A 53,566-nucleotide genomic window follows, 5' to 3' on the forward strand; every position below is an offset into this window, starting at 1 on the left:
AATTAATTCATAAAGAAGGCTGTCGAGACTTTCTCGACAGCCTGAGTCCACTTTTGTGGACTCTTTCTTGCGTTCTGGGGATGAGAACCCCAAATGGGGTTCGTCGGAGCATCAACTGCGTTAGCATAATCATCGCAGTCTCGACCAAAGGGAGAGTACCCCGACTGGCACGTAATATAAAGAGAGTCCACTTTTGTGGACTCTTTTTTACGTTCTGGGGGATGAGAACCCCCACTTTATTTTACTCCTATCTTGTCCTTGCATCGTTCCACCCATATGCTGTCCATCTTTTGAAGTCTGTTCTTAGTCAGATTCTCCTTCAACACCCAGCGAATGTCCTTATTTTCATAGTTAAGCCATGGCTGAAAGGCATTTTTACCTTGGTCAGGATACGCCGCAATGGCTACCGACCAACAGTAGGCGAGCGCTTTTTTCAAAACGAGAAATCCATCTTCTTTTCTATTATCTTCTATTAATAACGATGAAGTTGTCTGGTTTAAAATAATGAACAACTTTTCACCATACCTTGCATCTTTCAACAACTTTGGCTCACATATAGCGGCTACGGCTGCTCTTTGCTCTAGTAACCTCTCAACGCTCCATATTGCCATTTCCGAAAGAAGTCGCTCCATATTGTACTCACCATATATTTGCAATGCCATTGCGACGCTTTCCCTAATCCTCCAACGAGAATCTGAAGCATATCTTTTCAATTGAACCCAATACTCTTCTTTACCTTGGGCGAGCAATTTCCCTAATCCCACAACTCCGCACATCACAATAAACTCATCCGGTGAATCACCATGATGATCATCTTCTACTTGAAAATCCAAGAAACTTCGGAAGATCTCCTCATTCCCCAACTCCGCGGCTACATAGAGCAAGGTTAAATTTGCTCGTGGGCCTGGTAAGCCTGAACTCTGTAACAAATACGATTCCCACTTAGGTAAGACGAGTAGATCATTTTTATAAATTTCCTTTTGATTCATTTTTACCACCTCTACTTAAAATTGTAAGCGGCAAGCCATTAGAACCCTAGGGAATTAATCACATGCATTCTTCACTCTTTTAATTCAAATTTGAGGATTATCTATCACTTGGAGTACAATGAATGAAAAGGCAAGAGGCTTATTTGAAATTGTGTAGCTTGCTTTGCACGACGATCATTCAATGGTGTGTGGCTCACAAAACTAAGCACATGCTTACGTAGTAAGTTTTGCACGACGATCATTCAATGGTGTGTGGCTCACAAAACTTTGAGGAGGTATTATATGAGTTTTTCTTTATCAAATGGGGAGATATATGATTTCGAGGTTCAAAAGATTAATGGGGAGACGACAACTCTTGAAGATTATAAAGGTAAGGTTCTGCTCATCGTTAATACAGCCAGCGGTTGTGGCTTGACTCCGCATTACAAGGGGCTACAGCAGCTTTATAGTACTTATAAGGACAAAGGTCTTGTTGTCCTCGGATTTCCTTGTAATCAGTTTGCTGGACAAGAACCCGGTACGGAAGAAGAAATCCAACATTTCTGCGAAATAAATTATCAGGTAAGCTTCCCGCTCTTCGGCAAAATTGATGTCAAAGGCGAGAATGCTCACCCGCTATACAAATATCTGGTAGAGAACACTCCAGCTCCTTATCACACTGGAGAGATTGAATGGAATTTCGTGAAATTCCTGATCGATCGGAGTGGTAATATAGTTAAACAAATCCCGGCACGTACGGAGCCCGAAGCTCTAGAAGCTGATATTCAGCACCTCTTGGAGAATTAGATATTCCCCATTTGCCGACTAAATTCCGCGCAAAGCATGATCTACTGGGATATAAGTATAGCCCAAGCTATTTGCCACTGCCTCATTTGTCACGGATCCGTTCATCACATTAATACCTCGAGCGAGCGCAGGATTTTCGGCTGCGCTTTTTTTCAATCCTTGATTAGCCATTTGCAGCGCATATGGAATCGTAACATTGGTCAAAGCTAGTGTGGAGGTCCGAGCAACCGCTCCCGGCATATTGGCTACCGCATAATGAATAACCCCATGCTTCACATACGTCGGATTACTATGAGTTGTCACCCGATCAATCGTCTCAATAGATCCTCCCTGATCGATAGCTACGTCCACAATTACTGAACCTTCCGTCATTTGTTGAACCATATATTCCTTAACTATCTTTGGTGCGCGCGCTCCTGGAATTAGTACGGCCCCAATTAATAGATCAGCTTTTTTAATTTCCTGCTCCAAATGGTACGAGTCCGACATAATCGTCCTTACACGCCCTCCAAAAACCTCATCAATATAACGCAACCGATTAGCATTTAGATCTAGCAGAGTAACACACGCACCCATACCCAGTGCAATTTTCGCTGCGTTCATACCAACCACGCCACCACCAACAATAACTACTTCTGCAGGTGAAACTCCGGGAACTCCACCAAGTAGAACACCTTTTCCACCATGGGGTTTCTCTAGAAACTGCGCCCCGACCTGAACCGCCATTCTACCTGCTATTTCACTCATTGGTGTCAGTAGTGGTAGTGAACCATCTTCCTGCTGTACCGTCTCATATGCCACTGCACTTACCTTACTCTTAACTAAGGCTTCGGTTAATTGCGCCTCTGGAGCCAAATGAAGATACGTAAAGAGAATCAAGCCTTCATGCAGAAATCCGTATTCCTCCGGCTGCGGTTCTTTCACTTTCATAATCATCTCAGCAGAGGTCCACACTTCTTCAGCAGTGGCAAACAACTCTGCTCCTTTAGCTTTGTATTCGTCATCCGTAAATCCGCTACCCACCCCTGCACCTTGCTCAATCAACACCTGATTTCCGCTCTTGATTAAGGTTTCGACTCCGGCTGGTGTAATTGCAACACGGTTCTCATTATTTTTTATTTCCTTGGGTATTCCTACTCGCATGTTTAAACTTCCCTTCGTATTAGAGAAATATGGACTACATCAAATGAGACTTATTTTATTTGAAAATTATATTATCACACGGTTTTTCATATGTCATTTCTATCTGAATTACATACCTATTCTATTACATAGCAAACAACCTCCACTCTATCGTCTTCAAAGACGAACAAGGGAGGTCACCACTATTGCTATAACAACTTATCGCTTAACTTTTCGGTTATTAAACCAGAGCGGAACACGAAACACCAGATTGATCAGAAGTACGATGAATACGAGTACCGCCGCTGACATATCTGCAATTTGTCGAGCATCTTCTACGATCGCCTCTGACTGAACGTACCACAAGTGAACTGCAAGCGTCTCCCCTGGTGAGAATAAGTTGAAGTCCCACATTGCCCCTGAAGTACTAAGCCCTGCTGTCAAAAGGATTACAGCTGATTCACCAAAAGCACGTCCTGCTACCAAACAAACACCAGTTATGATTGCATTCATAGCTACAGGAATAACAACTGTACGGATGCTTTGATATTTAGTTGTGCCCAGTGCAAATGCTGCATTACGCAAATCGTTTGGAACTGCCCGTATAGCTTCCTCCGTAACACGTGCCAGCATGGGTAAGTTCAGGAACGCAAGACTCACCGCTCCCCCGAGTATTGTCAGTCCAATACCAAAATACTCAGCAAAAATCGCAAGTCCTAATAAACCAAATACTATGGATGGGACAGAAGCCAATGATTCCACACAAATGCGTAGTACCTCAGTAAATTTATTCTTTGGTGCATATTCTGCCATATAAATACCTGCACCCACCCCGATTGGAAGCGAGATTAAGAGCGATAAGAACAGAACATAGAATGAGTTAAATAACATCGGTCCAATTCCGCCACCAGCATCAATCTCTTCGGGTAACTTCACTAGAAACTGCGGTGTAATCCACGGGAGACCTCTACTCAGAATCGTGAATAATAGCCAAAAGATAAACAACATAATGACGGCTCCCAAACCATAGAAGCAAACCGTTGCAAACCGATCCCAGAATAAGGATCTTCTATTTTTACGCGATGGTGTGAAGGCACTCATGATTCAGCTCCCCCTTTTCTACCCAGAAAGCGAATAAACAGGATGAGGATAAATGAAATGACTAACAGGAGGAATGCCATCATATGTAGCGCATAATTCCAAGTAGAGTCGAACTCAACATTCGAAATTTGCATGACGATATTACTAGTCAATACTGATGTCGAAGCAAATAATGACTTGGCTAACTGCGGTGTATTACCGATCACCATCACGACAGCCATCGTCTCCCCAATCGCGCGGGTCATGCCCAGAATAATAGCCGCAATGATGCCACGCCCAGCAGAAGGAAGAATAACTTTAAAAATACTCTGCAATCGAGTAGAACCCAGCGCATAGGCAGCTTCACGATACTTCTTAGGTACAGCTCCTATTGCATCATCACTGATTCGACAGATCGTAGGTAAGATCATAATTGTAAGTACTAACGCTGCTGCAAGCAAGCCATCTCCTAAGCTTTCTCCACTTAGCTCGCGGAGTAGCGGCAGGAGGATAGTTAACCCTAAATATCCGTAAACGATTGAAGGAATTCCTACCAGCAAATCGAGAATAGGCCGAATTATCGTCTTCATCCATTTTGGAGCAATTTCTGCGATCAGAATGGCCATGCCAACTGATAACGGTACAGCAATGACTAAAGTCAAAGCAGTCAACGACAAGGTATTAAGAATAAATAATGCGGCACCAAACTTTCCCTCTTCAGGGGTCCAATCAAAAGAGAAGAAATATTGTGCTAGTGAAATATCTTTAAAGGTAAGGAATGCCGTTTTACCAATAAAAAAGATAACTAATGCCAAAACGAAACAAAGTGTCAAAATGCTGAAAAGAAAATAATTTTTAAACAGCTTATTCACGAAACTCGCCTTTATTTGCTGTTTGGATAGATGGGTATAAGACTTTTTATTATATACCGTCTCACTTTGAGCACCAGTATCTTGGACAGGTGTATTCACCCTAGTTCCTCCTATACAGCAACCAGCCCCGTCATTTGGGGCTGGTTGCTTGAATACTATGAGATTCATATTCTGTTAGAAATTATTTCATAGCTGAGATCGGAATGAATTTCAATTTTTTCAGGGAACTATCTTGGAACTTCTTGCTTTGTACATATTCGATAAATTCCTTAGTAGCTCCAGTTGGTTGACCTTTTGTCATGTAGTAACCATAAGACCAAATCTTGTATTTACCATTAATAACATTATCAGTAGTAGCTTCCACACCATTATGCTTCAAGGCTTTGACGTCACTACCTGTGATGTAAGTCAAGTCAATGTAACCAATCGAGTTAGGAGTTGTAGCAACCGCAGTCTTCATATCACCACTGGATCCAACTTCTTTGTAGTTCTTTTCTTTCTTAACAATGTCTCCACCGTCAAGTGCTTTGGATTGATAGTTAACGCGTGTACCTGAACCGAATGAACGAGTAATGACTACGATATCTTCATCTGCGCCACCAACGTCTTTCCAGTTCGTGATTTTACCGGAGAAGATGCCCTTCAACTGCTCTGTTGTCAGACTATCAACTTTTACACTCTTATTAACAAATGTAGCGAACGGAATAACTGCTACTTTATTCGCTACTTGACCTGTGAAGGCTTTGAACCCTGGTACATCAATACTTGCATCCCAGTCACATGCTCCAATGTCAGCAATTCCTTTTTTAACTGCTTGTGGCCCTGTTACTGAACCTTTACCAGAAGCTGCGATCTTAACTTTAGGGTGCAGCTTTTGGAATTCCTTTGCTGCTTGCAGCGTCATCGGAAGAAGAGCAGTAGAACCATTTACTGTAATTTTACCTTTAAGATCATCCTTGGCCCATGCTGCACCTGCAAGTGCTGATGTCAGAAGGACAGCCGAAGCTACCGTAACTAGAGAAAGCTTTTTGAAAAATTTCATTTTTATTATTACCCCTTTCGAGTCCTAAATTATTTTGTTAGTTCAGTAGTCTTACTACCTTGAACCAATACGACTTTGCCATCTTCAATCAGAACTAAAACTCCAGTTGGAGAAGCACTTACCTCTGAAATATCATTCGTAGTGCTGTACAATTCTGTTTTTGCACCGGCAGCATCAAGTTGGAAAACTTTATTACTTCCATCTGCTGCTGAAGCAAGAACGATCCATTTACCTGCAACCCATTCACTAGAAATGATATCAACATCTGCGACTAGGTTCGTTACGCTAGCTCCGTCTGCAGAGATAACTTTTAGCACATTATTAGCTACTACACCATCTGGATCCGCACTGACATATACAGTTCTACCGTCTGCAAGCAAGGAGAGGAACATTTTATTATCAAGTTCTTTCGTCAATTGAACTGGTTTGGCTCCCTTTGTTGAAGTGTCCAGTGAATACACTTGAGTACCTGCTTTGGAGTAATCTATTTCTAGTGATTCTTCGGTACCTGCTTTATCAGTAGAAGCTACCCCAGTAACGTTAACGAAATACACAATCTTTTTGCCATCGTCAGATACTTGAATTTCAGCCTTGTTCTCAACTTTATCAGCAAGTAACTCTGTAACTTTACCTGTATCAACTGTTATGTATGCAAGTTTCTCTTGTTTGTCACCTTGAACGAAGTAAATCTTCTTGCTATCCGCCGACCATTTTAAATCTGTTTTAACCGAGCTATCTGTTCCCACTTTTTTCACTAAACCCGTACTCAGGTTTACTAGATTCAGAACACCATTCTCATTTGTAAATGCGCCGTAACTATGATCTGGAGAGATGGCTGCTCCAATCGTATTCTCGTTAGATGAGAACACCTCATACTGCCCTTGTGCATTCAACTGGAATAGTTGTAATCCTGCATCACTTTCTCTTGTGGCGATCACATTCTCATTCACGTTAAAGACTGGTGCAGAAAATTCTCCATCTAGACGTGCAATACTCCGTAATTCTTCTGCATTAACCTCGCCACCTAATGACTCTACGATAGAATTAAGTTCAACATAATGTGTACCTGAAACATTTTGTGGGGCAACAGTAAATTGTGATGTATTACCATCCACCTGATAGTTCTTATCACCTGTTGTAATGAGAACATTGTGCTCAGTCACATTATTTGTAATAACCAGGTTTGATCCACTACGCTTAATACTTGCTCCGATGTTATCGGACAAATCTCGTAACGAATATAATGTAACTTTATTAACTTGAACTGATCTCAAGGTCACCAAGTTACCATCAATCAATACACTTTTGTTCGACACCTTTAATTGAGCTGAACTTGCCTTTGCAGGAGTTACATTAACGTTTGCTGCTGCGCCTGCAGTTCCAACCGCTACAGCTGAAGATACCAACGCGGAAGCGAGAAGCATTCCAACTACTTTACTTTTCTTCATCATATTCACCCTTTTCATATCGCATAAATAGCTATACCTTGATTCTCGTATACAATTGTTAAATCAATTCTTGTGATTTGTAATAGTTTGTAAAATCGCAAGAATATATTGTAAAAACAATATTTCGTGAACAAAATTAACCTATTTACTTTATATTTCTAGTGATCTATACTCGATAGTGAGTACTCACTCACTTTTCTAAAAAGGAGAGATCACATGACTCATCCCACTTCTGTTATAAACGTGTCACATGCAGGCAAAAAGTTCGGAGCAAAAAGTGTTCTGGAGGACATTACCCTGGAGGTACAGCCCGGTGAGACATTTGGTCTTCTAGGTCCCTCTGGTTCAGGAAAGACAACGCTAGTCAAACTGTTGAGTGGGATCGATGAAGCCTCCTCAGGTGAAATCCACGTATTCGGAACGTTAATGCCGAAACTATCTATGTTAAATCGAATCGGCTACATGGCCCAATCAGATGCTTTGTACACTGAACTTAGTGCGTTAGAAAATCTGCAGTTCTTTGCCGCTATTTATGGGCTTAATGGATCAAGAAGACGGCAACGCATCGCTGAAGTGATGGAACTCGTTGCTCTCAGCGATCACCTTCATAAACGTGTTGATCAATACTCGGGTGGAATGAAGCGTCGCCTATCTTTGGCCATTACATTACTCCATGAACCCTCCTTACTCATTCTCGACGAACCAACAGTTGGTATAGATCCGCTACTACGGAAGTCCATATGGGACGAATTAAAAATTCTCAATACTAAAGGAACTACGATCGTCATGACGACTCATGTAATGGATGAAGCAGAGAAATGCCATCGCTTGGGTATGATCCGTGATGGCCAACTACTAGCGGTGGATACTCCCGAGGCCTTAATTCAAAACGCAGGGAAAAATTCCATCGAGGAAGCTTTCATTTATTACGGAGGTGGGCAATCGTGAGAATTTGGGCTATTATACTACGGATTTTACAACAATTCAGACGCGACAAACGAACCTTAGCACTCATGTTTATCGCTCCTATATTTGTGCTTACCTTGATGAATATCGTATTCAACGGTTCACAATATGAACCAAAGCTGGGCTCCATCAACACTCCTGATGTTATGAATGAAAGGTTTGAGAAGCTCGGAGCCACCGTCTTGAAATACGAAACCCGTGAAGAAGCTGAGGCCGCCCTCGACGATCGTAAGATTGATGCCCTCGTGCAATCAAGTGAAGGCCTGCTTCAGGTGAAGATTGAGGGAAGCGAACCGTCTGTTAATAAGGCAGTTCTACTGCTTATGCAGAAAGTCGGAGAGGGGCTACAGTCCGATGTAGCTTCACCAAACTTGAGCATAACTTATCTTCACGGTTCCGAAGATATGACCAGCATCGATCAATTGGGCCCGATACTTATAGGCTTCTTTATCTTTTTCTTCGTATTTCTGATAGCGGGCGTATCCTTCCTTCGCGAACGAACAACAGGAACACTTGAGCGATTATTATCTACTCCACTGAAGCGGTGGGAAATCGTATTAGGTTACACAGGAGGCTTTGGACTTTTTACTATACTTCAAGCACTGCTCATTTCCTGGTACAGCATCAAAGTTCTTGGTATCCTCATGACAGGATCTTTCCTCTTCGTGTTGTTGCTGACACTGTTGATGTCCATGACCGCATTAACCCTTGGGACCTTGGTTTCAGCTTTTGCTAATAATGAGTTGCAAATGATTCAGTTCATTCCACTGATCATTGTCCCTCAATTCTTCTTGTCAGGTATGTTCCCTCTAGAAACACTTCCAGATTGGCTTCGGGGTTTTGGAGTCATCATGCCGCTTACCTACGGGGCGCACGCACTTACAAACGTCATGATCCGCGGTAAAGGCTGGGAGGCCATTGCAAGTGATGTTTATGTACTCATTGGTTTTTCATTGTTATTCATCCTCTTGAACATTTTAGCTTTACGTAAACACCGTAAAATTTAAATCCCGCTGGCTATTATGTTAATATAAAGAAGATAAGAGGGAGGAGCTACGCATGTCACAGCAAGAATCGATGGAACAATGGATTCATGAACTAAACAATATAGATGATGGAAAAATGACTCAAAAACAGTTCAAAATTATTGAAGCAGCCATCGAGGTATTTGCCGAGAAGGGATATGCTGGGTCGTCAACAAGCGAAATTGCGCAGAAGGCAGGTGTAGCGGAAGGTACGATTTTCCGGCACTACAAAACGAAAAAGGACTTGCTCCTATCCATCGTGTCGCCTATGATGAGTAAATTGATTGCCCCCTTTATAATAAAAAACTTTAAAGAGGTACTAGAGTCCGATTACCCAACATATGAAGATTTCTTATATGCCTTAATGATTAACCGACTCGAATTTGTGCGAAAGCATCACAAGATTATCAAAATCATGCTGCAGGAAATTCCATTCCAACCTCATCTTCAGACAGAATTCAAACAACACATTGGAACACATATTTTCCAGCGGTTAAGTGAAATAGCAGAATACTTCAAGAGTAAGGGAGAAATCATTGAACTCCCCACTCAGGAATTACTTCGTTATACAGCTTCCGTTATGATTGGAATGATCGCTACCCGTTTCTTGCTGATGCCCGATCAACCATGGGATGAAGAAAAGGAAGTCAGGGATACGATTCGACTGATCATGAATGGAATATCTGCAAAATAATTATAGCGAAACCACGATATTCAGAAGGTACGATACGAGTCTTTCCTCCTTGTGTCGTGCTTTCACTTTTAAATTCACCCTTGAACAAAAAGAACAATATGCTATAATATATAAGGTTACATCATGCGGGTGTAGTTCAGTGGCAGAACGCCAGCTTCCCAAGCTTGAGGCGAGGGTTCGATTCCCTTCACCCGCTTAATTTTCATAGTTGTTATAAACCTTTTAGCGATAAAGGTTTTTTTTATTTCATTTTATAAGAAGAACTGTCCGAGGAAACCCGCGGACAGTTTTTCTTTTACTGCGATGCTTACGCTATCGAAGTTGATGCTCCGACGAACCCCACTTGGGGTTCTCATCCCAGGAACATAAGAAAAGAGCCCACAAAAAGTGGACTCTTTCTAGTTACGTCCCAGGAGGGATTCGAACCCCCGACCGACGGCTTAGAAGGCCGTTGCTCTATCCAGCTGAGCTACTGAGACATGGTATGAAAAAAGTGATGCGTTATTTATTATAACGCATCTTGCCCTTTTTTCAAAGACTAATTTACATAGTTAATTTATTACGTTAAATATTGCTCCAATTTAGCCACAATATCGTTGTTAGAAAGCAAGTTTTCTTTGAACTGTTTTCTCTGTTGTGCTGGTTCGGGCCATCCGTGGTCTCCAAAGTTCTCTTCACTTACCACCGCGTAAGCGTCATGTAGATTATTATTAAACCAATCTATCTCTAAATCGGCATAACTTCGCACCATCCGTACAATGTCATACCCTGTACCACTACTATCCCTTGCAACGTAAACGAACAAGTCGGGATCGTCTACTGCACCCGGACTAACTTGTATTTCTGCGCAGGGAACCCCATTAAACTCTGCCATTCGTCTGAACTTAGCATCCTTAATATAATACATCAACGTATCCCCCTTATTTCGGGCTCATTTCCACTTCTACAAAAACGCCAAGTATCGCCCAATCCCATCACGCGTTTCCTTGGTGCCTAGTCGATAAATTTCACGGTATAGCTCATTCAAATGAGACTGATACCCAGCATTAACCTCCTCTTCCGGAGTATCAGGCCAAGGGTAGGTGAACGCGAGAAATGAACTCTCCTCTTTCTCAGCAATTCGCTCTAGCATCCCCCTTAGGTTATCTGCTTCCTCTGGGGTCGCTTCCACCGTCCATTCAAATGACGTGGCTCCCTGATCTTCAAGTATAGATCGACCTTGAACGGACAAGTGAAATAACTTTTTCTCCACCGCTAAACCTCCTTTTCATGCCTTATAGTCATAGTTTTCCTTATTGGACAGACATTTTATGCTCTTGTTCGGCATAATCTGTTATTACTTTTCGCCCAGAGCTGAACGGAGCGGTAGTCACAATAGAGAGAGGAGAAACCAACATGTGCGGAATAACAGGCTTTATTGAGTGGAATCGGGATCTGACAAGTGACTTGGACTTGGTATTGTCCATGACCTCTTGTCTAGAAAATAGAGGCCCTGACGCTCAAGGAACATGGATTTCAGGGCCAATTGCATTTGGTCATCGGCGGCTCAGTGTCATGGACCCCGAGAATGGAGCGCAACCTATGGTCATTTACGAGGAGGATGCTGTCTTCTCCATTGTATATAACGGGGAAATCTACAACGCTCCTGAATTAAGGGACGAATTGCAACGGAGAGGGGTCAGCTTTCGTACTCACTGTGATACTGAGGTATTGTTACAAGCATATATTCAATGGGGACCAGACTGTATCTCCCGGCTAAACGGTATCTTTGCCTTTGCCGTTTGGGATAGTGTAAGGAACCATGTGTTTTTTGCACGCGACCGGCTTGGAGTCAAACCGCTATTCTACAGTCAAATATCCGGTACATTTATTTTTGGTTCGGAACCAAAATCCATTCTTAAACATCCCAAATTTGAACCTGTCATTGGTCCTGAAGGGTTAGCTGAAATTTTTGTAATCGGACCGGCTCGTACACCAGGTCATGGGGTTTATCAAAATATGAATGAGCTCAAACCAGGTCATGCTATGATCTGGAGCCGTTCAGGCCTGCGCAGTTATGCCTACTGGAAACTCGAAGCCGAGCCGCACGGTGACAATGTGGAGGAAACGGCCTCAAATATTCGCAAGCTACTTCAAGATACGATGGACCGCCAACTGATCTCCGATGTTCCAGTATGTACTCTATTATCTGGGGGACTTGACTCAAGCGCCTTAACTGCACTCGCAGTCGATTATTACAAACGGACCGGCCAAGGTCAGATGCATACTTACTCTGTCGATTACGTCGATAACGACAAGCACTTTAAAGCTCATAGTTACCAACCTGGGGCCGACGCTCCGTGGATCAAACGAATGGTGGAGGAGCTAGGAACCGAGCATCATTGGATTACAATTGACACACCTGAACTCGTAGATTCCCTCCCAGATTCAACAATAGCCCGCGATCTGCCCGGTATGGTTGATGTCGATTCATCACTTCTACTCTTCTGCAGAGAAATCAAAAAAGGAGCCACGGTGGCCATCTCTGGTGAAGCCGCTGATGAAGTGTTTGGTGGCTATCCTTGGTTTCACCGAGAAGAGCTTCTGGGAGCTGGAACCTTCCCATGGTCCATTGCCACGGATCTCCGTGCCAGCCTATTATCTCCAGAAGTTCGTGATTGGATTTCACCCGAGAAATATGTTGCGAAAAGGTACAGCGAAGCCGTAAACGAAGCACCCAAGTTGGAAGGGGAGAGTGAGGCAGCGGCACGGATGCGCGTCATGTCCTACTTGAACATTACTCGCTTCATGCCGACCCTATTAGATCGTAAAGATCGAATGAGTATGGGTGCGGGACTTGAGGTTCGCGTTCCATTTTGTGATCACAGATTGGTCCAGTATGTATGGAACGTACCATGGGAGATTAAATCAACAGGGGACCGGGAGAAGGGGATCCTCCGTAAGGCATTAGAAGGAATTCTTCCTGAGGACGTACTTTATCGCAAAAAAAGTCCGTATCCTAAAACACATAATCCCGGATATTTACACGCAGTTAAAGAACAAATGCTGCAGATTTTGGATAATCCAGCTTCCCCCATTTTACCGTTGATTGATTCAGCTAAAATACGAGCTATAGCTGCTTCTCCAGAATCATCCTCACACCTTCCTTGGTTTGGCCAGTTAATGTCAGGTCCACAGCTATTTGCATATTTGACACAGGTAAACCACTGGCTAATTAAGTATCAGGTCGCCATTCGCTAGAAGAGCAAATTTATTATAAAAAAACGGCCCTGGAAGTAGCTAACTACTTCCAGGGCCGTTCTATAATTTAGATTAACTAACGCTGTTTCAATTTTTCAGTTAGTTCCCGTAGTGCTGCGCCACGATGACTGATAGCCTGTTTTTCTGTGAGGCTAAGCTCTGCCATCGTCTTCTCATATGCTGGCAAATAGAACAACGGATCGTATCCGAACCCGCCACCTCCGGCTGGCTGTGAAGTAATCCACCCTTCTACCGTTCCGGAAGCCTCAACAAACTGTCCATTCGCTGGATCATACAACGCTAAATGACATACAAATCTTGCGGGACTCAGTAACGGCTGTTCCGTATCTTCTCCCTGATGTAATTGTTCCAGTTCACGAAGTAGCTTCATATTGTTTGTTTCGTCTGTAGCCCCTTCACCAGCATATCGAGCTGAATACACTCCTGGTGCTCCATCAAGCTGGTCTACACAGAGACCTGAATCATCGGCAAGAACGGGTAAGCCAAGCAGGTCACCAACGGTTTTCGCCTTCTTACGGACATTATCCATAAAGGTCTCACCGTCTTCCACGACCTCAGGCACGTCAGGATAATCATACATACTCAGTACGGGTTTACCCAAAAATGCAAGAGCATGCGCAAATTCCTTGACTTTACCTTTATTCCTCGTAGCTACAATAATGACGTCTGCCGCTTGCTGAATCATACGTTACTTCCTGTTTGTCCACTACCAATCTTAAGAGCGATCGGCCCTAATACTTCTTGTTGCTGTTTAATCATCTCATAAATACCTTGTTCGGCAAGCTTCAGCATTGAATCCAGTTCGTTTCTGGAGAACGGTTTCTCTTCACCAGTTCCCTGTACCTCAACGAATTGGCCTTGTCCCGTCATGACAACGTTCATATCCACTTTAGCTTTAGAATCCTCTTCATAGTTCAAATCAAGCAACAACTCTTCGCCTACGATCCCTACACTGAGGGATGCTAGATAATCCGTAATTGGAAATACAGGTAGATTATGTTTCTGAACAATCTTATTTATTGCGATTGCCATCGCGATGAACGCTCCTGTAATTGAAGTCGTACGCGTGCCACCATCTGCTTGCAGTACATCACAGTCAACGGTAATCGATCGTTCACCTAGTGCTTGCAGATCAACAACTGAACGAAGTGAACGACCAATCAATCGCTGAATTTCCATTGTACGGCCACTCAACTTACCTCTCGCTGCTTCTCGCTGATTCCGTGAATGAGTTGCCCGAGGGAGCATTGAGTACTCTGCAGTTACCCAGCCTTTTCCTTGACCCTTCATGAACATTGGAACCTTCTCATCCACTGTCGCCGTACAAATCACTTTGGTATCTCCGACTTCAATGTACACTGAACCTTCAGCGTATTTATTCACATTAACCGTTAAATTCATCGTCCGCCGCTGAGTTGCCTCACGTCCGTTTATTCTCATCGTTAACTGCCTCCTACATTACATGCTGTCTATATGCTTTCCCCATTCTATCAAAGTGTAAGCATAAAAGCACCATTTGAAACCTCTTTACTGTGGTAAACTCGCTTGGGACATGACGCCTTGTGCGAAGAAAAGGGAATAAAAAAGGAGACGTTTTTCGTCCCCCTTCCCATTTCTTATTCTATAAAGGAATTTGATTAATCAATTCCGGTCGCGAGACTGGCTCACTATACTTCTGATTATCCAAACCAACTACATCTTTTTGTCCATTCAGCCAAATCCGTACTTTATCCCCCTTAGCATTCTCCGCTACTGTTAATACCAGCGATTGCATCATCTGAGCCGGCGGCTTCTCACCGACCTCAAACATCTCATCTTGGATCGATACCGTCACAATACCATCATTAGATACGGTTACTCCGTCCACCGCAGTATTATCAGTGAGAACTCGCTCCAAGCCTGCGCCCTTTATAGGTCCTTTTATCAATTCACTAAGTGCAGATTGTACGAGATCACCCTGAGCTGGTACAAATCGAGTGACCGGCACGAAATATTGAACCCCGTCCTGCGTCTCTGCCGAGAAAAATACGGTAACTGCACTTGTTCCTGATAGGCTTGAACCACCATCAAATTCTAAATTGATCCCCAAAGAGCGGTTTAATGGGCGTTCCAGCGATGTTCCGTCGACTGGCATTTCACTTAACTTCTCGCCGTCTACCCACAATTGAACATTCTGTATCTCTGGATTTCCTGTTAATGTCCAAGTGACCGCCTCAAGAATCTTCCGTTCATCTGCGGCTTCATATTGATTAAACGACTTGCTGAATTCCACAACCGCCAGTTTCTCATCCTTCTTAACTGTAACAGCTTTCACTTCTGTACCTTTCGGAAGTACACCCCTAAACCCAGACGGGATCAATGAAGTATATGGTCCGTCTTGGACAAGCATATCGAGTGTTCTGTTCAGTTTCTCTGCATCTGAACCTGTCGGCAAATGGAGTGCCACCGGAGCTAGAAGCCCCTTTTCATTCTCCAGATAAACCGTGAAGAGCTTGTCCCCAGCCGTCAGGCTTGTCTGTTCTGTAGGCGTAAGCCCCATCTCCAACATTTGAGCCTCAACCTCTGGTGGTGGTGGATCGATTTGAGCTGAAGAGCTCGCTCCAAAGTAACTGCAGCCTGATAGCATTAGTGGGAGTGTTAATACGCCAACAGCGATTGTACGACGAAGATTAGTATTCCATTTCATGAACGGGTTCCTCCCTAACATTTTTCTATGGTTTGTATTACTATATATACGAGCCTCTTTTCGAAAAATACTATATTTTTTTCAAGAAGTGGGCACACTCCATCATGTTCAGTCCGATATAAAAATAGTGAGGGGTAGAGGTGATTGGAATGGAACAACCAAAAGCAAAAGTACCATACAGCTTAAATAGCAAAAAAGTAGCTGACGCAACGAAAGAATGGCTTCACAAACGCGGTGTTACCACACTGGAAATAGCCGAGCTTGTCATGCTATTACAACAGAAATACTATCCGAGTCTAACCATGGAGGAATGCATACATAACGTAGAGCAGGTACTCAGCAAGCGAGAAGTACAAAACGCGGTATTGACCGGTATTCAACTTGATATTCTTGCCGAACAGCAATTGTTGATCCCTGAGCTTCAAGATATGATCTCCCATGATGAAGGACTCTATGGAGTAGATGAAATACTTGCATTCTCCATTGTCAACGTTTATGGCAGTATTGGATTTACGAATTACGGATATGTAGATAAGTTAAAACCAGGTGTATTGGATCGACTAAATGACAAGAGTCTTGGACCTTGTAATACCTTTCTGGATGATATCGTAGGAGCTGTCGCAGCATCTGCCAGCAGCCGAATTGCACATCGTAAGCAAGCGGAACGTGAGATAGAAATTGAGGAAGAAGTAACTGACAAAGATAATCAGTAGAAGATAATGAGTAATAGTATAGAGTTAATAAACAAAGAAGCCGCGAATAGTCGCGGCTTCTTTGTTTATTTTATAGAAGAAAAAAGTATCATTCCAGCATCAGTAGGCGATATCTTCTCTACCACACGCCCTTGATCAACAAGATGAACAAGGTGCGCTAATGCTTCTGACATAGCAAAGCGCATTTGATGAATACCTAGATCATTTCCGAATAACGCGGTACATATCTCAAAACCACTTTGCGAAGATTGTTGCAATAATGCCTCAATTCGTAACAACCTTTCTTCATGGTGTTTAATGAGTCCATTCGTACGCTCTGCAAAATGAGAGAATGGATTGCGATGCCCAGGAAAGGCTAACTTAACATCTAACTCACCTAACTTGACCAGTGAGTCTATAAAGGAACGTAGCGGCTGGGAATCGCTTCCCGGTAATAAGCTCACGTTAGGAGAGATTTGCGGTAGAACAGAATCACCGCATAAGATTATTCCTCGCTCTATGTCATAGAAGGATAAATGTCCTGGAGCATGGCCAGCAGTCTCAATCGCAAGCCAGTTGCGCCCACCCATGCAGACATAACTCCCTTCCGTTATATAAGTGATATTTGGAGATGGTGTAACTTGGGGAATAAACCCATCCAAGTGCTCCGCGATTTGTTCACTCCATATGGCGGGCATGCCATGACGACGAAACAACCGTGGGAGTTCTTCACACATCATGCTATCCTTCCCCCACATTCTCAGCGATTCCTCGTGAGCACGGCGAGACATCGTCACTGAAGCACCTGTCAACGACTGCATATACCCCGCCAGACCGTAATGATCGGGATGATGATGTGTTAGGACGATCGAGGTAATCTCCTGTGGAAGGATTCCGAGCTCGTGCCAAGCTTCCTCCCACTCCGCTTCCGAGGTCTCTGTGCGCGGTCCCGGGTCTATAATAGTAATTCCCTCCGGTCCACGCAAAAGATAGCTATTAACCCAGCGCAGCGGAGGCGCCATTGAAATACGTACCCTGGTGATTTCCTCTTCATTCCAATCCTTAATATCTGGAATTGTCGTCATGCTAATGTTCCTACCAATATCATTCTTGGGGACGACTTCATATCATAATTTTCCTCTTCGTACCCTCCATGTACTTTGTCCAACTGCAGACCTGCCTCGGTCAACATAGCAAGAAATCTATCGTAAGAATACAGCTTGATTCGTTCCAGATAGTGTCTCGGCTTAACTAATTCTTTGTCTCCTTCAGGTCCCTCTTGGCAAATTGTTATATGCTTCTCCACATAACCGTCTGCAATCCTACGATTCTCAATAATAAGTTGTCCTGAATCCATCCTTTCCGAATAAGGGATCAAATGTGTTTCTATGTAGGATGGATTGAGGAAATCGATGATAAAACGTCCCTTTGGTTTTAACATTCTAGCGATCTCTTTGAGTACTTTTGTATGCTCTTCGTCTTTCTCGAAATAACCAAATGAAGTGAACAAGTTAACGACGGCATCATATCCACCATGAAGCGGTAATTCTCGCATGTCCGCTCTCAGCCATTCAACTAGGTTATCAGGATCGTTTCGCTTTGCTTCACGCAGCAATACATCCGACAAGTCAACGCCGGTCACTTCATATCCAGCTTCCACAAGTGCCATTGAATGACGGCCCATTCCACAGCAAAGGTCGAGTAACCTCGCTCCTTGTGACAGCCCCAACCAGGAAATCATTTTATGTACTTCACGTCTTGCTCCTTGCACATCACGGTGTTTATATACGAGTAAGTAATCCTCTCCAAAGCTTTTCTCATACCATTCAGCCATCACATTCATCCCTCCCTTTGTTGTTTACGTGTAAGACTCGGTATCGTCATTCTCATTCTTTTAATTGTACCTCTACTGTTATGAAACTCAAGCTCTGATTTTGGTAAGAAATAATAAAAACAGCGAAAGCTATGATGGGCTTCCGCTGTTCAGTCTTAAATATCTAAACTCTACTCCTTACTCTGAAGGAGTCTCTGTTGTAACTTCTTCGTCTGCTTTGTCGGTCAAAGTATTAGTGATGGTAGCTTTGCTCCGAACATCTTCAAACCATGCCGCGGAAAGCTCAGATACTTGCTGGGACACAAGCCCCTTCCGGATCTCTTCTTTCTTCTCTTCCAGCGTAGCTTCATGTGCTTCTTTGCGATCGGTCAGCTTAATTACTATATATCCTTCAGTCGTTTTGATCGCACCGCTAATCTCATCCTTAGCCAATTTAAAGGCAGCTTCCTCTACCGCAGTTTCTTTCTCACCGCGACCATAGAAATTAGTGTCTCCACCCATGTCTTTTGTTAGCGTATCGAGCGACTTACTCTTAGCTAACTCGGCAAAATCCGCGCCACCCTCAAGTTCCTTAATAATATCGTTCGCTTCTGCTTCAGTTGCTACAAGAATAACCGAAGTGCGCACTTGTTCCGGTGTATCAAAGGATGCTTTGTAAGTGTCAAATATCTCCTTGATTTGTTCGTCGGTCACTGTAATTTGTGGTTCTAGTAACTTGGTTAATGTTAGGTTTTCACCAATAGTTTTTCTCAACACTTCCTCCGTCATTCCGGATTGAGTAAGAGCCAACTTATAGTTTTCTTCTGAACCATAATAGTCTATATACCCTTGGATCTCTTTTTGGATATCAGCTTCCGGGATGGTGATCTTAGCCTTCTCCGCTTCCTGCTTGACTAGTTCCTTTTTAATCAATGCGTCAAGGACTGTTTCTGCACCTGCACCTGGAGCTGTTAACTCATCATAAAAAACATCTTTGCTAATTTTTACTCCGTTTACAGTAGCAACTGCCTCAGACTTGCCTTTGCCAAGTGGTTGTACAATCAATACGACAATGAGTAGAGCAGCAAGTACGAGGGAAACGATTGGCCAAACTTTACCCGACACTGTTGGTCTCGGATTTTCAGGACTAGTAGGAATGGCTAAATTTGCAGGATCAAAATATCCTGGATTCACAACAGCATCCTTATCGTCATCAGCGAGGACATCCGCGTTTGGTTGTGGTTCTTCTGCAACTTCAACCTGACCCTCTTCATTTGCACCAAGTAAAGCTTGTCTCTCTTGATCTGCAGTTTCCTCAAAAACTTTCTCTGAAGTTTCTTGATCTGTTGTTTCTTCCCCCTGTGGTACCTCTAATTCTTTTTTATCTTTATCTTCCATTCGACTTGTGACTCCCTTCATTTTTTAAAGCTATTAACCACGTTCTCTTTAATGACTTTAACAGAATACTCCTAACTTAACATTAAAGAATAATTAAAATAAGTGACGTGTTTTTTAATTTTATTTTAAGAAACATCCTAACCTAGGCATCCCGATTTCTTTTATCTGCCGAAAAGTAGTAAAATAATGAGGTAAAACAAGTTTGGGAGGATATGACAACCATGAATTATGAAACCTATTTCCAAAATCACAGAGAACAACACTTAGAAGAGCTTAAAGAGTTGCTCAGAATTCCAAGCATTTCAGCACTATCAGAGCACAAATCAGATATTACTCAAGCGGCGAACTGGATAGCTGATAAACTTCGCCAAGCGGGAATGGACAAAGTTGAGGTTCATCCTACGACAGGAAACCCTGTAATATACGCGGAACATCTACAAGCTCCTGGTTGCCCCACAGTATTAGTCTACGGACATTACGACGTACAACCTGTCGACCCACTGCACTTGTGGGAAACACCGCCATTCGAACCTACGATCCGAGACGGGAAATTATACGCACGTGGTGCAACAGATGATAAAGGCCAACTGTTCCTTCATATCAAGGCGGTTGAAGCGATCCTCAAAGAAGAGCAAAAACTTCCTGTTAACATTAAGTTCTGCATCGAGGGTGAAGAAGAAATATCTAGCCCGAGTCTACCTGCTTTTTTGGAATCCCATGCGGAGATGCTTGCTGCCGACGCTATCTTGATCTCAGACACCTCATTACTTGAACCCGGTAAACCTGCCATTTGCACTGGACTTCGTGGCTTATGCGAGCTAGAGATTTCCGTACATACTGCGAATACAGATCTTCATTCCGGTACGTTCGGGGGAGGAGTTCCCAATGCACTTCATGCGCTCGTTTCCCTGTTAACTTCACTTCACGATGAACAGGGTCGTGTCGCTGTAGAGGGATTTTACGAAGGAGTACATGATCTGACCCCAGAGATGCGTGAGGAATTTGCCAAACAGAAATTTAATGAAGATAAATTAAAAACTAGCCTCGGATTAGATTCATTATACGGAGAAGAAGGGTTTTCTTTCGTGGAAAGAACAGGGGCCCGTCCAACCTTAGAATTGAACGGGGTATATGGCGGCTTCCAAGGTGAAGGTTCTAAGACGGTAATACCTAAAGAAGCTCATGCTAAGATTACTTGCCGTTTGGTGGGGCAACAAGATCCTCAAGCTACACTCGACAAAGTCGAACGCCACTTGCATGCAAATATTCAATCCGGCGCTAAGATCACGGTGGTGAAAGGTGAAAGTGCCCGTGCATTTACCATAGATCCTTCAGACCCTATGTTGCAAAAAGCAGCAGATGCCTACGAGCGTATCTATGGTACTCGTGCCCTATTCACGCAAGATGGTGGGTCCATTCCAATCGTTGAAACATTATCCCGGGTATTATCAGCTCCTGCTGTCATGATGGGATTCGGCCTTCCGGATGAAAATCTGCATGCACCAAATGAACATTTTAACTTGGAGAATTTCGATAAAGGGATGCTGACCATCGTCGAATACTTGAAATCACTCTAAGTAAATAAGACCGAAAAAAGCAGCCTCATATGTAGGCTGCTTTTTTTCGGTCTTATTTTTCTGCAACAGGCATATACAAATCTATCCCACCTGTATGCTGATTATCATCAAACCCCAGATGTTCCTCTAACCATTGATGCTTGCCATATATATATTTACTGTCTTTCATCCAGTTACTAAAACGGACCCATGCTTTTTCTATTTCAGGCCCCATGTTACCGTTATCTCCCTGACTTACACTTGTGACCGCATATAGCCCACCGCTTAACATTTTCACTTGAACATGTTCATCACAGGCAACCACAGAATCGTCAATTGTAACACAAACCTCATAGCCGTATTCCTCTTGATCCGGAGAAGATGGGCTTGGATTATTATATCCGAATATACGCAATTTCTGCTCATTAATGTCTAAGCCAAGGTTATTTAACCAGCTTGTCATGACCGCAAAGGCTCTCGTCTCAGGTTCCTTCCCATAATAACAATAATAAGCGACTCTGATAGGTTCCAGTTCTTTGAGAACTTTAATATCAGGGTATTTCTCAAGCAGCTCCTTATCTTGAATATCAAAATATTTGTCCATTATATTCACCCTTTCAAAATGATACGATTTATCCTGTTTCCTGAAATCACTAGGCATAGACCCCGTAATTCGTTTGAATGCTCTAGAAAAAGAATCTCCACTCTCAAAGTCATACAACACAGCTATATCAATTAGGGGGAGACTACTCTTCACTACTTCCGGTACAGCCAGACTAATTCTACGGCATCTAATATATTCCTTTACGGTGTATCCTACGAGCGCAAAGAACATCCGATAGTAATTGGACAGGGACATGTATGCTTCCTGTGCGACAATTTGAAGATCGATTTTGTTCTCCAGATTATTCTCAATGTAGTCTATAGATCTTTGTATTCGTTCGTAGTAGTTCAATCGGAGGCACTCCTTATATTCATCTCGAGATAACTTCATAATAATATAGAATAGCTCCAATCATCCGACTTTTTTTCCAGAAATTTTGATTATGGTTCTTATCATTCACATCAAAAAAAGCCCTCTATCCCCTCTCATATATCATGAGAAGTTCAAGAGAGCTTGTCTTTATTTTCGCCACTTCATAAATCTATGCTCGAGATAATCCACACTCAGAAATAAAATGAAGCCGACCAAGCTAAACAACATAATGCCGGCATACATCTCCGAATAGTTCATCCTTAACCAAGCGTCCATAATAAAATATCCCATACCATATTCCGTTCCATAAATCTCAGTAAAAAACAGCACCGATATCGCCGTTCCAAGTGAAATACGGATGGTACTCAGAATCACGGATAATGCACCCGGTAAGGTAACATGCCAGAACTTCTCTACCCGATCCGCCCCAATGCTGCTGAGTACATCATACGTATTGTCTGGAATCGCTTTGACTCCATCACGAACAGATATAATGATCTGGAAGAGCAGGATCAACATGATCATCAGAATTTTCGAAGTCTCGCCCAGCCCAAAAAATAACATTACAACGGGCAATAAAGCTATTTTTGGAATAGGATAGGTTAAGTAAACTACAGGGTCTAAAATTTTATTCCACCGCGGGGAGCGTCCCATCAATATACCTATAGATAGCCCTAGGATTAACGCCAATACCACCCCTGCAAATACCCGAAACAAACTATACCCTACATGAATTGCGATCTCTTGGCCATCCAAATGTAGCATAGATGCGTAAACGTCTAATGGATTAGGAAGAATCGACTTATTAATGACGATATAAAGAAGATACCAAATCACATTCATACCTAGAAAAACAAACAACAGTCTTATCAGATGAGGGATTTGCTTTTTTTTCACCATTTCTCCTGCATTACCTTTCTGATTCTCTTAGTCTGTGCGAAGAATTCATCACTATCTCGCTTGTCTTCATGACTGATTTGAAATACCGGATTATCGATGATAACCGGAGGTTCCTCCTTGTTGGAAGGCATGACTACAATCTTCTCACCAAGTAAAATCGCTTCTTCCACATCATGAGTCACAAATAACGTAGTTGTCGGATGAGAAATCCAATTTTCCAGGAAAATGGTTTGAATCTCTTCACGTGTAATGGCATCCAGTGCGGAGAAAGGCTCATCCAGCAGCATAATTTCAGGTAAAATAGCAAACGCTCTAGCAATCGCTACCCGTTGCTGTTGTCCCCCACTAAGAGATAGAGGATAGCGCTGAGCCAAATCAGCAATACCCATAGCAGTGAGCCAACTTGTGATTTGCTGCTCTTGCTGCCCTTTGGTATGACGACCAGAATCACTAATTCTCATCGCCATTCTAATGTTTGAATGGACCGTCTTCCAAGGAAGAAGACCATAATTCTGTGGTACAAGTCCAATGAGAGCTGTGCCTTGTTTACGTAGAGATTGATCATTGAACTTAATCTCTCCTGTATATGACTGTACCAGTCCCGCAATAGCACGCAATAATGTTGATTTGCCGCAACCAGAAGGACCAATCATCGTATAGATACTATGCTCGGGCAGACATAAATCCATCTGCTCCAGCGCTAAATGACCCTCTTGATATTCCACAGTTAAGCTATTAATTTCAAGTCCTTTATTTCTTGAATACGACATCCGAGATCACTTCTTCTAGTGAAATGTCTTTGGTTAATAATCCTTTCTCTTTTGCCCATGCAAATGCTGCCTCTACCTCTTTCACATCCACTTGATACGCGGGTACGTATTCAGGTACTGTGATTTCATCTTTTAAAGTTTCAGGATAACCTATTTCTTTAATAATCAGGTCAATATACTCTGCTTGATCATGAGATTTCAAATATTCTACCGCATCATCATAAGCCGCATACATCGCAGCAATTTCTTTGGACTTTGCACTGATTACTTCTTGTGGAAATGCTAGAATGAACGGGTTCACTCCTGCTAGCTTAGTTGAACTTAATACTTGGAGTCCTGAAGCTTTTCCCATCGTTACAAAAGGCTCTGGCAATATAGCCGCATCCGATTTTTTATTCTTAAGCAATTCTAAGCGAGTTGGGATTTGTGGTACTTCTGTTACATTAATATCAGCTTCGCTCAGACCCGCTTGCTTCAACATCATAGCAACAGTATATTCTGTAGATGTATTCTTAGACAAAATAACAGATTTCCCTTTTAAGTCCTTCACATCTTTTATTTCATCATTACCGGTTAACAAATCGAATTCACCAAAGGTTGTACTTGTTGCTTTCACATCTAATCCAGCTTCATTATAAATGGCTAAGGCCACTAAATCTGCACTAATTCCATCCAGTTTATCTGCTTGGAAAGCGACATCACGATCTTTGGCGCTTTTAAATGTTTCAATATTCAAGGTAACTCCATGTTCCTTATCAAAACCTTGTTCATGGGCGATGATAAATGGAATGGCATCGATCGAAGGTAACAATCCGAGAGACAATACAGGGATTTCCTTGTCCTCTGCTGAATTAGCTTCTTTATTCGTGCTGCAACCGACAGCAAGTGCGCTAATAACAACCACCAACATTAACACCATGATTACTTGTTTCGTCTTACTATTTCTCATAACTCTCTCCAGCCTCCATCTCTTCTCTAAAAAATCTTCTATGTTGAATCATCCCTTGCGTATTTATTCACAAAGGGACATGTCAAAGCAGCCCAATGCCTTCTTAGCAGGAATTGAGTAATGTCATTTTACACCATACATCATATTTTGTATATTTAAAATTAAAACATTACAGACAAAAAACCTTCTTTTCCTCCCTATTGAATAGAGATGAAAAAGAAGGCTTACGGTTTTCTTCGCTCTAAAAAAACCGTCAGATTATTATCTCCCCAAGCTTAATCAGTTCGACTACCGCCTGAGCCCGACCTTTGACGTTCAGTTTCTGCATTACATTCGTAACGTGTAATCAAGCACGCAATAAAAATTAACCGAGAACTGTATGCATTTCAATTCGTCCGTTCTTATCTACATCGATTTTTTCGATTAACTTTATCAAGGTATTACGTATAGACTCAGCGTTGTCGTAATTCGATTGGTTTTCCAAGAATACAAGTGCTTCTTCTAAAGTATTTTTTAAAACGGTCCAATCTCGATGATCATCAACCTTTTTATTTAACGATTTGAGTTTGCTTTCTGATTCCGTGATTTCTTTATCATACATTCCCTTTTCAAATTCGTACTGATCATCACTCAGTTCATTGAGCATATGTTGCCGACGCAATTCGAATAATAGCTTTCGATTCTCAATTATTTTATTCTCGATTTTTTTTATGTCTTTTCCATAGCTGTTTTCTTTAAAGCTATAAAGGGATTCTACATCCCTCTGTGCGCTAGTCATATTTATTTTCTCGCGCATCAGTTTTATTGCAGTTTCAATAATTTGATCGCGCAAAGGTATATAAGGCATCCATTTCGCATTTATACATCCCTTTTCTCCTTGGCGCCTTCTCTTACTACACATCAAGTATCGATACTCTTTACCTCCATCACGACTCTTACCTTTCATTGTCACCATAGCGGATCCACAATCCTTACAAAACATTATTTTAGCGAAAGCATTCTTGAATGCGCGACTACCGCCACGTTTGCCACCACCGCGAACCAATCTTAACTCCTGCGCTAACTTGAAGTCTTCCACAGAAATTATTTCTGGATGAGTTTGAAAGCTTGTCCGGTTGTATGATTCGGGATCACGAGCAACTAGTCTCTTCTGCCTATTTTGTAAGTCATCTATATCATCGTAAAACTGCTTCATTTCGTATTTACCAGAAACTAAGTACCCTGTGTAATTTTCATTTTGGAGTATGCGTTGTATCGTTGATACCCCCCACAACCCTCCCTTAGGACTAGGAATCAAATGAACAGGGTCGTTGAGATAGTTAACTATGGCCTTTTCTCCCATACCTTTTCTGATGTACATATTAAATATACTCTTAATGATCTCTGCTTGGTCAGAAATAATTTCTAATGTTTTTCGACCTTCAACCTCTACTTTGTTATAGCCGAAAGGTGGGATGCTACCTGTGAAATTACCCTTCAGGGCTGATTGGCGAATTCCTCTCTTCGAGGATGTGCTTATGTTTTCTGATTGCTTCTGATTGACAGAGGAAATAATGCCAAATATCATTTCGTTATCTTCTTTGGCAGAATCGTACATGTCTTCAATCGATACGAGTCGGATACCAAGCGCATTTACAAGGATTCTTTTTAAAGAGATCGAATCCAATGTATCCCGACTAAACCGTGATAGGGAAGCGAACCATATTTCGTTGAATTCACCATTCTTTGCATCCTGGATCATTTCTTTAACATCGTCACGGTCCATTATGGTTGTTGCCGTTCCCCGATCCAAATACACATAATCAACTTCTTTTCCCTCTTTAGCTACCGTCTCTCTTATCAATCCTTCTTGGTGCTCTGGACTATCCTTTTGTGAATCTTTAAGCGTTGAAACGCGGACATAAGCCCGCGTCCTTTTCTTATTCTTGATTTTCATACCACGTCACACCTTTGCATGGTTTCGTAAATAATCATATAAAGGTATTTTAAGGTATGCTCCGTGTTTTGCCAACACAGAACGGATATTCGGTTCTAGAGCATTGCTTATCGCCTCTATCGGATCACCTTCAACTGGAATAACCACAATTTCGAATTTCGGTGGTTCTTTTTTCTTATTCTTTTTCCCCATTTTGCATCACCCTTATTAGGCTATGAGAAGGGGCTTGGTTATGTTGCCCCTTCGTCAAACTCTTCTTCCTCTTCCTCTTCCTCCGAACTCTCCACCACCAAATTCAGATCGAGTGCCAATCTATAAAACGCCTTCCAGCGGATCTTACTGTACTTCCCTTCACTGATAGGAGGTTGAAATACATGATTGTAGACGTGTTGATCAGTGATGTAATCATGTTCCCTGGTCATATACCTCTCTTCAATCAGGAAACGCTCCATCCTAGGCATCCATTTAACAACGCGCTCAATACGTTCACAGTAAGCCTTACGCTTTGCCTGCTTATCTACATTGTGTACAGCTATCTCAGCTGTTTGATCGCTAACTTTACCACCACGCGGCATGTTGCTATATCCTGCGATAATACTTGCTTCCCGATCATCACTAGAGGCGATAAGGAACTTTTTCATCCGATAGTCATCGAGTGCATCTTTAACCGCTGCTTCCGTAGCCTTCCGGTCGATCTCAGGTAGAAAGCTTAATTGCCCCACGCTATCACCTCAATTTTGTAAAGATTCCCCCGACCGAAGTCGGGTCCATTCATCAAAACGGAAGATCGTCATCACCCGTATCAACACCAGACATCGGATCTCCGCTACCTTCCCCATCCTTCACATCATCGAACGTGAGCTGGTTCTCATCTTCAAAGTTCACCGTTCCGTCATGCTCGATATTCCCTTTCAAGCCCTCTCTGTACTTCTTCTGATGTTCTTCAAACTCCTCGATGCTTTCCTCAGACTCAGTGATCGTGAGCACCACATCATGACCAGCTTTCTTGTAAAACTCGAATGATTTCTCTGCTGAAGCATCGCCCTTAACTTCGAAGTCCAGCACCGTCTTCTTGGCATCCTTGGATGATTTCTTGAACTCAGCTGATAGCTTATTCTCCACACCTTCGATACTCAGAATCACAACTGATCTGGTCATCTCGTTTAGCTCCTGCTTGTGCTCGTCCTCGCCCTTTACATAAAATTGCACAGATTCTTTTTTGCTGTCTTTCGTTTGCTTGTTAAACTCCGCTTTAATAGTAATAGACATTTATAATTGCCCCTCTCGGATAATGGTTTAAACTTCTAATTGCCTGTTATTACGTCAAACACCGATCTCCCGACTAATCCATGCCTTAATCTCTTGGATGTCCCTAACAAGCTCAGAGAGCGTTGAGGCGGTACTTTCTTTAATCTTCATCTTGACCAAGTGATTCAATGCCCCTTCGATACTGGAGAAGTATCCTTTTGGTTGAAATTGTTCTTTCCCATCCCTATCTACTTTACCGCTATATTTTTTAATGACGAATTGCTTCTCGTCAGACTCCAAGTACAGGTTATCTTCTATTAAAACTTTCATATAGCATCCTCCTTCGGCTCTACCATCATCTTCAACTTCTCAGCATTCTCAGTGACCTCATTAAGCAGCTTGATCATCTGCGGATTAACGCCTGTCGTCATCCGCTGCCTTATCTGGCTCTGCCAATCGTTGTATTTGTATATCCGTATACCGTATTCAGCTAATACAGTTCTAACAGTTCCCATTAATTCGGACTCGCTTTTCAGGTTGTTGTACTCCCACTGATTTTCATCCAGCTGCTTACGAGCTTCATAAAGTTCATTTGCGAGTTTTGAACCGACTTCCTTACCCAATGATTTGCGATTTACTCGGTCCTCCACATACGCTTCCAACATCTCACGTCTGGACCCGAAGAAAGGGTGTCTGTCTGGATCGATTCTGGACATGAGCATGTATTGATATATGTCAGAAGGAATCTCTACAAGTCGGTGTTTTGCTGGTCGTATTGTTCGCAACGCCCCTGTATCCGGGTAGTACCATATCAACCCTACCTCTTCGGGGAGTTCTTCCTTTTGAATTAACCCCTTCGGACATACAAAGCTGAATTTATTGCAGTACGCCATGTAACCAGGCCACTTCTGATCTTGCATAAAATCAGATCGGCTCACCTTTACCTCGTAGCCAGTCAAGCAAGGATTCGCCCAACTAGGTTTCATAGCCAGTGCATCAAACTTTAGGAGCTCGTTATTATCGTATGTCCTTCCCGTCTTTACCTCGGTCAGAAACATGTCATCCGTATGCCGACCAGCAAGTGCTTGCTTCACCTGATCAGATCTGATTTTAGTCACCAACTGGCACCACCCTTCTTGATATACCTGCCGTTAAAGCCCACTTGCGATCCAGTGATCTGAGCATCAACATATCCCTTCTTAGGTGGCGGACCATCTGCACCGATTTTCTTGCAGTGCTCAGCTATCTGCTCAGGTGTCCATTGTTCTGTTTTAAGTCTCTTGTCGTACATCAGATTCATCTTCCTCTTCACTAGCATCAGGGCCTTCGTTGAACATCGCTGCACACGCTTTGGAATCAGGACGCATAAACACGCAGTCATCGCCCGTAACTTGGCAGCTATCGATTAAGTCCGCCGCAATAAAGTAAGCACCATATTTGCCTTCTTCAAGTGCCTTCTGAGCCGCTTGTAATGCTTTTTTCAATCTTATATTTTCATTGAGATACTCAGAGGACCTGGCACATTGTTCTTGATGTATCGCATACAATCGGCGACGTTCTTGTTTCAGTTCTTTTATCTCAGCATCTTTTGCAGCCAGTTCCTTGTTCTGCTTTTGAAACAGATTAGAGTCGGCCTGATATTTGCATATCCAGCTTGCAGCACACTCATTTGCCTGTTTTAACTGGATCTGAAGGGACTTAATTTTTTCGTCTTTGCTTAACGGGAATCGTCTTGTCATGACCTGACCACCTCAATATCCATTCGCTTGCCGCTCGTGATTCACTTCGTTTTTGGCGGCGTATGCTGCTGCAATGTCCTCAAAATCAAAACCAAGGCGCTGCTCACCGAGAGCGTAAAAGATGTATATCGCCCCTCTGAAGTGCTGTTTCTGCCATGCTTTGAAGTCTTTCTCAGATTCTCTTATCTGTAATTTATCGCCTAAAAGATAACCAACATTGATGAGCAGCTCCGTGAATAACAACCCCGTTTCCCCTTCGACATAATCCTCAAAGACACATAGATCATCTGCCGAGTATTCAAGTTGTCGAGCGATGGAGAGAAAGAAATGTAGGCAGTCTACATACTCCTCTAGCAACGGGTTTTGAAGATACGTGCCATCTTCAAGGGCAATGTCGATCCCCGAAGTTTTAACTAATGAAGGTATCGCTGTTCGTGGTTCCCGATCATTACTCCAATGCTTAAATCCTCGCCATTCATTTGCTAGTTCTGCGATCTCTACTTGCAGCGCAAGAATCGTATTCGGTAACAAGTTTTGTCCTTCTAGCCCCTTCTCCTTGATTATCTTGGCGTCCAGCGCCTTCTGCATTTCGTACATTTGTTCAAGTTTGAGTGTCATTTCTATCATCCCTTCAAAATAGTGTTAACTGCTCAATCTCTTGTGTCGTGAGCCTCTGTACCGCAAACCTATCCCAATTTGCTCCCGGCCATGCACCTGCATAGTCATCGCCCCGAAAGTAAACTATCTCTTGGCCTTCCGGGGATAGGGCTCTATTGATAATTCTAGCGGGACCATTGCGGATAACATTGAGATCGTGTGTCCAGTCACCGAGAGGTAATGATCTTATCTCTTTACACAGGTCTGCTCCTTGCTGCCATGTGATGGTTTTCATGCTAAATCTTCAAAATCAAATAGTGTAGGCATATCAACCATCATTTCTGCAGCCTGCAGGTACCCAACTCCATCGCGGAAGTAATCACCGTTAAGCTCGATCCCGTATCCCTTGCGGCCCATTTTGACCGCCTGTACTGGCACTGTCATAAGACCGCCGAAATAATCAAGGACTACGTCACCGGGATTGGAATACCTGTTGATGATTCGCTCTACAATGTCGATCTGGAGAGGGCATACATGCATCTGTTGACGTCTCTGACTTTGAGTAGTATTCAAGGTCCTCATACGGTTGATGTCGTCCCATACTTCGAATGTCCAGGATCCGGGAGCAACAACCATGAACGAGGCTGGAAGTTTACTGTCTTGGTCCAGCTTCTTCGCAATCTCGACATGATCTTCATAGCTGTATACATTGTCTCGAGAAAATTTCCGATATGCCGCCTGTAGCTTATTGACTGGTATTGCAGCTATTTCTTCTTTGCTCAATAGTCGATCTCCTGAGCTGCGCCAATAACCGTGAGCATCGATCTGCCACTGCGCCCGAGTATAGTCTTCTTTACTCTTGCTAACGGGCTCATCCGCATACGCTGTGCTTGTATCACTCGGCAACTTCCGGAAGAGGAGGATATATTCAGGGCATCCAACACCCATCTTCGTACCGTCCTTGCATTGCTCCGACCAACCAAGTCGATATGTCTGATTGTTTTCGCGGACCACATCAGTAACTACCGTGATCATCCCAAAGTATTGAAAGCCGTGTTTGATGTAGTGCTGAATACATAAAGCGTGAAATGGCTCCATAGTCGGCATCCCTGTGCCAGTTGCATTGCCGAACAACACCCGATCTTTGACATGTATCGCTGCTACTCTTCCAGGCTTCAGGATCCTGAGCGTTTGAGGCGTTAGGAAATCCATCTGCTCGAAGAACTGTGCTGTATCTTCGGTATGACCAAAATCGTTATAGCTTGGCGTGTACTCGTAGTGATTGCCGAATGGGATAGATGTATGAATCAAGTCCACGCTGTCATCTGGCATTTCAGTTGTCTCGAGCACACAATCGTTATTCACAGCCGTGTAAAGCCCTGTTTCAATCTTCACTCTCTCCACTCCAATCGATCTGGCCAGCTTATCAATCACCGATGTTCCGGACAGCCCGTATTTCTTAATGACCTCGATCATCTTGCTAACTAGATAATCATGTTGCTTCCACTTCTCCATGAGAGTCTTCAATATTTCCGATTCAGACCCCATGTAGATAAAATGGATCTCGCATTGATGTTGCTGCTGGAACCGATGAATCCGGTGAACGGCCTGTATGGTGTCGTTGAATGAGTAGTCGATACCAGCAAAGATGGCAATATGACTTTGCTGCAGGTTAGCACCGGATCCTAATATCTCAGGCTTGCTCAGCAACACCGTGTACTTTCGATCTTTCCAGTCCAGTACCCGTTGTTCTTTTTCCTCATGTGACAAGCTGCCATATACCGATGCAACCGATATTCCAACCTCTTTCAAAGCCCGTTCAATAGCGTCTTGCTCATCGTTGAGATGGCACCATACAACAATCTGTTCAGGCTGATTCGCCTTAATGATCTCAATAACCCTCTCAACACGCTCTCCAATGCTTTCACGCTTTTCACGTGCCGCATCTTTCAGTCCGATCGCTGCATCACGCAAGAGGATCATCTGTCCATCACGTTCGAATCCTGCTGCAGAATGGTCAACTTCTAGTTCGTGGTACCTGATATCCAGCGGTGGCAAATCATATCCGGTGTCGTCATACCCTAAATCGCTTGGCTTCGTGATAAACAGCGCCCATGTGGATACCCATAACCAAAATTCATCTTCTTTGTGCGGATAGATCGTAAGGTTGTTTGCCTTGGTGCTATCCCGTTGGAAAAATCTCGTCAACGCCTGACCAGTGTCCATTACCTCGAGGAATCCAGCGTAATGGATTAACTCTTTATACTTATTGGGGCTTGGTGTAGCTGTGCAGACCAGCTTATACGGAACGCCCTTGAACTTATCCATGAATGTCTGGAAGGTCTTACTGCCATATCCTCGCAACACGCTCGCTTCATCCAATACAGTAGCTGTGAAGTAAGTAGGATCGATATCCCCATCCCGTACTCGCTCGTAATTGGTTAGTAGAATGGATCCGGTAGCTACTTCGATCTCAGCCATGTTTCGTACATATTGCGGCTTATCCAGACCTAGCAAGTTAACCGCATCATTCTCGAATTCTAGCTTCACGCCGAGGGGAAGAACGACTAACGCTTTCCCGCCTTGCCGCTCTGTCACGAGCCTACAAAACTCTAATTCTTGTATGGTCTTACCAAGCCCGAAAGCTTCAAACAACGCCCTTCTTCCGCCTTTGATCGCCCAGACAACAGAGTCCCTTTGATGTGGCTTGAGAGTAGGGTGTATATCATTCGGGGAGACTTCAAATCCAGTCTCTTTGGCTATTTCGATTTTTGTTTTCAGGAAGTCGATGTAGTTCACTTAACTTCCTCCTTCCTAGTGGACCATCGCGGGCATTTGATCTATATCTTCCGGAGCCACCCACACCGTGTCCCAGCTCATGGAGAATGTTTCGTTTGCCTCCGCTTGTGCAGCAGCTAAGAGAATCACGTTACCGTTTTCTCTCGCAGCGTCTCTCGGTACCGCATTGCCGATATATTCCCGAGCCTTGGCATCCGAACATCCTTCAAGTTGGAACGGTCGGCCGTCTGGTAAATACCGCGGGAAGCTTTGAAGCATTGCGAGCTCATAGGTCGTCATTGGTCTATGCCATGTACCGTCTTCAGCGATCAATATCCATGATCCGCGATCTGTATCCGCTGGGATTCTCGGGTCTGCCAATGCAGCCGAACCAGAATGTACATCTCCTGATCCCGTCACAGTCTTTCCGGGTTCGTTCCAATCTTGAACTCCATATGATCCTGCTCTTGGCTTACACCCAAGGCGAGCATCTGCCACCAACGGTGCTCCTGACTGTACGTCTGTTACGCTCGTGATTGTCGCCGATGGTTCCTCCATATCTTGCATCCGATATTTGTCGGTATATCTATTCTTTAAGTCCGATAGGCGAGGGTCGCTTATACTGGCTGGGCTGTTCATAATCCGATTAGCGCCTCTGACAGCCTTCGCTGATTCTTCCCATTCCTGAACACCGTAACTATCAGGCATCAACTTGGTTTTAACTCGTGGATCGGCGACTGCCAAAGCACCACTTCCGAATCTTGTTCCTGTGATACATGGCGAGGTCTCGTCCATCCGAACGATCTGATAGACTCCTGGATGTCGTCCTGCTCTATCGGTAAGTCTAGGATCAGAGATGGACATTGCCCCATTGTTTGGCCCGTTTGCGCCAGTTACTGTAGGTCCTACCTGATCATCCCGACATACACGATAGATGGTCCCGTGAGTGCCTTCTTTAAGGTTCACACGTGGATCGGATATTGCAGCAGCTCCGTTACTTCTACCCACTCCAGCCCCACCAGTTACCGTTCGGCTTGGTTCCTCATAATTTTCAACCGCCCAAGCTCCACCACGAGGTTGATGAACAATACGGTATTGCTCAAATGGGACATCCTGTAGATCTCTCCAATCCCCACCCGCTTTGATAAGCCCTAAGCGTACCCAAGTTTTCCATTGCAGATTTGGGAGCCTATGAAGCGGACCTCCTGCTTCGATATCACCAGGCATTGGAAGCGGCCCGATTACATCACCAATTGTTTTGAGCGGCTTCTTTTCAGGATAAAAAATGAAGTTTGGTATCTGTGCCTCATGCCGTGCCATGATTAGAAAGCGAACTCTGTTTTGTCCAAGTCCTCCGACTTCGCCGAGGTTATGATCAGCTCGCATACTTACGGCATAACCGTACTTTTTGAGCGTCTTCTCGATCTGCTTCAATAGGCTCTTCCCTCGTGACCGGATGCGTGGCACGTTCTCCAGTTGAAGGATCGCGGGAACGCCACCGCCATACAAAAGGCAAGCTTCAAGTGAAAGATCAATACCTCTAACAGTTAGCTGATTAAGAGATAGATATTTGATCGTCTTCGCCGACTTTTCGGGTAGCAGTCCAGACAATCCCTTGCACGGTGGAGAGGTAAAGAGGAAGAATGGGATCTGATAGCCGAATGCAACCCACATATCCCAGGCGGTTACTTCTCGCCATTCTGGTGGCGGCTCATGTCCGTGCCATGCGATGTATTGCTCCCGCGTGAATAGGTCCATGACTCGTGATGTTTTTGTCCCAGTGATGTTGTCGTGATTGAGGCAAGCAACAGGATCGTTGTCGACGCTACATAGCAGTTTAATCCGGTACACCTTACCTCCGTACTCCATTTGAGATTCCAACAATCCGGCCGATTCACCGCCGATTCCGCCAAACAATACCGCTGCCGTTTTGTACTCAATGTTCTCTAATACTTGCAATGGTTTCCCTCCCTTCACCTGTTTCCTCTATCGATCCCTAATGCTATCGCCATCCTGATTACATCCATCTTGCTGCGCTTAAGATGGCGAGCTATTTCGGTTCGAGTGCCAAACGTACTGTAATTTTTCAGCATCCACGTTCGATCTTCATCCGAGATGACCACTGGAGGATCAGGAGGGAAGATAATCTTCAAACTGATATCTTTAATTTGTGTCTCGTCTTCGGTGAGCTGGTAGCACCCTTTTTTAGGTTTAACGAGCACCCCGCGTCGTGTAAGCTCGGATAATATTCCGTTGAATGTACCTATTTTGATACCTACCTCACGAGCCGCTTCGGGACGCTTTTTTAATTTGTAATATGCCTTTAACATCTCAGCTTGAGCGGGTGCAATATGACCTCGTTCAAGAAACTCATTAACCCTTTCCTCAATCTTCGGGTCCAGTTTAGGCATTGATTTTCGCTCCTTTCCCTCAAAATAAGCACGCCTGTTCTGTATTTTGGGTGTGACTCTCCCTCGCCACAGGCTTCCCAGGGCGTTTGTTGGTTTTTTCAGTTTTCTTTTTTTTCTTCTTAGGTGGTGGTGGGTTGATGATAGAATCAATAACTTCCTGCTGATATTTTGGATAATCAGATAATTGCTTACCTCGTCGGACCCGATAGACGGCCTCGCATATTTTGGCGATTATATAGGCATCTACCACGTTATTATTCGGATGGGAATATTCGAAGTGCTTGAGAGCGCCAGCAGCCATTGCTGCCTTCTTCTCCTTTTCTCCTTCCAATCGAACCTTTTTACCATCAATAATCTTGTATCCCGTAACCCCAACGTATTTTTTCACTGCTAAAGGCTGAACCTTATCAAAGGTAAGATTTTTTCTTGCAATCATACCTTCAAGCCCACCGTGAATCTGTGCTGTAGTAATAAGCATCTGGCTGCCGTTAGCAATACCTTCTTTCAAGACCTCGTCATCTGGCATCAGTAGACGAAACAGCTGATTTTCAAGTGAAATGCGCTGTTCAAGCGTAATACCTCCCGGCTTTTTTTCTCCCTTCCCTATGATACTTGTTTCGAGCTCTGGATCTCCGTCCTCGTCCAAGGCAACAACGCCCGTCTCAGTTGCTGGATCAATACCCACGAACCGCATCAATTAGATGTCCTGTATGGCAAGATCAGATATAAGCTCTGGCTATCATCCACAGGCTTGATAATGATCGGGCTCATTGTTCCAGTGAATCCGATGTGAATCTTGTCGCTCTCGATCACCTTCAGCACATCGAGCATGTATTTGGAGTTGAACGATATTCGGATAGGTTCGCCTGTAATATCTACAGCTTCTAACTGCTCGATCACCTTACCGACTCCAGATGAAGTTGATTCAATCCTGACCTCACCATCACCGGAAGCTTCCAGCCGAACGATGTTCGTCTTTTCTTCTCGGGCCAACAGAAACGCTCGGTCAATAGATTCAGTCAGCTTCTTGGTATCCAGAACCAACTCTGTTTTGAATTCGGTCGGGATTATCTTTGAAGTATCTGGGAACGTACCATCCAGTATGCGAGAGTAAAAGAGCACATTGCCGACTTTGAACAACACCTGACTGTCAGCGACTACTATCTCAATTGCCTCATCGTTATCTGGAATGATCTTATTGAGCTCACCCAATGTCTTGCCCGAGATCGTAACGTCGTGAATAGTGATATCCTCTTCAAGCGCCGACTGTGTGCTTGCCAGCCGATGACGATCTGTGGCTAAGAGTTTAAGCTGACCGTCTATCAGACTCCAAAGTACTCCAGTTAAAATGGGTGACGTTTCATTTGCAGATACGGAGAAACCAGTTGATCGGATCATCTGCTTGATTAGACTTCCTGGCACCGAGATCGCTTGATCATCATCAACTGCCGGTAGTGCTGGGTACTCTTCCGGGTCCAGACCTACCATATTGACCTTTGACTTTCCAGACTGGATTATAGTCGAGAATCCCTCCAACACTTCTATATCAACTGTGTCCTTAGGCAACTTCTTGATTATCTCGACAAAGAACTTTGCAGGTAGCACCACGCTACCGATTTCCTCCACCTTAACAACTTCTTTGCCGTTGTCAGTTGCTGGTATTGTCGCTTGGATCACTGTTTCGATGTCACTTGCGGTCAGTGTCACACCATAATGCGTGACATCCAACTTAATTCCTGTCAGGATCGGGATTGTCGTCTTGCTGCTAATCGCCTTGGATACGTGCTGTATGGCTTCGTTCAGTTGATTTTTTAGGATACTTATCTTCATGACTGCACCTCCAACAACTCAGGATTATCGTGCACATTTCCGATGACCACACAGCGATATCCAGCGATACTTTTATACTGTTTTGTTACTTCCACTCTGTCGTTGTCCTCTGAGTAATGGATTGGATTCTTAATGCATACACCCTTACTTGCTGTGATTACTACTTCGCCAATGTGATACCCATCTAATGTGAAATCTGTACCGTCAAACACATTTCCTGTTTGGGTATGATAAGTCTGTTTTGCGATGTCACCTTCCCAAATCTTCAATCCTTTAAAATCTGTTTTTCTTGTAAACTGTCCCACAGTTTCAGGATCTACTTGATATGTTCCGTTCGCTGTATACAGCCAGTATTCTTTCCCTCCGTCAGACAGCTCTACTACATGTACACCAAATCCATATAACCATTGGTCATCACCTACTAATGGTTCAATACTTTTGGCACGAAACTCGTATTCTCTCATCCTTGCACCTCACTTTCTCAATTAAAACCACGCCGATAGATCAGGCTTTGGTTTATTGCTCTTAGGCTCCTGCGGTGGCTCTAGACGCTTCTCTGGCTCGGTTGGTGTATTTGGTTCTGGTTCAGCAGGTGGATCTGTAATCGGCTCAGATTCAACCGTATCGAACTCTTGAAACTCCCATCCGAGTAAGTTGTATTTCTCGCGAAGTCCAGGAAACTCCTGAACCATGCGACCATGGTCATACTTCTTCATGAGGGCTACTGTACGATCGTAGATTGCCAGTTTCCTTGCCCGTTCTTCTGGTGTTAATGAACTCAGTGGTTTGTCCAGCTCAGCTGCGAGTTTGAATTTAGCGGATTCGGCCCGAGCATATTCTTCATCGTCTTTTATGACTCTGCTCATGCTCCCTCACCTTCTCAACTAGTTTTTCTTTGTCGTCTTTGGTTAGATTCAGGAATCGCCCCGTCTTTCGGTTAAACATCATTTCGAGGATTCCCGTCCCAATTTTTCGACCTTTCGCTACTATCAATTCAATAATTCCTTTTTTTGCGGCATCCGGATAATAGTAGTCGTCACGGTAAAGGAAGATGATAATGTCGGCATCAAACTCAATGTTTCCAGACTCCCGTAGATCAGACATAAGGGGACGCTTATCTTGCCGATCTTCACATTTTCTGCCGACCGAGCTTATAGCAACTACCGGAATATTAAATGTCCGAGCCATCTTTTTGAATTGCTTGGATATATAGTTGACTCTATCTGCCGTGTTGTTAAATTTCTTCTCACTCTCGATCAGTTGCAGATAATCAATATAGATTATCAAATTTGCATGTTTCTTGGACATGGACTTGACCTGTCGCCAAATGTACTCAACGGTCATTCCTGGAGAATCGTCAATATAGATCGGTAGTCCATCCAATATCGCCATGGACTTGCTATAACTATCCCAATCATTTTCAGTTAGAAGCCCCGTCCTTACCTTCTTGCTGTCGATGTTGCCAATCCCACAAATGAATCTCTCAGCCACATCCTTTGCAGGCATCTCACCTGAGAAGAATCCTACTGTATTACCAGCTTTAGCCGCAGCTATGGAATCATTGACGATAAGAGCGGTTTTTCCTATGCTGGGTCTAGCTGCGACGATGATAAAATCGCTTTTCTGATGGCCGCCTGACATTTCGTCAAAGTCTTCACTCGCTGTCTTAACCCCTGTGACTCCGCTTCGCGATCCTCTTGCCATAATCTCTTTGTGGTGACCTTCTAAAACGTCGGCAATCTGCACCATTCCATCATTGATACCTTGATTTTGAAGGTCCTGCAGTTTTTCTAGTTGGTCTTTTACATCTCCTACATCAACCGATCCATCCGACACAGCTTTACGAAAGGTTAAAAGTGCTTGTCGTTGGATATTCGCTTGTCTAATAATCTTTTGATAGTAGTCGAAGTTAGCTGTCGTCGGAACGGAGTCTCGTAAATCAACGATGTAACTTAGCCCACCGATCACACTTAGTTCCTTGCCCCATTCTTCGCCTAATACCTTGATGTCGAAAGGATCTGTTATCCCGGGCTTTCCTGAGAGATGTTCGTTTGCCCAACTCAGCATCTCCATCACGATTGTGTGAGGACCTTCAGGGTCAAAATCGTTAGGTGTTAAATAGCAGGTATCCATCAACTCAGAGTTTTTTAAAAGAGAGCCAAGGACCGCTTGTTCTGCTTCAAGACTCATGAGCGCTCACCTTCCGTTTCGCCACTAATCTCTCCAGACGCTCTCTGATGTGGTCTGGCATTGGGATGGCCTGCTCGTTGTATGCTTCAAGTTCGAGCTGATCTTCTTGTTCCTCCGCGCGCTGCAACTCGTAGAATGATGGCTTGTCTTTATCTACTCCTACGATGTCAGAAATGGTAGGTGCATATTTGCATGAGCGGATATGCTGACCTAACCTCTCCTTCGCAATGTTGTAATCCACTTCTTGAAGCATCTGCTGCCACAGCTTAGTGACAGGGACAGTTATTTCAAAGAAGGGATAAGCGGTCTTTATCACTGCCAGAAAGTTTGCCGTTTCCGTTTGCTTCATGGGCCGCTCCCTCCTCGTAAAATTGATTCAAAATATTCATCTCATCCTTATTGCGCTCATGCTTGTTTTTAACTGGGTTCTTTGCCTTATCCTTTCGGATCCATACACGAATGGTTTTGTTATGATCGACTTTAGTTTTCTTGGGATTGTTGGTTTGCCACTCATCGACCATTTCGATATAGAGATCAACCGTGTCTTTGCCGAAATCCGTTACTAAACGATCGTATTCTGTTTGGGTTAAAAATACGGTGTCCATAAACTTGATTTTCACCTTATCTTCCATAGGCTCAATTACCTCCGTTTCGGGTATATCTTTTAAATCTTTTATCTTTAAAGATTTAATATCTTTCTTGGTACGCGACGTAGCGGTCAGTTTAGCGGAAATCTGACCGCTAATTAGTTGTTTCGAATCTTTTTTGTTAGGTTCAAAACTGACCGCTACGTCGTTGTCAGATTTCATTTTCCATTCGTCGTAATTTTTATTAAATGAGAGTACCCTACTTCTCCGGTCGCCTCCTGAAATGACAAGGAGGACGTTTCGCTCAATTAAGATTTGCAGTTCCCGCTGAATTTGATTTTTATGAGTTTCCAATGCCCCTGCTAGAAATGTGAGCGAGAACCTGTGCATCTTTCTTTGAAAACCGTAGGTATACCGCCAAACGATTAGTAGGATACGGAACTGAGTTCCATTGAGATTTATTCGCGCAGCCTGCTCCAAAATTTCATGAGCTATCCGAGTGAATCCATCCTCGATTTGCGGTCTTGCCATTCCTCCTCACCAACGTTCAGGTTGTAGTTTCTTTAGCTTGTTCTTCAGCCAACACTTCTCGGACAGCAAGCGTTAATATTTTCGCCAATCTATCAATTGGTACCGGGCTAGTTACTCGCATATCTTCCAAAGCTGCTGATAAGCTGTTGCGGATCTTATCCTCAGTGGTTGGCTCCTCTTCGATGGTGTAGTCGTTGACTAAGGCTTCAAGAAGTCTATCTCCATTCTCAGGGTCAAGGACGTACTTCTTAATTGCTAAAGAGTGATTGTTATCACCTGATTCCACTGGGTTGAATAACTTTATCGCAAAATCACGATTCGTAAACCTACCTGGATTTTCTCGAAAGTAATCAATCGCCTCTGCCACATCCATTGGAAGTGCCACCTTCTTACCTTCACGCTCAGATACCAATTCATTATGAAGATCAACCAATGTCTGCGCGTGAGTAGCAAGGTCATCAATTGCTCTGCCTAGAGCTTGGCGAGTCTGTTCAAGTTCCCGATACACTACCTTGTTAGTTTCTCTGAGGCGGCCGTATTCTTCCTCAGTGTATGTGCGTTCTTCAAGTGGATTAGCATCGAAAAATTTGATTATCCGCCCTAAATACTTTCCCTCAGTGACTTGATAATTCGGATTGGCATCAAATAACATGCCATCTCTCGGGATTTTCCTTGCTTCTACTACCTCTCCTGCTGATAAATGTTGTTGGGGGTACAAAACCCGAATCTTCATTACACGCCACCTCCGATCACTAGCAATTGACGCTGAGCTTCTTCTGTGCCATCCTCGGACAATTTTCCGAAGCGTAGAGAGTGGACCAAACGTTTAACCCGATGTTTCCCATGCTTGTTAACTTCGTTTTGCAGCTTACGTAAATGGTATTTAGACATTTATAAGACCTCCAGATAATAGTGTTTATTGTTGATCAAGTTTTTCTCGAATAGCGCCAGCCTGACAGCCTGTGAAGCAGCATCCTTCGTGTTGTTCTCGCCGCTCAAGTGTGTGAGATAGATTCGCTCGCCATTACCTTTGACAAGCTTTTGTAAGGCTGCTGCAGTCTGCTCATTGGACAAATGACCGATGTCTGACAGGATCCGGTTAATGATGCTCTGCGGTCTGTTGCATTGTTCAACCCGCTCGACAACGTGATTGGCTTCGATGATGTAGACATCCGAGTCTTTCATGGCACGCAGCATGTCAGCATCTACATGACCTGTGTCCAGGCATACCGAGACTTTGCATTTATCGTTCCAAACCGTGTATCCAACCGGATTATAAGCATCATGATGAGATTTAAAAGCGCCGATTCTTAATTCGTCAGTCACCGTTATTTCACCGGTTGAAATGAAGTCTTTGACCTCATGTTTTAAATCGTCATCTACACATTTGATGCCTTTCCATTCACCTTCAGTGGCGAATACTGGAATCCGGTATTTGTTAGCCAACGGAAGCCCTTTGATATGATCTCCATGAGCATGAGTGATAAAGATAGCTTCGATCTGATCTGCTCTGATACCAACTTCTAGCAAGCGCTTTTCAATCTTTGTTTTGGGAATCCCCGCATCGATCAGGATCGTCTTGCCACTGTCCGAGGTGAGCGCTATACAGTTCCCTGAACTTCCGGATGCAAGGATATTAACTTCCATCGGGGATCTTCCCCCAGGTCTCGTTTTCTTCCCGCATGTCGTTATCTGCAAGCATCATTGCAAAATTGGCAATATTGGCACAGCGTCTGCGGAATTCTTCATGACTGGTGCATTTATAAAGTTTTGCGATGTTCTTATCGAGCTGCCGCGACAGAAATTGATTTGTGCAGTTACTCCAACCGCCTTTATTTTCGTTGGCCCGCAATTGCTCTTCCATTGTTTTTGCGAATCCGTATACTTCTGGGCGTAGAATAATATCACTCATATCGAACGCTCCTTTTTAATCCGATTCTGCCACTCTTTCAGGTGAGTGCACCCCTTCGCTGGTTCCTCATAAAACCTGCGTCCCAGAACAAACGAGACAAACTTATCCGTGCTGCGCTCGTAGTACATCCCGTTTAGGACTGGCTCCCCTTTCGGGGATGGAGGGAGAGGATTATCTTCGACTTCGATAATTGCGAACAGGTCTAGCTGCTCCACGTCGGACATTGCCGCCTACCTCCAGTTCCTCTTTGCATCGATGGCATACACGCTTTCCGCGGATATACTCCTCTTTGTCGGGGTTTATTTCATTGCCGCATATCTGGCAATCTGGTTGTAGAGTATAGACTTCAACTCTATTCTGGGAGCTCATCGTCTTGGGCTTGTTTCTCAGCAATGTGCAAGTCCATGATCTTCAGGTACGCCTTAATCTCTGCAAGAGTGGGTCCATCACCTTTAATCTTGCAGTGTTTTTCCATATGTTCTGCCTTGGCTTCTTTGGTGGTGATCCCAAGTTGTTTATATTTATCTTTCATTTCTTCCTTGAGTCTATCTACTTCACTTGTTTCGTCTGTTGGTTGTTCGACCTCTTGAGGTGGAGAAACTTTTTCCGCTTCGGCTGCTGCGTTTGCCTCGGCTGTAATATCTCGACGAGTAGGTTCGATCGCTTGGTCACCTTCGGAGGTAGAGTTAAGTGCGATCATGTTATCTCCGACGGTTTGAGCGATGTCATACTGCTCTTTAACAGCTCGCGTTGCAGCATGTTTCTTACACATATCCGGATCAAACGAACCATCTTCAAGCTTCCAGAATGAAGGGTTTTTCTTCGCATACTTCTCAAATTCTGCTTTATCGCAAAGAACAATGATATCTTGCTTACCTTCACGCTTTGCGATAGCATACGATCCAACGACCTTCCCTCTAGGGAACCTAATCTTGTGGCTGATTTTTGTAATGACACCTTCTTCATTCGTGGTAGCTTCGAAATCTTCAGTTTCATTTTCACAAACCACTTGTCTGTGAACGTTGTTGTAACCATTCGACTTTTGAGCAAGTGAATGTAACCCTTCATACTCAACCCGAATATTTACATCTTGACCATACAGGATGGGTACCCCATGACCGAGGCTAGGATCAAGCCCCATGCGGTTCATTTGATACATGAAGAGGTTAAACTGTGGGACGGTTAGTTTCTTAGCAATGGATTCTTTCATTGCCATCAATTCAGCTACCCCGAACTCTCCGATGGCTTGAATTTGGTTAATATCAACAGCTTGAACTTGTGTATTTGATTTAGCGGTAGTCATATGAATGATTGCCTCCTATAAATAAATGATTTTAGTAATGCCGAGATTGCGATGTACTAGATGTAACTTGTCTGATTCAGCTTTACTTACTAGCCAATCTCCCGGAGTTGCAACGTTAGCTGAGATGATAATGAGTTGGCGACGAGTGGGGCGTTTGCCGTGTTTCATAGACTGAAGTTATTGGCTAGGAACTCGCCGTCCTTTTTGAGATGGTGGAACGATCCTGATAGATCCCGAACGATGATGTGAGTGTCATATTCCGTATCCACTGGATATGTCGTGCCTTCAATAAACTGACCCGGAACGGTTTGTTTGCATTTGATTTCTTTGATCATCCGAATTACCTCCGATAGATTAATAGATTTGGTTTATGGGTTAAGTGGCATCAACAGTGAGTTCCTTACCTCCGACCGCTCTTGCTGTAATCAGTTGCCCGTAGACAAGTGGTTTATCTGTGAATTCACCGTAGGAGTCGATGAAAGTAGGAGTGACTAAGCCTGATTGATTGTGAAGGAATTCTGTAAGCTCAAGACCTGCAGTAATCCGCTCACCCGTGGATAGACTCGTATAGTCCTTACCGTTCATTTGGATCATGAAGAATGCTTTAGGTTCGTCCGATGTTTTGTTGTACTCTTCTAATCTGACTGATAGTGTTTTGAACAATGCTTCTACCTTGCTTACCTGCAGTTGTGCTTCTTGTGCCTTGAATGCCTTGATCGCATCGAGAACAAAGATGGCGTCATTCTTAGCCTTTAATTCATCAACTTCGTTTTGCTTAGCTGTTGCCAAATCTGCGGTAGCTTTGGCGTGTGAATCTACTAACCTCAATGTGTTAGTAATCTCGTTAACTCTAGCGGTTAAATCACTAACCGAATGTTCTGTATCTGGTAACAGCGGCAGTTCTTCCAACTCCGCAATGAGTTTTTTCTTATCTGCGATCAATCCGTTAACGCTAACGGCAATGGTTTTTAGTTGGTCTTTGTGAGTCTGCTCCGCCTGCTCCTTAGCATCATCCTGAAGATCCTGACCACACGTTGAACATGTGCTCTTAACCTCTTTAGAAGACAACTCTGCATGTTCGGACTTCCCATCTGCGATTCGGTCAGAGAGTGTGGAAATACGATACTGAAGCTTTTCGCGTTCTCTGGATCGATCTGTTACTTTGCGAACATCTTGATCAAAGGTATCGATCTTATCCTGTAGACCGCCCAACTCAGCTTCCAAAGCAGCACGGTCAATTTCAGGAGGGGTACCGTTTTCTTTCAATTGTTTGGCGCGGTCTTTCGCTACTCCTTGGGCTTGCTGGTGAGCTTTATCGTGCTTACCTTTAGCCTCTTTGTAATCTGACTCCATACCTGCAACAGACTTCTTCTTGAACTCTTCGGAGAGCCTGGCAGCCTGCGGATTAAACGAGATATCCTTCGCCTTCTGCTCTGGAGTAACGCGACTCATTTCTTCGAACACTTCTTTATTCGAAGGGGCTATCACATCTTTCATGACAAAATCCCTTTGCTTGGTCCAATGCAGGTTGAAAAAGTAAGCTGGATTATAAAGTGATAAGAAGGTGTCTTTATCGAATAGTCCACTGACAAATGAGTTGAATTCAGTCGCAGTCTTAGAAGACTCATCGATATGAAATTTGTTAGTTCCATTTACAACACTGCGTTTAAGAACATACTCTGTACCATCAACTTCAAGTGTGAGTGCAGAAGATATGTCATCGTACTCGTATGTTGTTGGCGCTGGATCGAACTTGCCCCCCAGTAAATCCGTGCCATACAATGTCCATACGGGAGCTGTGCAGAGTGTTGATTTACCCTCGCCGTTCTTGCCGGTGAAGCGAGTTATTTCGCCGTAGTTAACTTCTTTGCTTTGGACTCCAGCGAAGTTCTCAACGGCCAGTCTTACAAATCTAATTACCTTTGCCATTTGCTAACCTTCCTTTCCGTGATATTATTGAGTTGTATATTTTCTTTGACCGCTCTCTACTGGGCGGCTTTTTTTATAGCTCTGCAAGTTCTTGCTCGAGCCGAGCGATTTCTTGGTTGATGGCCTTAACTACCAGAGTGTTAATCTCCCTGATCATCCCTGGCGAATCAACTTGTTCCTTGGGGCTAGTTGAGTTCAATTCCGTAAACAAGTTGCCGTACCTATCTTTAAATAAGATTTTTTCAGAACCAACAATGCGTTTGGATTGATCTACCAGCACACTGATTTTTTTTATGATTTTACGAGACTTATCAACCCGTTCACCCATGTACTCCAATGTCTTATCGTCCATGTTTTCCCCTCACTTTTCATTTATTTTCAATCGCCATTAAGCTCGATTTCCGCCGCCTTTTCTTGCAAACTCTTGAGCATTGAAGGAATATTCAGACGACTAATAATGTCAGCAGACAATTGTTCACGTAGGTTCTTCTCAAGGGTATTTAGGACGGTACCTTCTGCTTTTTGTCTAGCTTCAGAAATCAGAGTTGATACTTTGCTTTCCAACTCATTGCCCAAGATATCTCTAGCGAAATACTCAAATATCGTGTACTTAGCATCCCGCTCATAAGTGACGCGCTCGCCACGTTCGTTTAGGACTTTTCGTTGCAAGAAGTCGTCGAACTGTTTGCCTACAAATTCGGAAATAGATTGATACTTTACTTCCGATCCCCAACTGCTAGATTTGACTGGTATCTTCAAGTTCTGCAGCCTTTCCTGATAAACGGTCACCAGAAATTCATCCGTCACCTTATCGGCAGCTTCCTCGATTTTTGATTCGATAGTAGATTGCACTTGCTTTTCAACCTTGCTGATCAAGCGATCTTGCAACCCCCGGACAACTTCGTTTTTAATCTCGTCTGAGACACTGCCCGTTTCCGAATCAAACCAATTTAATTCCAATTCGACTTTCAATTTTGTCATTGCAAATCCTCACTTTCGCTTCAATTTGGCTTCAAAACCCCGTTTTTGGCAAAAAAATAATAGGACTACTGATTTTCAGACTCTTGGAGGCCAGTTCCATTGACCATATTCTGAGCCTTGTTTGACGCCAACTACTGGCAGTTGAACACCATCTCTAGTCCAAGCAGCTAGATTCACAGTGTCGTCATCATTAACTTTCACAATGATTGCGGCACGTACTGATCCTGTTTCTGACATGAAGTAATGCACGATACGTCCGATTGTTGGTTCTTGCATTTGGTTTCACCTCGCTTTCTGATTTTAATTACCTTGGCAGTCATCACATGTACGTGGATATCCAGGCTCTTTCATATCATCCATGTACTGGCCGCATTCATTGCACATTAGGCCGTTTAAGATCGATTCAGTAACTTCACCCATTGTCTTGTTCGCCTCCCTCCAAGCTCTCTACGAGTTGTTCTTCTCACCAATCATCAACAAGTCCAACGCTGATTCTAATAGCCTTACTTATGAGCCGCATATCCGTTTGAGATAAGTCCCCGATTTTTGATTCTAACCGCTCCTTATCTATGGTCCTGATCTGCTCCAGCATCACAGTTGAACTGTTAGGCAATCCGTTGTCATTTCCCAATTGAACATGTGTAGGAATAGGTTTTTTATCTGCATCTGTGATGGCTGCGACAATAGTTGTCGTACTGAACCGGTTACCAACATTGTTCTGTATGATCAGCACTGGGCGTGTGCCTTGTTGTTCGCTGCCGCTACCTTGTCCAAGATTAGCCCACCAGAGTTCACCACGCTTTGGAAAGATCATGCCAGCCACGCCTCCCATGTTCCTCGACGGACCCGACTAACAAAGTCCTCGAAGGTGATACCGTATCGAGCTTCGATGTTGAAGTAATCAAAGTATGTGCGGAGCTTAACACGCTGTTCATCCGACATTGCTATCCCTCCATGTTCCGCTTAACTGCTTACGGTACAATGTATATTGTTTACGTGCATGCAGAGCGATTAACAAGCGACCTCTACATTGCATGCGTTCCTCCATGGACAGGAAGAATGCCATTAACTCACGTAGTTGCCGATCAGTTTTCATATAAGTTGTGCCTCCATCGACATTTGAGCGTTAGCTTGCTCTATATCCCGAAGCAGTTTACCGTGTGGCCGCCAGTCATGCACATAAGCCCTTGCCTTGTCGAAATCCTTGACTAAGGTGTTTTTGTAAGAGTTGGTATTGAAGTAACCTTTGAAGTCCTTCCAGAGAGCTGAGTATGTTTCGCCTCTGATCGTCTTGTCCAGATAAGCTGGGCTATCTTTGCCACCAAGTAAACTGACAATGCTCTTGTTTGCGAGCATCTGCAGGTCGTTCTGCTGTCCGTAATCAATTGTAGTGTTGTTCTCCAGCTTCTCGACACGAGATTCGAAGGCTTGAGTACGCTTGTCCAACAAGAATATAGCTTGGAGCTCTTGACTGAGATGAGTGTAAATATCTGATTTAACTGAGTAGTAGTCGTCGATCAGCATTTCGTAAGCGTCCCAAGCATGGTCTGTACCGAGTGACTTGGCGTGCATCCATGCACCTTTTTCAGTCCAGAGGTAGATAACGTTGACGTTTGGCGAAACGTCATTTTGACGACTCGCTTTAAAGCTTCGCAATTCATCACCTTTTAGTGCGTAAAAGTGTTTTCCTTCTGCATAACGATTTTCGTTTCTCTCAAAATTCTTACTGATAAGTTTGGTTACCGTACCCAACGATTCAGCCAATTGCGCTGTTGTTAATACTCGTTGTCCATTGTGATTAATAATTTGAAGTTTGTTCATGTTCACCATCCTTTCAATTTTCTAAATCAAGTGCATTCAACGCCGATCTCAATCGGAGCAACCCTTCCTTGCCGCTAACACTGATTGATTTTGCAGGGATGTAAATGCCGTGTTCAGAGTCATAGCATTCAGTCTCTAAAATTGTGAGAGTTGTTGTTCCGCCACGTTGTACCACTGTTGCAACTTGATCATCTGTGAGGCATACCGCCTGTTGTTCCATAACACACCTCTCAATCGGGAATATATTCCACAAACTTGTTGACGTTTATACGGTTTTGCCGTATACTTCATCTTGTACATAATTCTTAATTTCTAAGAATTGCAGGGCGTAGTAACTCCGTCGGATTCAACTCAAGGTCTTCTACACTACATATCATTTCTACCTCATCAGCATGTAGGGCGGTCGAACCATCCATCACACGATAGAACCTCCCAACAGGTATACCGGATTTAACGGCGACATCCCTCAGCGGGACGCCTTTTGCAGAAATATGCGTTCTAATCCTTTTAAACAAAGGTTCGACGTTATTTGTATCTGCCAAGGCATTCACCTCCGTTCTATTTGGTTTTAGCCGATTCCTAGTTTCTAAGAATTTCGGTGAGTCAAATATAACTCTTAATTTCTAAGAATGCAACCCCTTTTTCTAAATTAATTTTCTTAGTTTCTGCGTTTCTAGGAATAAGTTCTCTGTTTCTCGGATATTATGTTAATATCGATTATCAAGGAGAGGTGAATAACTGATGCTACCGGTCTACGCAAAACGTCTGAAAGAAGCACGTTTAAAAGCTAAACTTACACAGGTTGAAGTAAGGCAAAATTCAGGGATTAACAACAAAACATTGAGTGGGTATGAAAACGGTGTGAGTGAACCTGATTACGAGACTTTAAAGGTTCTTTGTGATCTCTATGGCGTAACAACTGACTGGGTCCTTGGAAATACAAATAATCCCCACAGCGAGTTGACCAAGGCTGAAAGGGATTTGGCAGGTAAAGTTATTTTAGGTGATGATTCTTTTGTAGATGTTCCGATTGAATTTGAAGGACGTATGTTAACGAACGAGGAAAAGATTAAGCTTCAAGAGTTAGCGAAACTGATTCTTCGAAAAGACAGTTAAGATATTCTTGAATTAGTGCATTACTCTCCTGAGTGTCGTCAGATATCGATCTTAGAAAGTTAGCTGCATCAATAGTATTATTCATAATGTTTACCCCCATCTTACTTATGGATTTAGATAAAATGATACGGAGGACTCTTATGGCGCTTACCCTCGGGAAGTGCCTATTGCGTTCCTGCCGTGAAGCAGCCGGGATAACTCAGGCGGATTTGTCTGATCGGCTGCATAAGGTGCTCGGCTTGTCGGTGTCGCCACAACTCATCTCGCTATACGAAAATAACCGCCGCCCAATGCCCCCGCTTAATATGCGGGGTGTGTGCATCATTCTCGGTTGTACCGAGGCCGATCTTTACGAATGGCCAAGGTAATGACGCAATAGGACGGAGTAGATATCTTACTGCTCCACCCCGGGCGAAACTCAACAATGTTGTATACATAACTTTTGTCAACAAAAATATTATGACGGTTCGTAATACCTATTAAATCCCATATATGACCAGTTGTAAACTTAAATTGGGGCGCTGAATTTCATACATAATACGACAACATATTACAAATCCCTTATGGTATTATTGATTGGTTCAATAAAAAGAGGCCTCCATCTTTGGAGGTCTCTTTTCTCGTCTATGCTATTGATATCGCTGGATTTACAAGTATAAGTTCATTCTCAACATCTTTATACCTATGGAAGGCAATCGGACATCGTTTAGAATTTTTGTCGATTTGGTGATCAAAGTAAGCAACCTTATATATCTTGTCCAGCCAAACTATCTCGTCCACATTCAAAGCATTACTTCGATCCACTACACTAAATCGATAACCACTGTTATTTAAAACTGTTACCCAGTATTTCAGTGGACCGACCATGTAATACTGGTTGTCCTTGGTGTGAACAAAGATACTGTCTTTAACTTTGGGGTTGCACTCCAGGAAGATGATGTCGTTAACCTTGAGAGAGAACATGCCTTGTTTGCCCTGGACATCCCTGGTTACTGTTAGACAGCCCATCCGGATCAACTCCAATGCTATTTTAATAATTCTTCAGGTGTTTCTCCGTTGTAAATATACCAAAAGCTCGCTGGTTGAACGGATATTTCTGCAAACTTTGTGAGTACGCTCGCCATTGCAAATGCCATCATTTTCATATCACTCACCCCCCTTCCGGTGAATTAGTGTAAGCGATTGAGCAAGAAAACTAATTGCAATAACGGGTGACGCTATAACTAAATTTGCAGCTACTAACAAAAATGAAATCACTTTAAGTTTTGGATAGTGCTCTTTTTTAATTCTTGATTGTTTCTCTATGTTGGATGGGGAAAATATAAGCACGAGTATAAGACTTATTGCATTTGCACCTTGTAATGAAATGGGGGAAAAATGAATCAAAGACATAACGGTAAATGCCCCTGTAGTACAGAGAACACATTGCATACCAGATTTGAGATGTATTCCTCCTGATACTTGCCGAAGAATTGCATATGAGACTAGAATAATAGCAATTTCCTTTGTCCTACCAGTGAACAAAGATATTGTAAGAGTAGCTGCAATGATGAATACAGCGTTAAGAATTAATGATAAAGAGTACTTCAAAACATTGATCGAAGTAGGGTGCTCAGGGGCAGCTGCCTTGATCCTCATTGCCATTTGTAACGCTATTGATTCAATCATCACTGCCACGTTCCTTCCGAATTGCATAGTACAACAATAAAGCCATACCAAACGTTGTAAAAAATAAATTTAGCCAAACTTCATTTTTGTACATAACAATCATGAAGAATATGAAGAACAATGCGATTGAACTAATCAAGATAAAATGCTCTCGTTTTAATCGAAGTCTCTCGAAATCAAATGTAAATCCGATACCAAACTTGTACAAAAGATAACCTAAAATAGTTGTTGAAATACCTGTAACCATCTGAAGTATGTATCCGTTAATATCAGTTGACTTCGCTACCTCAACAGTTCCAAATATAGAGACCATTATGAGTGTTTGGATAAGTCCGAATGCTAGATAACCGGTGATCGAGATAATAACTGACCACACGATCGGGACCCGCCATACTGTCGCTAATAAAAGAGCGAAGAGAGTTAAGTTAATGATCGGGACAATAAAAGCTAATTCAAGCTCATACCTCATTACAAAGCTCTGAATACACATGATAAGAATTATGAATAGTGTTGGCCAAAGATGATCAATAAACTTTAGTCTGTACACCGAGAGCATTAGAATAAATAATCCAATGCCCTCAATCATTGAGTACAACAAAAACTCTAGTGGCTCCCAAAACACCAAGAACAGCTCCTCACGTGACTAATTTTTCTCTTTCTTTTTACGCCATTCGTCGAGTAAGTCTTGGTAGTTTTGGATCGTAGTTTCAAACCAGAATGAGCGGTTCCCAACTTGTATATCAGGATTGGGAAATAACTTTGTTTTGCGCGTATGATGAAAGTTCTTAGGGTCGACCTCGATTTTGTCGCAGACTTCCTTGTTGCCCAATAGAGGAGGCAACTTTTTGCCGCTTATAACTCCTCTGGCAGTTTCCAACTCATCGATAATCACGTGGATCTTCTTTCCAACCTCTCCCCCTACCTCTTCGGCAAACGCGCGATATTGATCAATCGTCAACACCAGCACCTCCAAAAAGTTTTGATATTATTTGGTACAACTATATCATACGGTATTACCGTATAAAACACAAGGCTTTACCGTATGTTTTTGAAATTTATTTTACGCAGATAAAAACCACTGAAATGATCAGTGGCTTAATGATGCTATTTTATTTTCTTTAACATCTCTTCCATACCAAATTGAAACACTTTGAACGGCCTGTTGCCTGCGTTATACTTCCCCTTTCCGATTATCCATAGATACGGAAAAACCTTCTTCTGTGGCGGTTGCCAGCTCTCATTTTCCCACTCACCACTCACGAAATACTGTTCGTAACGGTTGAACTTTTCCGTCATGACCTTCTCGGTATAAATGGTCCTCTGAATCTCAACGAACCACGGAGCTCCTTTCCAGATGACGAATGCGTCTGGCTCCGGTTGCCCCTTACTATACTTGGGTTCAACTTGAAACATCCTCGGCTCCTCGATCCGCTTGATCTGTTTGTAAAAATCAGCTATGGCGAGGAAGTGATTGATCTTTTGCGAATCGGGTTTGATCCTTACCTCAGCGGGGAAATAGATATACTTCCTTCTGTCGGTCGAGCACTTTACAGCCCCGTCTCTCCTAAGCCGCTTTAGGACTAGATTCGTCTGTGTGATCGGCTGCTTTGTATGCGAAAAGTGTAACTCTGCTATATCGTCCCGAGTCAGACATCGGAACCGTTCCAGATCAGCTACAATTGCCTTGTCGCGGTCATTCATCTCAACGTTCACACTTAGAGCAGCGTACCCCACTATGCTCTGTTTGCTTGCCACACAATCCGCAATAAGCCATATACCAAAGTATTTTTAATCTCATCATTTACAGTACCCCCAACTCTATTGAATTATCGTCTTGCGGCTCGTATGCGGTCGTTCTTGGTACATCCAGTGTATTTATGTCAGAATGTCGCTTGAATGGCTCCAGCAGCATCCTGGCATCCTCAATGCTTATGTGTGGACCCTGTACATACTGACAGCCATTC

71 protein-coding genes, 2 tRNA genes and 1 pseudogene (1 of these 74 running past the window's edge) are annotated in these 53,566 nt (G+C 43.4%); 10 read left to right on the top strand and 64 right to left on the bottom strand.

The window, feature by feature from the left end:
• Nucleotides 1–236 precede the first annotated feature (236 nt).
• Entirely contained in the window at nucleotides 237–989 is a 753-nt protein-coding gene (locus EJP82_RS00810) for a hypothetical protein (protein ID WP_127190114.1), read from the bottom strand.
• A gap of 282 nt (nucleotides 990–1,271) precedes the next feature.
• Here EJP82_RS00810 and EJP82_RS00815 point away from each other — a divergent pair, with 282 nt between their 5' ends.
• Nucleotides 1,272–1,775, top strand: coding sequence for a glutathione peroxidase (locus EJP82_RS00815; RefSeq protein ID WP_127190115.1), 504 nt, complete (start codon nucleotides 1,272–1,274; stop codon nucleotides 1,773–1,775).
• A gap of 18 nt (nucleotides 1,776–1,793) precedes the next feature.
• On the opposite strand, the gene ald is transcribed toward EJP82_RS00815, so the two are convergent.
• From ald to EJP82_RS00840, 5 genes are all read right to left on the bottom strand, one after another.
• A complete protein-coding gene (gene ald, locus EJP82_RS00820) occupies nucleotides 1,794–2,918 on the bottom strand; it encodes an alanine dehydrogenase (RefSeq protein WP_127190116.1) in 1,125 nt (374 codons plus the stop codon).
• Nucleotides 2,919–3,116: 198 nt separating this feature from the next.
• Nucleotides 3,117–3,998, bottom strand: a complete 882-nt coding sequence (pstA, locus tag EJP82_RS00825; protein WP_127190117.1) for a phosphate ABC transporter permease PstA — start codon at nucleotides 3,996–3,998, stop codon at nucleotides 3,117–3,119.
• Complete coding sequence (gene pstC, locus EJP82_RS00830; protein ID WP_246053933.1) at nucleotides 3,995–4,948, bottom strand: phosphate ABC transporter permease subunit PstC; 954 nt, start codon at nucleotides 4,946–4,948, stop codon at nucleotides 3,995–3,997. The genes pstA and pstC overlap by 4 nt, the downstream gene beginning before the upstream one ends.
• Before the next feature lie 82 nt (nucleotides 4,949–5,030).
• On the bottom strand, nucleotides 5,031–5,891 hold the full coding sequence (locus EJP82_RS00835; protein ID WP_127190119.1) for a phosphate ABC transporter substrate-binding protein: 861 nt from the start codon (nucleotides 5,889–5,891) through the stop codon (nucleotides 5,031–5,033).
• Between the two features lie 29 nt (nucleotides 5,892–5,920).
• Complete coding sequence (locus EJP82_RS00840) at nucleotides 5,921–7,342, bottom strand: stalk domain-containing protein (protein WP_170220092.1); 1,422 nt, start codon at nucleotides 7,340–7,342, stop codon at nucleotides 5,921–5,923.
• A 213-nt stretch (nucleotides 7,343–7,555) separates the two neighbouring features.
• Here EJP82_RS00840 and EJP82_RS00845 point away from each other — a divergent pair, with 213 nt between their 5' ends.
• From EJP82_RS00845 to EJP82_RS00860, 4 genes are all read left to right on the top strand, one after another.
• Nucleotides 7,556–8,287, top strand: coding sequence for an ABC transporter ATP-binding protein (locus EJP82_RS00845; RefSeq protein WP_127190121.1), 732 nt, complete (start codon nucleotides 7,556–7,558; stop codon nucleotides 8,285–8,287).
• Complete coding sequence (locus EJP82_RS00850; RefSeq protein WP_127190122.1) at nucleotides 8,284–9,312, top strand: ABC transporter permease; 1,029 nt, start codon at nucleotides 8,284–8,286, stop codon at nucleotides 9,310–9,312. The genes EJP82_RS00845 and EJP82_RS00850 overlap by 4 nt, the downstream gene beginning before the upstream one ends.
• A 52-nt stretch (nucleotides 9,313–9,364) precedes the next feature.
• On the top strand, nucleotides 9,365–10,024 hold the full coding sequence (locus tag EJP82_RS00855) for a TetR/AcrR family transcriptional regulator (RefSeq protein ID WP_127190123.1): 660 nt from the start codon (nucleotides 9,365–9,367) through the stop codon (nucleotides 10,022–10,024).
• A gap of 125 nt (nucleotides 10,025–10,149) precedes the next feature.
• Nucleotides 10,150–10,220, top strand: a tRNA-Gly gene (locus tag EJP82_RS00860).
• A 209-nt stretch (nucleotides 10,221–10,429) separates the two neighbouring features.
• Here the strand turns inward: EJP82_RS00860 and EJP82_RS00865 are convergent.
• The 3 genes from EJP82_RS00865 to EJP82_RS00875 form a co-directional block, all read right to left on the bottom strand.
• Nucleotides 10,430–10,503: transfer RNA gene (locus tag EJP82_RS00865), tRNA-Arg, on the bottom strand.
• A gap of 80 nt (nucleotides 10,504–10,583) precedes the next feature.
• Entirely contained in the window at nucleotides 10,584–10,931 is a 348-nt protein-coding gene (locus EJP82_RS00870; RefSeq protein ID WP_127190124.1) for a hypothetical protein, read from the bottom strand.
• Between the two features lie 36 nt (nucleotides 10,932–10,967).
• Nucleotides 10,968–11,276: a hypothetical protein gene (locus EJP82_RS00875; protein WP_127190125.1), complete on the bottom strand. Its 309-nt coding sequence runs from the start codon at nucleotides 11,274–11,276 to the stop codon at nucleotides 10,968–10,970.
• 143 nt (nucleotides 11,277–11,419) lie between these two features.
• Between EJP82_RS00875 and asnB the strand changes: the two genes are divergently transcribed.
• Nucleotides 11,420–13,264, top strand: a complete 1,845-nt coding sequence (asnB, locus tag EJP82_RS00880) for an asparagine synthase (glutamine-hydrolyzing) (RefSeq protein WP_127190126.1) — start codon at nucleotides 11,420–11,422, stop codon at nucleotides 13,262–13,264.
• 76 nt (nucleotides 13,265–13,340) lie between these two features.
• On the opposite strand, the gene EJP82_RS00885 is transcribed toward asnB, so the two are convergent.
• The 3 genes from EJP82_RS00885 to EJP82_RS00895 all read right to left on the bottom strand — a co-directional run bounded on the left by EJP82_RS00885 (nucleotide 13,341) and on the right by EJP82_RS00895 (nucleotide 15,971).
• Nucleotides 13,341–13,970 (bottom strand): XTP/dITP diphosphatase, encoded by a 630-nt coding sequence (locus EJP82_RS00885; protein WP_127190127.1) that lies wholly within the window; start codon nucleotides 13,968–13,970, stop codon nucleotides 13,341–13,343.
• A complete protein-coding gene (rph, locus tag EJP82_RS00890) occupies nucleotides 13,967–14,725 on the bottom strand; it encodes a ribonuclease PH (RefSeq protein ID WP_127190128.1) in 759 nt (252 codons plus the stop codon). Before rph ends, EJP82_RS00885 begins: the two co-directional genes overlap by 4 nt.
• A gap of 181 nt (nucleotides 14,726–14,906) precedes the next feature.
• Complete coding sequence (locus EJP82_RS00895; protein WP_127190129.1) at nucleotides 14,907–15,971, bottom strand: GerMN domain-containing protein; 1,065 nt, start codon at nucleotides 15,969–15,971, stop codon at nucleotides 14,907–14,909.
• A 149-nt stretch (nucleotides 15,972–16,120) separates the two neighbouring features.
• Here EJP82_RS00895 and EJP82_RS00900 point away from each other — a divergent pair, with 149 nt between their 5' ends.
• The gene (locus EJP82_RS00900; RefSeq protein ID WP_127190130.1) at nucleotides 16,121–16,684 is read left to right on the top strand and encodes a phosphatidylglycerophosphatase A family protein; all 564 of its coding nucleotides are present in this window, start codon (nucleotides 16,121–16,123) and stop codon (nucleotides 16,682–16,684) included.
• 65 nt (nucleotides 16,685–16,749) lie between these two features.
• On the opposite strand, the gene EJP82_RS00905 is transcribed toward EJP82_RS00900, so the two are convergent.
• The 3 genes from EJP82_RS00905 to EJP82_RS00915 all read right to left on the bottom strand — a co-directional run bounded on the left by EJP82_RS00905 (nucleotide 16,750) and on the right by EJP82_RS00915 (nucleotide 19,874).
• Nucleotides 16,750–17,748 (bottom strand): MBL fold metallo-hydrolase, encoded by a 999-nt coding sequence (locus EJP82_RS00905; protein WP_127190131.1) that lies wholly within the window; start codon nucleotides 17,746–17,748, stop codon nucleotides 16,750–16,752.
• A complete protein-coding gene (locus tag EJP82_RS00910; protein ID WP_127190132.1) occupies nucleotides 17,745–18,497 on the bottom strand; it encodes a class I SAM-dependent methyltransferase in 753 nt (250 codons plus the stop codon). Before EJP82_RS00910 ends, EJP82_RS00905 begins: the two co-directional genes overlap by 4 nt.
• Before the next feature lie 177 nt (nucleotides 18,498–18,674).
• Nucleotides 18,675–19,874 (bottom strand): peptidyl-prolyl cis-trans isomerase, encoded by a 1,200-nt coding sequence (locus tag EJP82_RS00915; RefSeq protein WP_127190133.1) that lies wholly within the window; start codon nucleotides 19,872–19,874, stop codon nucleotides 18,675–18,677.
• A 221-nt stretch (nucleotides 19,875–20,095) separates the two neighbouring features.
• On the opposite strand from EJP82_RS00915, the gene EJP82_RS00920 reads away from it, so the two are divergent.
• Nucleotides 20,096–21,451 (top strand): dipeptidase, encoded by a 1,356-nt coding sequence (locus tag EJP82_RS00920; protein WP_127190134.1) that lies wholly within the window; start codon nucleotides 20,096–20,098, stop codon nucleotides 21,449–21,451.
• A 52-nt stretch (nucleotides 21,452–21,503) separates the two neighbouring features.
• On the opposite strand, the gene EJP82_RS00925 is transcribed toward EJP82_RS00920, so the two are convergent.
• The 42 genes and pseudogenes from EJP82_RS00925 to EJP82_RS01105 form a co-directional block, all read right to left on the bottom strand.
• Complete coding sequence (locus tag EJP82_RS00925; RefSeq protein ID WP_127190135.1) at nucleotides 21,504–22,385, bottom strand: AraC family transcriptional regulator; 882 nt, start codon at nucleotides 22,383–22,385, stop codon at nucleotides 21,504–21,506.
• Nucleotides 22,386–22,553: 168 nt separating this feature from the next.
• Nucleotides 22,554–23,306: an ABC transporter permease gene (locus EJP82_RS00930; protein WP_127190136.1), complete on the bottom strand. Its 753-nt coding sequence runs from the start codon at nucleotides 23,304–23,306 to the stop codon at nucleotides 22,554–22,556.
• Nucleotides 23,300–24,076: an ABC transporter ATP-binding protein gene (locus tag EJP82_RS00935; RefSeq protein ID WP_127190137.1), complete on the bottom strand. Its 777-nt coding sequence runs from the start codon at nucleotides 24,074–24,076 to the stop codon at nucleotides 23,300–23,302. The genes EJP82_RS00930 and EJP82_RS00935 overlap by 7 nt, the downstream gene beginning before the upstream one ends.
• Nucleotides 24,057–25,025, bottom strand: a complete 969-nt coding sequence (locus EJP82_RS00940; protein ID WP_127190138.1) for an ABC transporter substrate-binding protein — start codon at nucleotides 25,023–25,025, stop codon at nucleotides 24,057–24,059. Before EJP82_RS00940 ends, EJP82_RS00935 begins: the two co-directional genes overlap by 20 nt.
• Before the next feature lie 253 nt (nucleotides 25,026–25,278).
• Nucleotides 25,279–25,368 (bottom strand): annotated as a pseudogene (locus tag EJP82_RS28265) (helix-turn-helix domain-containing protein); the annotation flags it as partial.
• Between the two features lie 21 nt (nucleotides 25,369–25,389).
• Nucleotides 25,390–26,961, bottom strand: a complete 1,572-nt coding sequence (locus EJP82_RS00950) for a recombinase family protein (RefSeq protein ID WP_246053934.1) — start codon at nucleotides 26,959–26,961, stop codon at nucleotides 25,390–25,392.
• Between the two features lie 6 nt (nucleotides 26,962–26,967).
• A complete protein-coding gene (locus EJP82_RS00955; RefSeq protein WP_127190139.1) occupies nucleotides 26,968–27,153 on the bottom strand; it encodes a hypothetical protein in 186 nt (61 codons plus the stop codon).
• A gap of 38 nt (nucleotides 27,154–27,191) precedes the next feature.
• Entirely contained in the window at nucleotides 27,192–27,683 is a 492-nt protein-coding gene (locus EJP82_RS00960; protein WP_127190140.1) for an ArpU family phage packaging/lysis transcriptional regulator, read from the bottom strand.
• Nucleotides 27,684–27,735: 52 nt separating this feature from the next.
• Nucleotides 27,736–28,230, bottom strand: coding sequence for a hypothetical protein (locus tag EJP82_RS00965; RefSeq protein WP_127190141.1), 495 nt, complete (start codon nucleotides 28,228–28,230; stop codon nucleotides 27,736–27,738).
• Between the two features lie 54 nt (nucleotides 28,231–28,284).
• Nucleotides 28,285–28,539, bottom strand: coding sequence for a hypothetical protein (locus EJP82_RS00970; protein WP_127190142.1), 255 nt, complete (start codon nucleotides 28,537–28,539; stop codon nucleotides 28,285–28,287).
• Nucleotides 28,536–29,327: an MmcB family DNA repair protein gene (locus EJP82_RS00975; protein WP_211350021.1), complete on the bottom strand. Its 792-nt coding sequence runs from the start codon at nucleotides 29,325–29,327 to the stop codon at nucleotides 28,536–28,538. The genes EJP82_RS00970 and EJP82_RS00975 overlap by 4 nt, the downstream gene beginning before the upstream one ends.
• The gene (locus tag EJP82_RS27845; RefSeq protein ID WP_170220093.1) at nucleotides 29,324–29,500 is read right to left on the bottom strand and encodes a hypothetical protein; all 177 of its coding nucleotides are present in this window, start codon (nucleotides 29,498–29,500) and stop codon (nucleotides 29,324–29,326) included. Before EJP82_RS27845 ends, EJP82_RS00975 begins: the two co-directional genes overlap by 4 nt.
• Nucleotides 29,481–29,948, bottom strand: a complete 468-nt coding sequence (locus EJP82_RS00980) for a hypothetical protein (RefSeq protein ID WP_127190143.1) — start codon at nucleotides 29,946–29,948, stop codon at nucleotides 29,481–29,483. The genes EJP82_RS27845 and EJP82_RS00980 overlap by 20 nt, the downstream gene beginning before the upstream one ends.
• A gap of 12 nt (nucleotides 29,949–29,960) precedes the next feature.
• A complete protein-coding gene (locus EJP82_RS00985) occupies nucleotides 29,961–30,566 on the bottom strand; it encodes a dUTP diphosphatase (protein WP_127190144.1) in 606 nt (201 codons plus the stop codon).
• A 13-nt stretch (nucleotides 30,567–30,579) separates the two neighbouring features.
• On the bottom strand, nucleotides 30,580–30,840 hold the full coding sequence (locus tag EJP82_RS00990) for a hypothetical protein (protein ID WP_127190145.1): 261 nt from the start codon (nucleotides 30,838–30,840) through the stop codon (nucleotides 30,580–30,582).
• Nucleotides 30,837–33,344 (bottom strand): DNA methyltransferase, encoded by a 2,508-nt coding sequence (locus tag EJP82_RS00995; protein ID WP_127190146.1) that lies wholly within the window; start codon nucleotides 33,342–33,344, stop codon nucleotides 30,837–30,839. Before EJP82_RS00995 ends, EJP82_RS00990 begins: the two co-directional genes overlap by 4 nt.
• Nucleotides 33,345–33,359: 15 nt before the next feature.
• Nucleotides 33,360–35,282, bottom strand: coding sequence for a DNA cytosine methyltransferase (locus tag EJP82_RS01000; RefSeq protein WP_246053935.1), 1,923 nt, complete (start codon nucleotides 35,280–35,282; stop codon nucleotides 33,360–33,362).
• Nucleotides 35,283–35,296: 14 nt separating this feature from the next.
• Nucleotides 35,297–35,734, bottom strand: coding sequence for a hypothetical protein (locus tag EJP82_RS01005; protein WP_127190147.1), 438 nt, complete (start codon nucleotides 35,732–35,734; stop codon nucleotides 35,297–35,299).
• A 19-nt stretch (nucleotides 35,735–35,753) separates the two neighbouring features.
• Nucleotides 35,754–36,428, bottom strand: a complete 675-nt coding sequence (locus EJP82_RS01010) for a hypothetical protein (RefSeq protein ID WP_127190148.1) — start codon at nucleotides 36,426–36,428, stop codon at nucleotides 35,754–35,756.
• A complete protein-coding gene (gene dnaN / locus EJP82_RS01015) occupies nucleotides 36,428–37,564 on the bottom strand; it encodes a DNA polymerase III subunit beta (RefSeq protein ID WP_127190149.1) in 1,137 nt (378 codons plus the stop codon). The genes EJP82_RS01010 and dnaN overlap by 1 nt, the downstream gene beginning before the upstream one ends.
• On the bottom strand, nucleotides 37,561–38,028 hold the full coding sequence (locus EJP82_RS01020; protein ID WP_127190150.1) for a YopX family protein: 468 nt from the start codon (nucleotides 38,026–38,028) through the stop codon (nucleotides 37,561–37,563). The genes dnaN and EJP82_RS01020 overlap by 4 nt, the downstream gene beginning before the upstream one ends.
• Before the next feature lie 21 nt (nucleotides 38,029–38,049).
• A complete protein-coding gene (locus tag EJP82_RS01025) occupies nucleotides 38,050–38,430 on the bottom strand; it encodes a hypothetical protein (protein WP_127190151.1) in 381 nt (126 codons plus the stop codon).
• A complete protein-coding gene (locus EJP82_RS01030) occupies nucleotides 38,405–39,754 on the bottom strand; it encodes a replicative DNA helicase (RefSeq protein WP_127190152.1) in 1,350 nt (449 codons plus the stop codon). The genes EJP82_RS01025 and EJP82_RS01030 overlap by 26 nt, the downstream gene beginning before the upstream one ends.
• Nucleotides 39,744–40,103 carry a replicative helicase loader/inhibitor gene (locus tag EJP82_RS01035; RefSeq protein WP_127190153.1) on the bottom strand — a complete coding sequence of 120 codons (360 nt, stop codon included), beginning with the start codon at nucleotides 40,101–40,103 and terminating at the stop codon, nucleotides 39,744–39,746. Before EJP82_RS01035 ends, EJP82_RS01030 begins: the two co-directional genes overlap by 11 nt.
• Nucleotides 40,042–40,872, bottom strand: a complete 831-nt coding sequence (locus tag EJP82_RS01040; protein WP_127190154.1) for a replication protein — start codon at nucleotides 40,870–40,872, stop codon at nucleotides 40,042–40,044. Before EJP82_RS01040 ends, EJP82_RS01035 begins: the two co-directional genes overlap by 62 nt.
• 16 nt (nucleotides 40,873–40,888) lie before the next feature.
• A complete protein-coding gene (locus EJP82_RS01045; RefSeq protein ID WP_127190155.1) occupies nucleotides 40,889–41,605 on the bottom strand; it encodes a hypothetical protein in 717 nt (238 codons plus the stop codon).
• Nucleotides 41,605–41,763: a hypothetical protein gene (locus EJP82_RS27850; RefSeq protein ID WP_170220094.1), complete on the bottom strand. Its 159-nt coding sequence runs from the start codon at nucleotides 41,761–41,763 to the stop codon at nucleotides 41,605–41,607. The genes EJP82_RS01045 and EJP82_RS27850 overlap by 1 nt, the downstream gene beginning before the upstream one ends.
• The gene (locus tag EJP82_RS01050; RefSeq protein WP_127190156.1) at nucleotides 41,764–42,519 is read right to left on the bottom strand and encodes an MBL fold metallo-hydrolase; all 756 of its coding nucleotides are present in this window, start codon (nucleotides 42,517–42,519) and stop codon (nucleotides 41,764–41,766) included.
• Nucleotides 42,509–42,784: a hypothetical protein gene (locus EJP82_RS01055; protein WP_127190157.1), complete on the bottom strand. Its 276-nt coding sequence runs from the start codon at nucleotides 42,782–42,784 to the stop codon at nucleotides 42,509–42,511. The genes EJP82_RS01050 and EJP82_RS01055 overlap by 11 nt, the downstream gene beginning before the upstream one ends.
• Nucleotides 42,781–43,008: a hypothetical protein gene (locus tag EJP82_RS01060; RefSeq protein ID WP_170220095.1), complete on the bottom strand. Its 228-nt coding sequence runs from the start codon at nucleotides 43,006–43,008 to the stop codon at nucleotides 42,781–42,783. The genes EJP82_RS01055 and EJP82_RS01060 overlap by 4 nt, the downstream gene beginning before the upstream one ends.
• A gap of 128 nt (nucleotides 43,009–43,136) precedes the next feature.
• Nucleotides 43,137–44,087 (bottom strand): recombinase RecT, encoded by a 951-nt coding sequence (locus EJP82_RS01065; RefSeq protein WP_127190158.1) that lies wholly within the window; start codon nucleotides 44,085–44,087, stop codon nucleotides 43,137–43,139.
• Between the two features lie 15 nt (nucleotides 44,088–44,102).
• Nucleotides 44,103–44,255, bottom strand: a complete 153-nt coding sequence (locus EJP82_RS28755; RefSeq protein ID WP_425464311.1) for a DUF6906 family protein — start codon at nucleotides 44,253–44,255, stop codon at nucleotides 44,103–44,105.
• Nucleotides 44,252–44,422 (bottom strand): hypothetical protein, encoded by a 171-nt coding sequence (locus tag EJP82_RS27855; RefSeq protein WP_170220096.1) that lies wholly within the window; start codon nucleotides 44,420–44,422, stop codon nucleotides 44,252–44,254. Before EJP82_RS27855 ends, EJP82_RS28755 begins: the two co-directional genes overlap by 4 nt.
• A gap of 40 nt (nucleotides 44,423–44,462) precedes the next feature.
• Nucleotides 44,463–46,016 carry a hypothetical protein gene (locus EJP82_RS01070; RefSeq protein WP_127190159.1) on the bottom strand — a complete coding sequence of 518 codons (1,554 nt, stop codon included), beginning with the start codon at nucleotides 46,014–46,016 and terminating at the stop codon, nucleotides 44,463–44,465.
• A 73-nt stretch (nucleotides 46,017–46,089) separates the two neighbouring features.
• Complete coding sequence (locus EJP82_RS01075) at nucleotides 46,090–46,368, bottom strand: hypothetical protein (protein ID WP_127190160.1); 279 nt, start codon at nucleotides 46,366–46,368, stop codon at nucleotides 46,090–46,092.
• A gap of 26 nt (nucleotides 46,369–46,394) precedes the next feature.
• On the bottom strand, nucleotides 46,395–46,997 hold the full coding sequence (locus EJP82_RS01080; RefSeq protein ID WP_127190161.1) for a hypothetical protein: 603 nt from the start codon (nucleotides 46,995–46,997) through the stop codon (nucleotides 46,395–46,397).
• 75 nt (nucleotides 46,998–47,072) lie between these two features.
• Complete coding sequence (locus EJP82_RS01085) at nucleotides 47,073–47,273, bottom strand: hypothetical protein (protein ID WP_127190162.1); 201 nt, start codon at nucleotides 47,271–47,273, stop codon at nucleotides 47,073–47,075.
• Between the two features lie 187 nt (nucleotides 47,274–47,460).
• Entirely contained in the window at nucleotides 47,461–47,811 is a 351-nt protein-coding gene (locus EJP82_RS01090; protein ID WP_281278177.1) for a type II toxin-antitoxin system PemK/MazF family toxin, read from the bottom strand.
• A 117-nt stretch (nucleotides 47,812–47,928) separates the two neighbouring features.
• The gene (locus tag EJP82_RS27860) at nucleotides 47,929–48,093 is read right to left on the bottom strand and encodes a hypothetical protein (protein ID WP_170220097.1); all 165 of its coding nucleotides are present in this window, start codon (nucleotides 48,091–48,093) and stop codon (nucleotides 47,929–47,931) included.
• Nucleotides 48,090–48,818: an ORF6C domain-containing protein gene (locus tag EJP82_RS01095; RefSeq protein WP_170220098.1), complete on the bottom strand. Its 729-nt coding sequence runs from the start codon at nucleotides 48,816–48,818 to the stop codon at nucleotides 48,090–48,092. The genes EJP82_RS27860 and EJP82_RS01095 overlap by 4 nt, the downstream gene beginning before the upstream one ends.
• Before the next feature lie 13 nt (nucleotides 48,819–48,831).
• Complete coding sequence (locus tag EJP82_RS01100) at nucleotides 48,832–49,038, bottom strand: hypothetical protein (RefSeq protein ID WP_127190164.1); 207 nt, start codon at nucleotides 49,036–49,038, stop codon at nucleotides 48,832–48,834.
• A gap of 85 nt (nucleotides 49,039–49,123) precedes the next feature.
• Nucleotides 49,124–49,360, bottom strand: a complete 237-nt coding sequence (locus EJP82_RS01105) for a hypothetical protein (RefSeq protein ID WP_127190165.1) — start codon at nucleotides 49,358–49,360, stop codon at nucleotides 49,124–49,126.
• A 199-nt stretch (nucleotides 49,361–49,559) separates the two neighbouring features.
• Here EJP82_RS01105 and EJP82_RS01110 point away from each other — a divergent pair, with 199 nt between their 5' ends.
• Nucleotides 49,560–49,934, top strand: coding sequence for a helix-turn-helix domain-containing protein (locus EJP82_RS01110; protein WP_127190166.1), 375 nt, complete (start codon nucleotides 49,560–49,562; stop codon nucleotides 49,932–49,934).
• A gap of 140 nt (nucleotides 49,935–50,074) precedes the next feature.
• On the top strand, nucleotides 50,075–50,302 hold the full coding sequence (locus EJP82_RS28760; protein ID WP_170220099.1) for a helix-turn-helix transcriptional regulator: 228 nt from the start codon (nucleotides 50,075–50,077) through the stop codon (nucleotides 50,300–50,302).
• Between the two features lie 256 nt (nucleotides 50,303–50,558).
• Here the strand turns inward: EJP82_RS28760 and EJP82_RS01120 are convergent, their stop codons facing one another.
• From EJP82_RS01120 to EJP82_RS01150, 7 genes are all read right to left on the bottom strand, one after another.
• The gene (locus EJP82_RS01120) at nucleotides 50,559–50,942 is read right to left on the bottom strand and encodes a LytTR family transcriptional regulator DNA-binding domain-containing protein (RefSeq protein ID WP_127190168.1); all 384 of its coding nucleotides are present in this window, start codon (nucleotides 50,940–50,942) and stop codon (nucleotides 50,559–50,561) included.
• A 17-nt stretch (nucleotides 50,943–50,959) separates the two neighbouring features.
• A complete protein-coding gene (locus EJP82_RS01125; protein WP_127190169.1) occupies nucleotides 50,960–51,079 on the bottom strand; it encodes a cyclic lactone autoinducer peptide in 120 nt (39 codons plus the stop codon).
• Between the two features lies 1 nt (nucleotide 51,080).
• Nucleotides 51,081–51,602 (bottom strand): accessory gene regulator ArgB-like protein, encoded by a 522-nt coding sequence (locus tag EJP82_RS01130; RefSeq protein ID WP_127190386.1) that lies wholly within the window; start codon nucleotides 51,600–51,602, stop codon nucleotides 51,081–51,083.
• Nucleotides 51,595–52,224 carry a hypothetical protein gene (locus tag EJP82_RS01135; RefSeq protein ID WP_127190170.1) on the bottom strand — a complete coding sequence of 210 codons (630 nt, stop codon included), beginning with the start codon at nucleotides 52,222–52,224 and terminating at the stop codon, nucleotides 51,595–51,597. The genes EJP82_RS01130 and EJP82_RS01135 overlap by 8 nt, the downstream gene beginning before the upstream one ends.
• Nucleotides 52,225–52,245: 21 nt before the next feature.
• A complete protein-coding gene (locus EJP82_RS01140) occupies nucleotides 52,246–52,560 on the bottom strand; it encodes a hypothetical protein (protein WP_127190171.1) in 315 nt (104 codons plus the stop codon).
• A gap of 146 nt (nucleotides 52,561–52,706) precedes the next feature.
• The gene (locus EJP82_RS01145; RefSeq protein ID WP_342773667.1) at nucleotides 52,707–53,357 is read right to left on the bottom strand and encodes a replication-relaxation family protein; all 651 of its coding nucleotides are present in this window, start codon (nucleotides 53,355–53,357) and stop codon (nucleotides 52,707–52,709) included.
• 46 nt (nucleotides 53,358–53,403) lie between these two features.
• Nucleotides 53,404–53,566 carry the 3' portion of an FtsK/SpoIIIE domain-containing protein gene (locus tag EJP82_RS01150; protein ID WP_127190172.1) on the bottom strand. 1,076 nt of this gene lie beyond the right edge of the window, so only the last 163 of its 1,239 coding nucleotides appear in the window; its start codon lies beyond the right edge, outside the window — the gene reads right to left on this strand; the stop codon is at nucleotides 53,404–53,406.

This window comes from Paenibacillus anaericanus (genome assembly GCF_003994475.1).
In the GTDB taxonomy this organism is placed as follows: domain Bacteria; phylum Bacillota; class Bacilli; order Paenibacillales; family Paenibacillaceae; genus Fontibacillus; species Fontibacillus anaericanus.

Excerpts from the sequence above, each read along its gene's own strand:
- EJP82_RS00810 (WP_127190114.1), bottom strand. The coding sequence starts at position 989 with ATGAATCAAAAGGAAATTTATAAAAATGATCTACTCGTCTTACCTAAG.
- EJP82_RS00815 (WP_127190115.1), top strand. The coding sequence starts at position 1,272 with ATGAGTTTTTCTTTATCAAATGGGGAGATATATGATTTCGAGGTTCAA.
- ald (WP_127190116.1), bottom strand. The coding sequence starts at position 2,918 with ATGCGAGTAGGAATACCCAAGGAAATAAAAAATAATGAGAACCGTGTT.
- pstA (WP_127190117.1), bottom strand. The coding sequence starts at position 3,998 with ATGAGTGCCTTCACACCATCGCGTAAAAATAGAAGATCCTTATTCTGG.
- EJP82_RS00835 (WP_127190119.1), bottom strand. The coding sequence starts at position 5,891 with ATGAAATTTTTCAAAAAGCTTTCTCTAGTTACGGTAGCTTCGGCTGTC.
- EJP82_RS00840 (WP_170220092.1), bottom strand. The coding sequence starts at position 7,342 with ATGATGAAGAAAAGTAAAGTAGTTGGAATGCTTCTCGCTTCCGCGTTG.
- EJP82_RS00845 (WP_127190121.1), top strand. The coding sequence starts at position 7,556 with ATGACTCATCCCACTTCTGTTATAAACGTGTCACATGCAGGCAAAAAG.
- EJP82_RS00855 (WP_127190123.1), top strand. The coding sequence starts at position 9,365 with ATGTCACAGCAAGAATCGATGGAACAATGGATTCATGAACTAAACAAT.
- EJP82_RS00870 (WP_127190124.1), bottom strand. The coding sequence starts at position 10,931 with ATGTATTATATTAAGGATGCTAAGTTCAGACGAATGGCAGAGTTTAAT.
- asnB (WP_127190126.1), top strand. The coding sequence starts at position 11,420 with ATGTGCGGAATAACAGGCTTTATTGAGTGGAATCGGGATCTGACAAGT.
- EJP82_RS00885 (WP_127190127.1), bottom strand. The coding sequence starts at position 13,970 with ATGATTCAGCAAGCGGCAGACGTCATTATTGTAGCTACGAGGAATAAA.
- rph (WP_127190128.1), bottom strand. The coding sequence starts at position 14,725 with ATGAGAATAAACGGACGTGAGGCAACTCAGCGGCGGACGATGAATTTA.
- EJP82_RS00895 (WP_127190129.1), bottom strand. The coding sequence starts at position 15,971 with ATGAAATGGAATACTAATCTTCGTCGTACAATCGCTGTTGGCGTATTA.
- EJP82_RS00900 (WP_127190130.1), top strand. The coding sequence starts at position 16,121 with ATGGAACAACCAAAAGCAAAAGTACCATACAGCTTAAATAGCAAAAAA.
- EJP82_RS00905 (WP_127190131.1), bottom strand. The coding sequence starts at position 17,748 with ATGACGACAATTCCAGATATTAAGGATTGGAATGAAGAGGAAATCACC.
- EJP82_RS00910 (WP_127190132.1), bottom strand. The coding sequence starts at position 18,497 with ATGGCTGAATGGTATGAGAAAAGCTTTGGAGAGGATTACTTACTCGTA.
- EJP82_RS00915 (WP_127190133.1), bottom strand. The coding sequence starts at position 19,874 with ATGGAAGATAAAGATAAAAAAGAATTAGAGGTACCACAGGGGGAAGAA.
- EJP82_RS00920 (WP_127190134.1), top strand. The coding sequence starts at position 20,096 with ATGAATTATGAAACCTATTTCCAAAATCACAGAGAACAACACTTAGAA.
- EJP82_RS00930 (WP_127190136.1), bottom strand. The coding sequence starts at position 23,306 with ATGGTGAAAAAAAAGCAAATCCCTCATCTGATAAGACTGTTGTTTGTT.
- EJP82_RS00935 (WP_127190137.1), bottom strand. The coding sequence starts at position 24,076 with ATGTCGTATTCAAGAAATAAAGGACTTGAAATTAATAGCTTAACTGTG.
- EJP82_RS00940 (WP_127190138.1), bottom strand. The coding sequence starts at position 25,025 with ATGAGAAATAGTAAGACGAAACAAGTAATCATGGTGTTAATGTTGGTG.
- EJP82_RS00950 (WP_246053934.1), bottom strand. The coding sequence starts at position 26,961 with ATGAAAATCAAGAATAAGAAAAGGACGCGGGCTTATGTCCGCGTTTCA.
- EJP82_RS00955 (WP_127190139.1), bottom strand. The coding sequence starts at position 27,153 with ATGGGGAAAAAGAATAAGAAAAAAGAACCACCGAAATTCGAAATTGTG.
- EJP82_RS00965 (WP_127190141.1), bottom strand. The coding sequence starts at position 28,230 with ATGTCTATTACTATTAAAGCGGAGTTTAACAAGCAAACGAAAGACAGC.
- EJP82_RS00970 (WP_127190142.1), bottom strand. The coding sequence starts at position 28,539 with ATGAAAGTTTTAATAGAAGATAACCTGTACTTGGAGTCTGACGAGAAG.
- EJP82_RS27845 (WP_170220093.1), bottom strand. The coding sequence starts at position 29,500 with ATGTACGACAAGAGACTTAAAACAGAACAATGGACACCTGAGCAGATA.
- EJP82_RS00980 (WP_127190143.1), bottom strand. The coding sequence starts at position 29,948 with ATGACAAGACGATTCCCGTTAAGCAAAGACGAAAAAATTAAGTCCCTT.
- EJP82_RS00985 (WP_127190144.1), bottom strand. The coding sequence starts at position 30,566 with ATGACACTCAAACTTGAACAAATGTACGAAATGCAGAAGGCGCTGGAC.
- EJP82_RS00990 (WP_127190145.1), bottom strand. The coding sequence starts at position 30,840 with ATGAAAACCATCACATGGCAGCAAGGAGCAGACCTGTGTAAAGAGATA.
- EJP82_RS01005 (WP_127190147.1), bottom strand. The coding sequence starts at position 35,734 with ATGCCTAAACTGGACCCGAAGATTGAGGAAAGGGTTAATGAGTTTCTT.
- EJP82_RS01010 (WP_127190148.1), bottom strand. The coding sequence starts at position 36,428 with ATGCGGTTCGTGGGTATTGATCCAGCAACTGAGACGGGCGTTGTTGCC.
- dnaN (WP_127190149.1), bottom strand. The coding sequence starts at position 37,564 with ATGAAGATAAGTATCCTAAAAAATCAACTGAACGAAGCCATACAGCAC.
- EJP82_RS01020 (WP_127190150.1), bottom strand. The coding sequence starts at position 38,028 with ATGAGAGAATACGAGTTTCGTGCCAAAAGTATTGAACCATTAGTAGGT.
- EJP82_RS01025 (WP_127190151.1), bottom strand. The coding sequence starts at position 38,430 with ATGAGCAGAGTCATAAAAGACGATGAAGAATATGCTCGGGCCGAATCC.
- EJP82_RS01030 (WP_127190152.1), bottom strand. The coding sequence starts at position 39,754 with ATGAGTCTTGAAGCAGAACAAGCGGTCCTTGGCTCTCTTTTAAAAAAC.
- EJP82_RS01035 (WP_127190153.1), bottom strand. The coding sequence starts at position 40,103 with ATGAAGCAAACGGAAACGGCAAACTTTCTGGCAGTGATAAAGACCGCT.
- EJP82_RS01040 (WP_127190154.1), bottom strand. The coding sequence starts at position 40,872 with ATGGCAAGACCGCAAATCGAGGATGGATTCACTCGGATAGCTCATGAA.
- EJP82_RS01045 (WP_127190155.1), bottom strand. The coding sequence starts at position 41,605 with ATGAAGATTCGGGTTTTGTACCCCCAACAACATTTATCAGCAGGAGAG.
- EJP82_RS27850 (WP_170220094.1), bottom strand. The coding sequence starts at position 41,763 with ATGTCTAAATACCATTTACGTAAGCTGCAAAACGAAGTTAACAAGCAT.
- EJP82_RS01050 (WP_127190156.1), bottom strand. The coding sequence starts at position 42,519 with ATGGAAGTTAATATCCTTGCATCCGGAAGTTCAGGGAACTGTATAGCG.
- EJP82_RS01055 (WP_127190157.1), bottom strand. The coding sequence starts at position 42,784 with ATGAGTGATATTATTCTACGCCCAGAAGTATACGGATTCGCAAAAACA.
- EJP82_RS01060 (WP_170220095.1), bottom strand. The coding sequence starts at position 43,008 with ATGTCCGACGTGGAGCAGCTAGACCTGTTCGCAATTATCGAAGTCGAA.
- EJP82_RS01065 (WP_127190158.1), bottom strand. The coding sequence starts at position 44,087 with ATGACTACCGCTAAATCAAATACACAAGTTCAAGCTGTTGATATTAAC.
- EJP82_RS28755 (WP_425464311.1), bottom strand. The coding sequence starts at position 44,255 with ATGAAACACGGCAAACGCCCCACTCGTCGCCAACTCATTATCATCTCA.
- EJP82_RS27855 (WP_170220096.1), bottom strand. The coding sequence starts at position 44,422 with ATGATCAAAGAAATCAAATGCAAACAAACCGTTCCGGGTCAGTTTATT.
- EJP82_RS01070 (WP_127190159.1), bottom strand. The coding sequence starts at position 46,016 with ATGGCAAAGGTAATTAGATTTGTAAGACTGGCCGTTGAGAACTTCGCT.
- EJP82_RS01075 (WP_127190160.1), bottom strand. The coding sequence starts at position 46,368 with ATGGACGATAAGACATTGGAGTACATGGGTGAACGGGTTGATAAGTCT.
- EJP82_RS01080 (WP_127190161.1), bottom strand. The coding sequence starts at position 46,997 with ATGACAAAATTGAAAGTCGAATTGGAATTAAATTGGTTTGATTCGGAA.
- EJP82_RS01085 (WP_127190162.1), bottom strand. The coding sequence starts at position 47,273 with ATGCAAGAACCAACAATCGGACGTATCGTGCATTACTTCATGTCAGAA.
- EJP82_RS01090 (WP_281278177.1), bottom strand. The coding sequence starts at position 47,811 with ATGATCTTTCCAAAGCGTGGTGAACTCTGGTGGGCTAATCTTGGACAA.
- EJP82_RS27860 (WP_170220097.1), bottom strand. The coding sequence starts at position 48,093 with ATGAAAACTGATCGGCAACTACGTGAGTTAATGGCATTCTTCCTGTCC.
- EJP82_RS01095 (WP_170220098.1), bottom strand. The coding sequence starts at position 48,818 with ATGAACAAACTTCAAATTATTAATCACAATGGACAACGAGTATTAACA.
- EJP82_RS01100 (WP_127190164.1), bottom strand. The coding sequence starts at position 49,038 with ATGGAACAACAGGCGGTATGCCTCACAGATGATCAAGTTGCAACAGTG.
- EJP82_RS01110 (WP_127190166.1), top strand. The coding sequence starts at position 49,560 with ATGCTACCGGTCTACGCAAAACGTCTGAAAGAAGCACGTTTAAAAGCT.
- EJP82_RS28760 (WP_170220099.1), top strand. The coding sequence starts at position 50,075 with ATGGCGCTTACCCTCGGGAAGTGCCTATTGCGTTCCTGCCGTGAAGCA.
- EJP82_RS01120 (WP_127190168.1), bottom strand. The coding sequence starts at position 50,942 with ATGGGCTGTCTAACAGTAACCAGGGATGTCCAGGGCAAACAAGGCATG.
- EJP82_RS01125 (WP_127190169.1), bottom strand. The coding sequence starts at position 51,079 with ATGAAAATGATGGCATTTGCAATGGCGAGCGTACTCACAAAGTTTGCA.
- EJP82_RS01130 (WP_127190386.1), bottom strand. The coding sequence starts at position 51,602 with ATGATTGAATCAATAGCGTTACAAATGGCAATGAGGATCAAGGCAGCT.